At 61.5% G+C, this 57,671-nt stretch carries 44 protein-coding genes and 3 pseudogenes (1 of these 47 cut by a window edge); 26 read left to right on the forward strand and 21 right to left on the reverse strand.

Annotation, left to right across the window (positions count from 1 at the left end):
- Positions 1-597 precede the first annotated feature (597 nt).
- The 4 genes from M1E17_RS09730 to M1E17_RS09745 form a co-directional block, all read right to left on the reverse strand.
- Entirely contained in the window at positions 598-1,176 is a 579-nt protein-coding gene (locus M1E17_RS09730; RefSeq protein ID WP_457966963.1) for a MarR family winged helix-turn-helix transcriptional regulator, read from the reverse strand.
- Between the two features lie 59 nt (positions 1,177-1,235).
- A complete protein-coding gene (locus M1E17_RS09735) occupies positions 1,236-2,093 on the reverse strand; it encodes a cytochrome b/b6 domain-containing protein (protein ID WP_457967682.1) in 858 nt (285 codons plus the stop codon).
- 518 nt (positions 2,094-2,611) lie between these two features.
- Positions 2,612-3,589, reverse strand: a complete 978-nt coding sequence (locus tag M1E17_RS09740; protein ID WP_457966964.1) for an electron transfer flavoprotein subunit alpha/FixB family protein — start codon at positions 3,587-3,589, stop codon at positions 2,612-2,614.
- A 9-nt stretch (positions 3,590-3,598) separates the two neighbouring features.
- On the reverse strand, positions 3,599-4,375 hold the full coding sequence (locus M1E17_RS09745; protein WP_457967684.1) for an electron transfer flavoprotein subunit beta/FixA family protein: 777 nt from the start codon (positions 4,373-4,375) through the stop codon (positions 3,599-3,601).
- Positions 4,376-4,633: 258 nt separating this feature from the next.
- Between M1E17_RS09745 and M1E17_RS09750 the strand changes: the two genes are divergently transcribed.
- Together M1E17_RS09750 and pntB are read left to right on the forward strand one after the other, a co-directional pair.
- Entirely contained in the window at positions 4,634-6,190 is a 1,557-nt protein-coding gene (locus tag M1E17_RS09750; RefSeq protein ID WP_457966965.1) for a Re/Si-specific NAD(P)(+) transhydrogenase subunit alpha, read from the forward strand.
- Complete coding sequence (gene pntB / locus M1E17_RS09755) at positions 6,190-7,665, forward strand: Re/Si-specific NAD(P)(+) transhydrogenase subunit beta (protein WP_457967686.1); 1,476 nt, start codon at positions 6,190-6,192, stop codon at positions 7,663-7,665. Before M1E17_RS09750 ends, pntB begins: the two co-directional genes overlap by 1 nt.
- 800 nt (positions 7,666-8,465) lie before the next feature.
- On the opposite strand, the pseudogene M1E17_RS09760 reads toward pntB, so the two are convergent.
- From M1E17_RS09760 to M1E17_RS09780, 5 genes and pseudogenes are all read right to left on the reverse strand, one after another.
- Positions 8,466-9,338: pseudogene (locus M1E17_RS09760) on the reverse strand (IS110 family transposase); the annotation flags it as partial.
- Between the two features lie 175 nt (positions 9,339-9,513).
- Positions 9,514-10,890 carry an IS110 family RNA-guided transposase gene (locus M1E17_RS09765; protein ID WP_457966966.1) on the reverse strand — a complete coding sequence of 459 codons (1,377 nt, stop codon included), beginning with the start codon at positions 10,888-10,890 and terminating at the stop codon, positions 9,514-9,516.
- Positions 10,891-11,381: 491 nt separating this feature from the next.
- A complete protein-coding gene (locus tag M1E17_RS09770; protein ID WP_457966967.1) occupies positions 11,382-12,158 on the reverse strand; it encodes an enoyl-CoA hydratase in 777 nt (258 codons plus the stop codon).
- Between the two features lie 431 nt (positions 12,159-12,589).
- Positions 12,590-13,348: an SDR family NAD(P)-dependent oxidoreductase gene (locus tag M1E17_RS09775; RefSeq protein ID WP_457966968.1), complete on the reverse strand. Its 759-nt coding sequence runs from the start codon at positions 13,346-13,348 to the stop codon at positions 12,590-12,592.
- Between the two features lie 56 nt (positions 13,349-13,404).
- Positions 13,405-15,045, reverse strand: a complete 1,641-nt coding sequence (locus tag M1E17_RS09780; protein WP_457966969.1) for a flavin-containing monooxygenase — start codon at positions 15,043-15,045, stop codon at positions 13,405-13,407.
- Between the two features lie 234 nt (positions 15,046-15,279).
- Here M1E17_RS09780 and M1E17_RS09785 point away from each other — a divergent pair, with 234 nt between their 5' ends.
- The 10 genes from M1E17_RS09785 (at position 15,280) to M1E17_RS09830 (ending at position 26,451) form a co-directional block, all read left to right on the forward strand.
- A complete protein-coding gene (locus M1E17_RS09785; protein WP_457966971.1) occupies positions 15,280-16,311 on the forward strand; it encodes an enoyl-CoA hydratase/isomerase family protein in 1,032 nt (343 codons plus the stop codon).
- A 166-nt stretch (positions 16,312-16,477) separates the two neighbouring features.
- The gene (locus tag M1E17_RS09790) at positions 16,478-17,542 is read left to right on the forward strand and encodes a CoA transferase (protein ID WP_457966972.1); all 1,065 of its coding nucleotides are present in this window, start codon (positions 16,478-16,480) and stop codon (positions 17,540-17,542) included.
- Positions 17,539-18,924 carry an amidohydrolase family protein gene (locus M1E17_RS09795; RefSeq protein ID WP_457966973.1) on the forward strand — a complete coding sequence of 462 codons (1,386 nt, stop codon included), beginning with the start codon at positions 17,539-17,541 and terminating at the stop codon, positions 18,922-18,924. The genes M1E17_RS09790 and M1E17_RS09795 overlap by 4 nt, the downstream gene beginning before the upstream one ends.
- A 172-nt stretch (positions 18,925-19,096) precedes the next feature.
- The gene (locus tag M1E17_RS09800) at positions 19,097-20,407 is read left to right on the forward strand and encodes an NtaA/DmoA family FMN-dependent monooxygenase (protein WP_457966974.1); all 1,311 of its coding nucleotides are present in this window, start codon (positions 19,097-19,099) and stop codon (positions 20,405-20,407) included.
- A 240-nt stretch (positions 20,408-20,647) separates the two neighbouring features.
- Positions 20,648-21,475 carry an SDR family NAD(P)-dependent oxidoreductase gene (locus M1E17_RS09805; protein ID WP_457966975.1) on the forward strand — a complete coding sequence of 276 codons (828 nt, stop codon included), beginning with the start codon at positions 20,648-20,650 and terminating at the stop codon, positions 21,473-21,475.
- A gap of 2 nt (positions 21,476-21,477) precedes the next feature.
- A complete protein-coding gene (locus tag M1E17_RS09810; protein WP_457966977.1) occupies positions 21,478-22,662 on the forward strand; it encodes an NAD(P)/FAD-dependent oxidoreductase in 1,185 nt (394 codons plus the stop codon).
- A complete protein-coding gene (locus M1E17_RS09815; RefSeq protein WP_457966979.1) occupies positions 22,659-22,868 on the forward strand; it encodes a ferredoxin in 210 nt (69 codons plus the stop codon). Before M1E17_RS09810 ends, M1E17_RS09815 begins: the two co-directional genes overlap by 4 nt.
- Positions 22,861-24,090 carry a cytochrome P450 gene (locus M1E17_RS09820; RefSeq protein WP_457966981.1) on the forward strand — a complete coding sequence of 410 codons (1,230 nt, stop codon included), beginning with the start codon at positions 22,861-22,863 and terminating at the stop codon, positions 24,088-24,090. The genes M1E17_RS09815 and M1E17_RS09820 overlap by 8 nt, the downstream gene beginning before the upstream one ends.
- Positions 24,091-24,279: 189 nt before the next feature.
- Complete coding sequence (locus M1E17_RS09825; RefSeq protein WP_457966983.1) at positions 24,280-24,795, forward strand: flavin reductase family protein; 516 nt, start codon at positions 24,280-24,282, stop codon at positions 24,793-24,795.
- A gap of 615 nt (positions 24,796-25,410) precedes the next feature.
- The gene (locus M1E17_RS09830) at positions 25,411-26,451 is read left to right on the forward strand and encodes an NAD(P)-dependent alcohol dehydrogenase (RefSeq protein WP_457966984.1); all 1,041 of its coding nucleotides are present in this window, start codon (positions 25,411-25,413) and stop codon (positions 26,449-26,451) included.
- Between the two features lie 433 nt (positions 26,452-26,884).
- On the opposite strand, the pseudogene M1E17_RS09835 reads toward M1E17_RS09830, so the two are convergent.
- Positions 26,885-27,438 (reverse strand): annotated as a pseudogene (locus M1E17_RS09835) (IS30 family transposase); the annotation flags it as partial.
- Position 27,439: 1 nt separating this feature from the next.
- On the opposite strand from M1E17_RS09835, the pseudogene M1E17_RS09840 reads away from it, so the two are divergent.
- The 6 genes and pseudogenes from M1E17_RS09840 to M1E17_RS09865 all read left to right on the forward strand — a co-directional run.
- Positions 27,440-28,068: pseudogene (locus M1E17_RS09840) on the forward strand (transposase); the annotation flags it as partial.
- 413 nt (positions 28,069-28,481) lie between these two features.
- Positions 28,482-29,999: an ABC transporter substrate-binding protein gene (locus tag M1E17_RS09845; RefSeq protein ID WP_457966985.1), complete on the forward strand. Its 1,518-nt coding sequence runs from the start codon at positions 28,482-28,484 to the stop codon at positions 29,997-29,999.
- Between the two features lie 91 nt (positions 30,000-30,090).
- Positions 30,091-31,041, forward strand: a complete 951-nt coding sequence (locus tag M1E17_RS09850) for an ABC transporter permease (RefSeq protein ID WP_457966987.1) — start codon at positions 30,091-30,093, stop codon at positions 31,039-31,041.
- Positions 31,038-33,059 carry a dipeptide/oligopeptide/nickel ABC transporter permease/ATP-binding protein gene (locus tag M1E17_RS09855; protein WP_457966989.1) on the forward strand — a complete coding sequence of 674 codons (2,022 nt, stop codon included), beginning with the start codon at positions 31,038-31,040 and terminating at the stop codon, positions 33,057-33,059. The genes M1E17_RS09850 and M1E17_RS09855 overlap by 4 nt, the downstream gene beginning before the upstream one ends.
- Positions 33,056-34,102, forward strand: coding sequence for an ABC transporter ATP-binding protein (locus tag M1E17_RS09860; protein WP_457966991.1), 1,047 nt, complete (start codon positions 33,056-33,058; stop codon positions 34,100-34,102). The genes M1E17_RS09855 and M1E17_RS09860 overlap by 4 nt, the downstream gene beginning before the upstream one ends.
- Before the next feature lie 72 nt (positions 34,103-34,174).
- Positions 34,175-35,413 (forward strand): cytochrome P450, encoded by a 1,239-nt coding sequence (locus tag M1E17_RS09865; RefSeq protein WP_457966993.1) that lies wholly within the window; start codon positions 34,175-34,177, stop codon positions 35,411-35,413.
- A gap of 340 nt (positions 35,414-35,753) precedes the next feature.
- Here the strand turns inward: M1E17_RS09865 and M1E17_RS09870 are convergent, their stop codons facing one another.
- From M1E17_RS09870 to M1E17_RS09885, 4 genes are all read right to left on the reverse strand, one after another.
- On the reverse strand, positions 35,754-36,410 hold the full coding sequence (locus M1E17_RS09870) for a Mu transposase domain-containing protein (RefSeq protein ID WP_457966995.1): 657 nt from the start codon (positions 36,408-36,410) through the stop codon (positions 35,754-35,756).
- A 98-nt stretch (positions 36,411-36,508) separates the two neighbouring features.
- Entirely contained in the window at positions 36,509-37,324 is an 816-nt protein-coding gene (locus M1E17_RS09875; RefSeq protein ID WP_457966997.1) for a hypothetical protein, read from the reverse strand.
- A gap of 367 nt (positions 37,325-37,691) precedes the next feature.
- Positions 37,692-37,895, reverse strand: coding sequence for a hypothetical protein (locus tag M1E17_RS09880; RefSeq protein ID WP_457966999.1), 204 nt, complete (start codon positions 37,893-37,895; stop codon positions 37,692-37,694).
- 145 nt (positions 37,896-38,040) lie between these two features.
- A complete protein-coding gene (locus tag M1E17_RS09885) occupies positions 38,041-39,537 on the reverse strand; it encodes a class I adenylate-forming enzyme family protein (RefSeq protein WP_457967001.1) in 1,497 nt (498 codons plus the stop codon).
- Between the two features lie 108 nt (positions 39,538-39,645).
- Here M1E17_RS09885 and M1E17_RS09890 point away from each other — a divergent pair, with 108 nt between their 5' ends.
- The gene (locus M1E17_RS09890) at positions 39,646-40,710 is read left to right on the forward strand and encodes an MBL fold metallo-hydrolase (protein WP_457967003.1); all 1,065 of its coding nucleotides are present in this window, start codon (positions 39,646-39,648) and stop codon (positions 40,708-40,710) included.
- A 16-nt stretch (positions 40,711-40,726) separates the two neighbouring features.
- Here the strand turns inward: M1E17_RS09890 and M1E17_RS09895 are convergent, their stop codons facing one another.
- From M1E17_RS09895 to M1E17_RS09915, 5 genes are all read right to left on the reverse strand, one after another.
- A complete protein-coding gene (locus M1E17_RS09895) occupies positions 40,727-41,437 on the reverse strand; it encodes an enoyl-CoA hydratase/isomerase family protein (RefSeq protein WP_457967005.1) in 711 nt (236 codons plus the stop codon).
- A gap of 44 nt (positions 41,438-41,481) precedes the next feature.
- Entirely contained in the window at positions 41,482-42,399 is a 918-nt protein-coding gene (locus tag M1E17_RS09900; RefSeq protein WP_457967006.1) for an NAD(P)H-dependent flavin oxidoreductase, read from the reverse strand.
- A 225-nt stretch (positions 42,400-42,624) separates the two neighbouring features.
- Positions 42,625-43,260 carry a TetR/AcrR family transcriptional regulator gene (locus tag M1E17_RS09905; protein WP_457967007.1) on the reverse strand — a complete coding sequence of 212 codons (636 nt, stop codon included), beginning with the start codon at positions 43,258-43,260 and terminating at the stop codon, positions 42,625-42,627.
- 36 nt (positions 43,261-43,296) lie between these two features.
- Positions 43,297-44,250 (reverse strand): enoyl-CoA hydratase/isomerase family protein, encoded by a 954-nt coding sequence (locus M1E17_RS09910; protein ID WP_457967009.1) that lies wholly within the window; start codon positions 44,248-44,250, stop codon positions 43,297-43,299.
- A gap of 43 nt (positions 44,251-44,293) precedes the next feature.
- Positions 44,294-46,744: a CoA transferase gene (locus tag M1E17_RS09915; RefSeq protein ID WP_457967011.1), complete on the reverse strand. Its 2,451-nt coding sequence runs from the start codon at positions 46,742-46,744 to the stop codon at positions 44,294-44,296.
- A 571-nt stretch (positions 46,745-47,315) separates the two neighbouring features.
- Here M1E17_RS09915 and M1E17_RS09920 point away from each other — a divergent pair.
- Both M1E17_RS09920 and M1E17_RS09925 read left to right on the forward strand, forming a co-directional pair.
- On the forward strand, positions 47,316-48,839 hold the full coding sequence (locus M1E17_RS09920) for an ABC transporter substrate-binding protein (protein ID WP_457967013.1): 1,524 nt from the start codon (positions 47,316-47,318) through the stop codon (positions 48,837-48,839).
- 150 nt (positions 48,840-48,989) lie between these two features.
- Positions 48,990-49,409 carry an organic hydroperoxide resistance protein gene (locus M1E17_RS09925; protein WP_457967015.1) on the forward strand — a complete coding sequence of 140 codons (420 nt, stop codon included), beginning with the start codon at positions 48,990-48,992 and terminating at the stop codon, positions 49,407-49,409.
- 397 nt (positions 49,410-49,806) lie between these two features.
- Here M1E17_RS09925 and M1E17_RS09930 read toward each other — a convergent pair whose 3' ends face one another.
- A complete protein-coding gene (locus M1E17_RS09930; protein WP_457967017.1) occupies positions 49,807-49,983 on the reverse strand; it encodes a helix-turn-helix domain-containing protein in 177 nt (58 codons plus the stop codon).
- Complete coding sequence (locus tag M1E17_RS09935) at positions 49,980-50,273, reverse strand: hypothetical protein (protein WP_457967019.1); 294 nt, start codon at positions 50,271-50,273, stop codon at positions 49,980-49,982. Before M1E17_RS09935 ends, M1E17_RS09930 begins: the two co-directional genes overlap by 4 nt.
- A 914-nt stretch (positions 50,274-51,187) precedes the next feature.
- Here M1E17_RS09935 and M1E17_RS09940 point away from each other — a divergent pair.
- The 5 genes from M1E17_RS09940 to M1E17_RS09960 form a co-directional block, all read left to right on the forward strand.
- A complete protein-coding gene (locus tag M1E17_RS09940; protein ID WP_457967021.1) occupies positions 51,188-52,990 on the forward strand; it encodes an NAD(P)-binding domain-containing protein in 1,803 nt (600 codons plus the stop codon).
- Positions 52,991-53,103: 113 nt separating this feature from the next.
- Positions 53,104-53,949, forward strand: a complete 846-nt coding sequence (locus M1E17_RS09945) for an MBL fold metallo-hydrolase (RefSeq protein ID WP_457967023.1) — start codon at positions 53,104-53,106, stop codon at positions 53,947-53,949.
- 79 nt (positions 53,950-54,028) lie between these two features.
- A complete protein-coding gene (locus M1E17_RS09950; RefSeq protein WP_457967025.1) occupies positions 54,029-54,802 on the forward strand; it encodes an SDR family NAD(P)-dependent oxidoreductase in 774 nt (257 codons plus the stop codon).
- Positions 54,803-54,921: 119 nt separating this feature from the next.
- Complete coding sequence (locus M1E17_RS09955; RefSeq protein WP_457967027.1) at positions 54,922-55,821, forward strand: SDR family NAD(P)-dependent oxidoreductase; 900 nt, start codon at positions 54,922-54,924, stop codon at positions 55,819-55,821.
- A 307-nt stretch (positions 55,822-56,128) separates the two neighbouring features.
- Positions 56,129-57,671 carry the 5' portion of an FAD-dependent oxidoreductase gene (locus tag M1E17_RS09960; protein ID WP_457967028.1) on the forward strand. Its footprint extends 95 nt past the window's final position, so the window shows 1,543 of its 1,638 coding nt (coding positions 1-1,543); its start codon is at positions 56,129-56,131; its stop codon lies beyond the right edge, outside the window.

A 57,671-nucleotide genomic window follows, 5' to 3' on the forward strand; every position in this document is an offset into this window, starting at 1 on the left:
GTTCCGGCTGTGCCGGCAGGTTGTGGTCCAGCCCGTTGGGCCGAGTCATATTCGACTGCGGTGTGAGGCTGCGTGCGCGGGTCCGTTGCCCCATGACTAGTTGTTCGGCTGGGGCAAAATCGTAAGCGTTTAGGGTCGAATGTCAACGCTGCGCGAATGGCAACAAGACCCGATCACCAAGACCGGCAACATATTGTCCGCAAACTCCTCATCGAAGCCTGCCTGGCTGTAGGGGCACCCTGTGCCCGGCTAGGTACCGCAACTACGCCAACTAGATCATCGCCTCCGCAATGGCGATCCGCGCCCTGGAACAAGACCACTCTCTCCACCACAAGTGGAAATCTTCCATGAATGGCGTGTGCAAGAACGTACCCCGGGAAGCGGTGGAGAGATGGCAGCCGAGACGCAGATGATGCCGGCCGACTGCACGTACGAGGCTCAAAACGAACCCGATCGGGCCGGACTCATAGACCAATCCTGACGGACGGCTCGAACCGGCGCACCTGCCCCAGCACCACGGCTGGGATATAAACAGGGAGTTGACCCTAATATCTCCCCGCGGGGCAACACCTGAGGGCTGCCACCCTCTGATCTTTGTTACAAAGGATCAGGGAGGGGTGGCGGGTCGTTGAAGTCACCTGATTCGCGCCGAAATTTCGCGATAATGCTTACTAGGGCTGCAAGATCCTGGTCCGGGAAGCCTAACTGAGAAAATACCGAATTGTTGAGAGCGTCAGTGGCGGCCGTGACCACTTCGAAACCCGCATCGGTCAGCTTAACCAGTGTCGCCCTGCCATCGGTAGGGTGCGGTGAGCGCTCGACCAGAGCAGCACGCTCGAGCCGTGCGACGGTATTCGTGACGCTGGTCGGATGAACCTGAAGCCTCGCTGTTGCACTTGCCATTGGAAGTGCCCCGCCTCTTGAGAACGCAAGCAAGCGCAGCAGTTCAAACCGGGCGAAAGACAAATTAAATGGCTTCAACGTCGATTCGACCCGGGCAAGCATGATCTGCTGCGCCCGCATGATCGAAGTGACAGCAGCCATGCCGACTGCAGCGTCATCCCAGCCGTGCTTGAGCCATTGTCGTTTTGCTTCCGCAATTGGATCAATAGGTAATGGCGATGACGCGGGCACAGTTCTGTCCTTTCGACGCGTACGGGTCAATGCTGGAAGCATACCGGGGGTTCAGCAAATGGCAGGTAACGGTCGGGCCGCCGGTTTCCGTGCATTGACTCTCAGCGGCCCACCTTTCCCATCAATCCCGCTATAGGGGCGAGAACGAGCGGGCGCGCCGCGAGCACAGCTGCAGCGGTGACCAGAAGCGACAGCACAAAAATGGTGAAACCCCACCAATTTACTGCATCTTGCCCGCCGTACATGTGGTTCAGATTGCGGAGAGCACCAGTGGCTAGTACTAGAGCCACATGTACGGTGATGAAGACCACAAAGTACAACATGACGAGAAGATGGATGGAACGCGCGACCTCGATTGGGTAGATGCGGTTAAGACCGGTCGCCTTTGAAGGCCACGCACCCGACATCCGGATACCAGTAACAGCGGCTAGGGGAGCGGCGACGAAAACCGTAAAAAAGTACGCCAAAACCTGCAGGCTATTGTAATTAACCCAGCCATTCTCGGTCGGCCATTGCAGCGAAGCATATTGAAGTGCGGCCGAAAGTGCGTTCGGTACTATGTCCCAGCTGGTGGGCACGATCCGTGTCCACTGGCCGGTGCTGAATAGAAGAACGATGAACACCACGCCGTTCAGTAACCACAGCGCGTCCATACTCAGATGGAACCAGAGGTCCAGACTAATTCGATTCGGGCTTCCCTTAGTCTTGATCAGCCCCGTGTTGTTGCGCGTCCACGACGCGGGAGGGCGCTTGGTAGTGCGTACCAACCAGCCGCTACGGATGATCAGGACAATGAAGAACGCATTGAGAAAATGCTGCCAGCCAAGCCATGCAGGGAAGCCGACCGGAGCGGATTCCGGAAGAGGAACTTCCCCAGGATAAGTCACGAGAAAATTCTGCACTTCCCCTGTGGAGACAAGCATCCGGGCGATGATGGCCACCACACCCGCGGCGATCACAAGCCCGACGGCTCCAAAGACATAGCGCCCAGTGCCGCTTCCTGCCGCCGACTTGATTTTGGAACGGACAGTGCTGGATGCCTCTTCCCCCGCAGCCCCATTCCCCCCGGTTGCCCCTTGCGAAGACAGCAAGGCCACGCGCGCCCCCGGCGCCCCCGGCGTCTCCGCGGCGGAGGGCACAGTTGCCGCAGTCAAGGCGGCGGGCGCCGATGAGTCCGGGGATGTCGCTCGAAGGCCCTGTCGGCCAGCCACAGTGCGCGGGGGCGGCTGTTGTGTGTTCTCGGGGGCCAGGGACGGCGAGACAGAGGGCCTGGGTAAGCCCCGCCTCCCATTCGACGCGTTTTGAGGTTTTTTGGGTTCACCTGTGGTGGGGACCGCAGTTGCCTCGACGGATTCAATGGGGGAAGTCGCCACCGGCGTAGCAGGAGAAAACGTCGGGCTTGAGTCGCTCGGGGCTGCGGGCTCACCTGGACGCGGCAGGCCCTGCCGACGTTGGGGCGGTTCTTGATTCGCCATAGTCAGTCCCTCCTGGAATCCAGGCTCGCCAACAGCTGTGGTACGACGGAAAAAACGTCTCCCACCACACCGAAGTCGGCAATCGCAAAGATGGGGGCGCCGGCATCCTTGTTGATGGCCACGATCGTTTTCGCCGTCTGCATGCCGGCCTGATGCTGAATCGCCCCGGAGATTCCGAGAGCGATGTAAAGCTGGGGCGAAACAGCCACACCAGTCTGTCCAACTTGAAAAGTGTGCGAAACATAGCCTGCGTCCACAGCGGCACGCGATGCCCCGACCGCCGCACCAAGCGCGTCCGCCAACTCTTCCACCAAGGCGAACTTCTCAGCAGACTGGAGTCCTCGCCCGCCCGCTACCACCTTGTCGGCTCCTCGAAGGTCTGGACGCGTGGTACTAACGGGAAGCGAGTGGAATTCGGTGATGGTTGCTGCAGCCTTGCCCGACGGTGGCACAGCGAGTTGCTCAATAACGGCATTTCTCGGCTCAGCACGCAAATCGACTGCCCCCTGACGGACCGTAATCACGACCGCGCCTGCGGTCGCCGCTGAATTGACGTCATATGCACCGCCGTAAACGGAGTGGGTCGAGACGACTCCCTCTTCATCACGGCTCACGCTTACGGCATCCAGAGCCAGCGCTAGTGCTGAGCGGACAGCGAAGCGAGCCGCCACATCGCGGCCCTCGACTGAGTTGGAGATGAGGACTGCATCAGGAGCGACGGCGTCGAAGGCCGAGGCGAGGGCATCAACTAAAGGTACTGTCAACATCGTTGACAAACTGTCGTCTTCAACGATAAGAATCCGCTCAGCTCCGAGCCGCGAGACCTCCTCCGCTGCCGCTATCGATCGCCCGGGGGTGGTAACAACGAGTGCCGTTGGCTCGCCGATGTTCGCAGCGGCACCAAGCAAGCCAGCAGCACTTTTGTGAATGGCGCCGTCGGGGGAAATTTCAATGAACACCAAGACGGGGTTGTGGGACATCCGGTTCTCCTAGGCGAGTCTGTTTTGAATGAGAAAATCGGCGAGGCGTTCGCCGGCCGCGCCCTCATCGACTACGACGACGCCCGCGGACCTGGCCGGTCGCTCGGAGAGTGCAATGACGATGGAGCGTGCCTTCGTGTCGCTGTCGAGGCCGATCCCCAGGTCGTCAAGTGACCAGGTCTCGTATGGCTTCTTTTTGGCGGACATAATTCCCTTTAAGCCTGGAAGACGTCCTTCGGGCAGATTCTCTGTAACGCTGATAACCGCCGGCAGTGAAGCGTGAACGGCAAGAGTTCCTGACTCGGTAGTTCGGCTGCCTTTAACCCGAACAGCGGATATCTCAACAGATTCGAGGTTCGTCAAATGGGGAACGTCGAGTAACTCGGCAAGCATGGCCGGAATGACACCGCCATTGCCGTCCGTTGTGGCGTTGCCAGCCACTACAAGATCGAATCCAGTACGTCGAAGCGAGGCAGAAATCACTTCTGCCGTAAGTCCAGCGTCGGCTCCCGCCAACAGGTCATCAGCGATGTGGACAGCCGAAGCGGCTCCCATTGCTAGAGCTTTGCGCAACGACGTAACGGCGGTCTTCGGCCCCATCGAAGCCACGACAACTTCTGTGGAGGGGTTCGCGTCAGCGTATTTGAGAGCCAGTTCCAGAGCGCGTTCGCCAACTTCATCCGCTACCGCATCGCTGGCGGCTCGATCAGCCAGCCCGCTGTCGAGGCTAAGTTTTCGGTTTCCGTAGGTGTCGGGAACCTCCTTCAGCAGTACGACTATCTTCATCTTTTCCCTCGACTCAAAAGGTGGTGTGAAATGCAACATGTTGAATAAAAAGGTCTACCATCCTTCAAACTAGTATAACCTCCTAGTAATTACTAGTGGCGGGCCCTTCCGATCGGGGACATCGTGGGGAACGCCCCATAGACATGGCCGAGATAGGATCCGTCAAGGGTTGCCAACGGTTCCCCTAGACAAATTTAAAGACACCGATTAGGACCAACAGCGAAAAGCCGTTGGTCAAGGCGCTGAGGGAGGGTGAACGTGACACGTATTGGCATTGTGGCCGAGTTGGGTCGCGAGAGGCGGGTGGCGGCTACGCCCGCCACGGTGAAGCAGTTGTTGGGGTTGGGCTACGAGGTTGTGGTCGAAAAGGGCGCCGGGGAGTCCGCGTCGTTCCGGGATGAGACGTATGTCGAGGCCGGTGCCGTGATTGTGGGTGCTGATGAGGCGTGGGGCAGTGAAGTGGTGTTGCGGATTAATCCGCCTACCGAGGATGAGATCGACAGGCTAGCTCCGGGTGCGACGCTGATTGGGTCGTTGAGCCCAGGCCTGCGTCCGGAGCTGGTGGAGGCTTTGGCCGCTCGTCCGATTACGGCGTTGGCGTTGGATGCGGTGCCGCGGATTTCCCGAGCGCAGTCGATGGATGTGTTGAGTTCGATGGCGAACATTGCCGGGTACCGGGCGGTGATTGAGGCCGCGCACGAGTTCGGCCGGTTCTTCACCGGCCAGGTGACCGCGGCGGGTAAGGTCCCGCCGGCGAAGGTCCTGGTCGCGGGTGCGGGGGTTGCTGGCCTGGCGGCGATCGGTGCGGCGTCCAGCCTGGGTGCGATTGTGCGGGCAACGGATCCGCGGCCTGAGGTTGCTGATCAGGTGAAGTCGATCGGCGGGACCTACCTCAAGGTTGAGGTGGGGGAGGAGATGAAGTCCTCCGATGGGTATGCGAAGGCCACGAGTGACGCGTATAACGCCCGGGCGGCGGAGATCTACACCGAGCAGGCAGCTGATGTGGACATCATCATCACTACGGCCCTGATCCCGGGCCGTCCTGCGCCGAAGCTGCTCACGGCCGAGGACGTGGCCGGGATGAAGTCCGGCAGCGTGATTGTTGACATGGCCGCCGGGCAGGGCGGGAACGTGGAAGGCTCCGTGGCCGGGGAACGGGTGGTGACGGAGAACGGTGTGGTCATCCTGGGCTATACAGATCTGCCGGCGCGTCTTCCGGCGCAGGCGTCCCAGCTGTACGGGACGAACATGCTGAACCTGCTCAAGCTCCTGACAAAGGACAAAGACGGGGTGCTGCGCATCGACTTTGACGATGTGGTGCAGCGTTCAGTGACGGTGGTGCGCGACGGTGAGAAGACCTGGCCGCCGCCCCCGGTCCAGGTCTCCGCCGCCCCCACGGCCAAAACCCAGTCCCCGGCCGCCGAAAGCACTGCATCGAAGAAGAAGCAGGGCATGAGCACCGCGGGCAAAGCGGGCTTGTTTGCCGCCGGCATCGCGGCGCTGTTCCTGGTCAATGCGGTTGCTCCGGCGCCGCTGCCGCAGCACTTCACGGTGCTGATGCTCTCAGTCGTGGTCGGGTTCTATGTTATCGGGAAGGTCCACCATGCCCTGCACACCCCGCTGATGTCCGTCACGAACGCGATCTCGGGGATCATCGTGGTCGGTGCACTGCTGCAGGTCACCTCGGACAACGCCGTGATGCAGGTCCTCGCCGCGGTCGCGGTGCTGCTAGCCAGCATTAACATCTTCGGCGGGTTCGCCGTGACCCGGCGAATGCTCGCAATGTTCTCCCGCGGAGACGGGGCACGTAAATGATGAGCCCCGCCACCGAAGCAGCAGCCCGAATCGTCTCGAGGAGCCTTACCGTGTCTGACACCGTCTCCGGTCCGTTGACCGCCGACTCCATCGCAGGAGCCGCGTACATCGTCGCGGCCCTGCTGTTCATCCTCAGCCTCGCCGGGCTGAGCAAACACGAGAAAGCCCGCGCCGGCGTCGTCTACGGCATCACGGGCATGGTCATCGCCCTCGCCGCGACCGTATGGCTGACCGTGCAGGGCGCCTGGGGCACCGGCCACGGCGTGACCGGCCTTGTGCTGCTCCTGGCAGCGGTCCTGGTGGGCGGGGCCATCGGGCTCTGGCGCGCCCGGGTGGTCGAAATGACCGGCATGCCCGAACTGATCGCGCTGCTGCACAGCTTCGTTGGCCTCGCTGCCGTGCTCGTGGGCTGGAACGGGCACCTGGAAGCCCCGGACCTGTCCGGGGATCTGATGGCCATCCACCATGCCGAGGTGTTCATCGGAGTCTTCATCGGCGCGGTGACCTTCACCGGTTCGATCGTGGCGTTCCTGAAACTCTCCGCCAGGATGAAGTCCTCGCCCCTGATGCTGCCGGGCAAGAACGCGATCAACCTCGGCGCCCTCGCCGCATTCATCGCCCTGACCGTCTGGTATGTCAACGACTCTCAGCTCTGGCTCCTGGTCGTGGTCACCGTTCTTGCCCTGGGCCTGGGCTGGCACCTGGTGGCATCCATCGGCGGCGGCGACATGCCCGTCGTCGTGTCCATGCTCAACAGCTACTCCGGCTGGGCCGCGGCCGCGGCGGGCTTCCTGCTGAACAACGACCTGCTCATCATCACCGGCGCCCTGGTGGGCTCCTCCGGCGCGTACCTGTCCTACATCATGTGTAAGGCCATGAACCGGTCCTTCATCTCCGTGATCGCCGGCGGGTTCGGCATCGCCGCACCGGCCGCGGCGGACGCCGAACACGGCGAACACCGCGAAATCACTGCCGAGGCCACCGCGGACATGCTGACCAACGCCTCGTCGGTGGTCATCACCCCCGGCTACGGCATGGCAGTGGCCCAGGCCCAGTACCCCGTCGCTGAACTCGCCCACCAGCTCCGCGAGAAGGGTGTGAATGTCAGGTTCGGCATCCACCCCGTCGCCGGGCGCCTGCCCGGACACATGAACGTGCTCCTCGCCGAAGCCAAGGTCCCGTACGACATCGTCCTGGAAATGGATGAAATCAACGACGACCTCGGCGACACCTCCGTGGTCCTGGTCATCGGTGCGAACGACACCGTCAACCCCTCGGCCGCAGAAGACCCGGGAAGCCCCATCGCGGGCATGCCCGTCCTCCGGGTCTGGGAAGCCGAGAACGTCATCGTATTCAAACGCTCCATGGCAGCCGGCTACGCAGGCGTCCAAAACCCCCTGTTCTACCGCGACAACTCCCAAATGCTCTTCGGCGACGCCAAAACCCGCGTCGAAGACATCCTCCGCGCCTTCTAACGGAGGCGACCCGTATGCCTTGGCCCCAGGCACACCAGGTTTGACGCCCCAGCAAAGCAATTTCTAAGGTCGGTAACGCCTCCCGTCACGCGTACAGCTGGCAGGGCTTCCTGGCGTGTCTTGGGGCCATACGCTTCAGCAATAGCAGGTCGTCCATGTTTATGCTTGGGCGGCCTGCTATCCGCAGAGTGTCTGATGAATGAAATCACGCGGAGAATCCCATAACGATCACCGCAACCAGCAGGCAAAACGCGACCGCGGAACGGCACAGGGTGGAAGCCTTAACGAAAAAACGGATGCATTGCGGCTTGCCCAGGAGGGAATCAGTCTTCACAGGTGGTGGAGTCAGGATGCCGTCCCAGACTCGCCCGTCCCGAAATCGTGCCTAGGCGTACGCCCCGGCTTGATGATTGAGGCACTATGAACCCCTTTGTTTCCAAGAGGTTTGTCCCTTTGACTAGGAAAACGCCAGGCGCATCGAGCGACCCCACCGGGGGCCATTGCAGCGGGCCTGCTCTGGACGACGTCAGCTTGCGATCTTGCGCCATTTGTCGTTGGCCATGTCGCCACAATCAGCGGCTGCACCCGAGGCCGCTCCCGGACATGCAGAGGCTTCATGAACAGGCCTCTATTTGTTGGCCGAAACGAATCGACACGATATCGAAACGGGCAGAGGATCCCATGGCGTGACGAGTGACGAGCCAATGGAGAAATGCACAGTTTTCCTGACATGAAGTGGAGGTGACCACGTTTCCGTGTCACTGGCGTGTTGGCTCTATGGTTTCGTCAAGCGACGGCGGGCCTTCGGCTCGTTTCCGGTCGTAGTAAGCGCGCGACGGCGGGTGGTGCAGGGCCGCGAAGGCGGACAGAAACAGGGCACGTTTGAGTTTCTTATTCCCGCCGGCTGGTGTGTTCTCCACGAATGGATGTGCCGGAGCGGCGGGTGACCGGTGCGATGCCGGCATAGGAGGCCAGATGGGCTGCGTTCGCGAAGTACTTCCCTGTCACTTCGGAACGGATGCGGGCGCCAGGCGCTGACGCCGATGTCAGGACCAAGGGAGACGGGTGGGCCTCCACGAGGGCCTCGCCCTGGGCGGCGATCTCGTCGCGCTGATGGCGAAGGGACAGCAGCTGTTCGGCCAGTTTCGGAAGCACGCGGCTGCGTTGGTGCCAACGACCACAACGGTCTGCTCCCCGAGCGCATTGAAGACTGCCTCGGTAAGGCGTTCGGCCGCGCGCGGCGCGTGTTTCTTCAGGCGTGCCCGTACATGTCCGCGACCGGCGGTCTTGAGCGCGGCAGGTGTCGAATACCGGGTAAGCAGCTCCGAGACGGCGGGGTGGCCGATGTGCGGTCCCAGTGCCCCTTTCCAAGGCCGGGTGGATCTAGGTGAGCAATCCGCGGATCCGGTTCGAGGTAGCGGTGATTTGGGCGGCGAGGTCATCATCGAAGCCGCAAAGCACCCCGAGTTCGGCCAGCGTCTCATCATCCAGAGCAATGGTTCGCAACGTGTGCGGCGTTGACCGGGCAGCCTCTGCGATGATCGCAGCGTCTCTCGCGTCGGTTTTTGCCTGACCCGGGTGAAGGTCCGCATTCTTCGCATCGCCAGGCCCGGCAGGTAGCCAACCGTTGCTCCAGCAGCCTGGGCCACCGCAACGGGTAGCGCAGATTCAGTGACACCGCATGATGGCCGGACTTCCCGACGTCCATTCCACTGAACACGTCAATGTTCTGCTGATCCAGATCACTGCACTCCCTCCGTCGCACGCTGTTTACATGTGTTGGCTGGTCCGACGGCAGGTGTCGGCATCCACGTTACAAAGGACCCGTCGTCGTGCCTCTACCAGCGATCATCTGCCGCTAACCCGGCTCCGGTGACAACACCCCCGGATCATGAACGACTGGGGGCAAAAACCATGCCGGGACCGACCGGCCAACACACCCTCATCCGCAACAGGACCGGGGCTACGAAAAAGACATCTGATGGGGCTAAGGAGTTCAGAGGCGGCTCTCTCTTGGGGGACCGGGAATGCGGCTGATTCGTTGTAGGTCCGGCTGGCCTGCAGACAGTGGTGGAGGCAGCGGAGGAGCCGGTTGAAAAGGTTGCGCTGGGCTGCGGTGTGTCTGTCGCCGAGCTTCTTGCGCCGGTCGTAGTGCGCCCGGGCGCCGGCTGAGTTGGTGAGTGCTGAAAAGGCCCAGATGTAGCCGGCGGCTGCCAGTCGGTTGTTCTTGACCCGCCTGGCCAGGACGGTGTGGCTCTTTCCGTTGGCGCGGGTGACAGGCGCCGCGCCGGCGTAGGCCTTCAGCGCCGAAGCGGTTGTGAATCTTGTGCGGTCGTCGCCGATTTCGGCTAGGATCCGTGCTCCGGCAATTGACCCGAGGCCGGGAAAGCTCACCAGGGTCTGCGCGTCCGGGTGTGCATGGAAGGCCTTTTCAACGGCTGCGGTCAGCGACTCAAGGCCCTGGCAGACGGCATCCAACTGCCCAAGCATGGTCGAAGCTGGGTCCGAACGCAGCTTCGACCACGGTTGACTGGCGGAGATTGGTGCTGCGGAGGATCGGTAGAGCTTGTCGATGGTGGTCTCCAGGCTGCGTGTCCGCCCTGCTTTAGCAGGATTCGACCGAGCTGGACACGACTGAGCTTGGCAGCTTTCGCAGGGGTTGGAAACGGCACCGAGCAGGGCCCTGGCGACGGGGGAAGCGAGGTCGGCGCTGTTGGGGAAGGCCCTGAGCGCAGAGGGGTAATACTCCCGCAGCAGGGACCGGATCCGGTTGGTCTCTTGCTGCCGTTCCCAGACTGCGTCCTGCTGGGCCCGCGCAAGTACCGCGATGGCCTGAACGAGTTCGGAATCCTTGGGCATCGGGCGGTGAGCGTGCCTGTCGGTCCGCAGAATGTTGGCCAGCGCGGCAGCGTCCTGGGCATCGGATTTCTTGCTGGAGACTGTGTGCCGGTCCCGGTAGCGGGAGGCAGCCATCGGGTTGATGGCATAGACATCCCGGCCGCTCGATCGCAGTGCTGCGACGAGCAGGCAGCGGGTGGTTTCAATGGCAACTGGAATAGGATCTTCGGCACGGTCGCCCAAGGCGCCCAGCATTTCCAGCAGTTCCGTCAGGCTGGCAGCTGTATCTTCAATCCTTCGCGACGCCAACAGCTGGCCTTGTTGGTCCACGACTGAGATGTCGTGAGGTCCTTCTGCCCAGTCGATGCCGCAGAACACGTCCGTCATTTGGCTGTTCCTTCCTATGTGGTCGGTATCTGCAGAGGACCGATACGACGAAGGACAACTGCGACCTAATGGAAGAGCTCAACGGCTCCACATCTGATTGGCATTCTCATCCCTGTCGGACCGCTGCCGGGGGTCGAGTCTTGAAGTGAGAACTTTAGGTTCGCGTTCACGATGGAGACGCTGACCGGCAGCGAGGCCCCCGGAAGCCAACCTACGTTCCCATGGTGTGAGGGAGCCGGAGGGACAATCTTTTTCGACCGCTCCGGGCCACGGTAACGGGAAGACCTCAGCTGGCTCCCTCACATCCCATTAGGTAACGGGGGCAAAGGGCCTCATCGCCTCGTCGACTCTACTGTTCAGGGCCCTCAATGTCGGGGGCTGTGGGAGGCCCGGGGAATGGAGTGTACGAGCACCGCAATCCTGCTGATCCTGCCCTTCTGTTTTCCTACCGCATCGGGACCGGCAGCTCGTGCGGGAAGCGTAGATGCAGCTCAACGGTGATTGAACACGGGAGTCCGCTTTTCAATGAAAGCCGTCATGCCTTCTGTCTGGTCGTCGAGGGCAAAGAGAGCGCGGAAACTGCGGGTTTCGAAGGTGAGTCCCTCAGCGAGGCTGCTTTCGAACGCTCGATTGACGGATTGTTTGGCAGCTATTGCAACGGGCAGGGATTTTGCCGCTATAGTCTCAGCGATCTCTTGGGCGGTGTCGAGCAGCGCGTCCGCGGTCACGACTCGGGCGACCAGCCCGGCCCGCTCAGCTTCGTCTGCTTTCATGTACCTGCCGGTTAGAATCATGTCCATCGCTTTTGCTTTGCCGATCGCGCGGGTGAGTCTCTGCGTTCCGCCGAGCCCGGGAATTACTCCAAGGTTAATTTCTGGTTGGCCGAACACTGCGCTGTCAGCGGCCACGATAAGATCGCACATCATGGCGATTTCGCACCCCCCGCCGAGTGCATAACCGGCGACAGCTGCGATGGTGGGTGTGCGGACGGCTGCAAACTCATCCCATTCCTGGAACAAGCCCCCGAGAGAGACGTCCTGGAAACTCTTTCCAGCCATCTCCGAAATATCAGCGCCGGCAGCGAATGCCCGCTCCGAGCCGGTGAGGATGATTGCTCCGACTTCGGGATCCTTGTCGAACTCGGTGGCGGCGGCTACGACCTCATGCATGAGTTTGCTGTTGAGGGCGTTGAGAGCCTTCGCGCGGTGGAGGGTGATGATGCCGACTCGTCCGCACCTTTTGATCTGGATGTTGTCATAGGTGTTCATGTAAGCGCCTCTGCTCCCTGCGTCACCCGATGTGACGGACCATCCTCCAATATACTAGGGGACAATAGTATTTGCTAGGACGTCCTAAAACTTAGTGGGAACATCGATAAAGATTTCCAGGAATTTCAGTCGGATTTGTTGATGGAGCCCCAGTAAACAGAGGTGGCTCGACCTGATGTGAATGGCGCCGACGGGTTGCCGCGAAGCGCTGTGTTCGGGCCGACTCCCGCCTCCAGAACCATTCTGAGGATCGCCGCGTCAACCCAGAGTGGGTCCGGTCTCGGCATGGGCCAGCCCTTCGCCAATGGCGGCGCAGCCGAGCCCGGGAGCGCCTACGGTGGCGAATGCGGTGCTTAGCCCGCGGTTCGCACGGCGCAGGGACCGTTCACGATTACTGTTGAACTTGCGTTGCTCTCGTGACGACGACAGTACTACTGCGGCGCCAGCCGCAGAGCTCCGTCCAAGCGGATTGTCTCGCCATTGAGATAGTCATGCGCGGTGATCATCATCACCAGATCCGCAAACTCTGAAGGGCGCCCTAGCCGCTTCGGGAATGGCACTGAGGCAGCAAGGGCAGCACCCACGTCCTCGCCAAGGGAAGCGAGCATTGGAGTCTCAACAATCCCTGGGGCGATGGTATTCACCCGGATACCAGACCGGGCCAGATCGCGCGCACTCGCTATCGTCAGACTCACGACTCCGCCCTTTGACGCCGCATACGCGGCCTGTCCGATCTGGCCCTCGTAGGCGGCGACAGAAGCGGTGTTGATGATCAGGCCGCGTTGACCATCTGTGTCGGGCTCCTCGCGAGCGATAACTTCGGCCGCCAAGCGCAGCACGTTGAAGGTGCCGACCAAGTTGACCTCGATCGTGCGCCGGAACAGGTCGAGGTCATGCACCCCTCTCCCCGACAGTATCCGCACAGCAGGCGCTATGCCCGCGCAGTTTATAACGAGCCGCAGCGGCCTGCCGAGGTCGGCGGCCACTGCAAGGGCTGCCTCGATCTCGTTTGCACTACTGACGTCGGCGGCGACGTACGTCACCCCATCGATTGCGGGAGCGGATGTAATACTGTTAGCGAGGTCGATCCCCACAACCAAAGCTCCCGAGGCGGCCAAGCGGGCTGCGGTCGCCGCACCGAGACCGGATGCAGCACCCGTAACTATTGCCGTTGCTTTGCTGATGTCCATTGCATACTCCCTGCATGGCGAATAAGTCGGGCCGGCCTTGCCGGCCGGCCCGAGTCCTACTTGGAAAGAACGAGACCCTCGTAACCGTTCTCTGCACTTGCCGCGATCGCGGTCTGGTAGGCGGGGAACCCGGCGGGATATACGCGCAGCTTGCCGTCGCTGCCTTCGATGTTGCCCCCGAAGTACCAGGCCTTTGAGTCTCCCACCAGACCGGTCTTAGCGATCTCGTGAATTTGCTCGGACCACGCGTTGCTGGCCTCCTCAGTCGCCTCGATACGCTTGATGCCGTTCTCATCCGCATAGGCTACGAGTGCGCCGAGCCACTCGGCGTGTACTTCGACGTAACCTGGCGTGTTTGCCCCGACGCCTTGGGCGCCGCCGACGAACAGAAGGTTGGGGAAGTTAGGGGTAACCATGCCGAGGAAGGTGTGCGGACCGTTGGACCACGCCTCGCTGAGAGTCTTCCCGCCGAGGCCTTGGATATCCATTTGACGTAGCGCACCCATCCAAGCGTCGAATCCGGTCGCGAACACGATAACGTCGACCTCATACTCGCTTTCGGTGGTCTTGATGCTCGTGGGGGTGATCTCGACGACCGGCGTGTACTTAGTCGACACCAGCTGCACATGCTCTTCGTTGAAGCACTCGTAGTAGCCGTCCACGTCTTTGGGCGGGCGGAACCGGCCGAAGCCGTGATCGGGGACGAGCATCTCGGCGACTTCGGGCTTTGTGACACGCGAGCGAATCTTGTCGGCGAGGAAGTCGCTGAAGTGTTTGTTTGCCTCCGGGTGCCACATCATGTCTTGGAAGTTCTCGGAGAAGATGCGCAGCCCGCGCCCCTCGTTGTAGAGATACTCGTACTTGGCGAGCCGTTCTTCCTCGGTGACCTCAAGTGTGGAACGTAGGTCCGGGGTGTGGTCGGCCTGGCCGCCGTAGTCCTTGCGGATTTGATCGCGCAGATCGTCGAAGCGTTGGCGGTATTCTTCCTGCTCCTCGGCGGTCAATGTGCTGTTGTTCAGCGGGGTTGCCCAGTGGCCGCCACGCTGGAACACAGTGAGTGACCTTGCGACCTTGGCAATGTTCGGCACCACCTGGACGGCGGAGGAACCTGCACCGAAGACAGCGACCCGCTTTCCCTCGAGATCGATACCTTCCTCTGGCCAGAGGCCCGTGTGTACGGCGGCGCCGGTGAAACTGTCGAGTCCGGGGAAGTTGGGAAAGACCGGGTGCGAAAGCATGCCGGTTGCGAGCGCGAGGTAGCGCGTCTTTACTCCGGTGCCGTCGGCGTAGCCAACGGTCCAAAGGCTGGTTTCTTCATCGAAGACAGCGCTCGTGACGGTCGTGTTGAGCTGCAGGCTGTCACGCAACCCAAAGCGGTCGATGACCCAGTTCATGTACTTCTCGATGTCTTCCTGTGACGAGAAGTGATCGGGCCAGGCCCATTCCTCGCCCAGCTCACGTGTGAAGTAGAACGAGTAGGAGTACGCATCGGAGTCTGTTCGAGCACCAGGATACCGGTTCCAATACCATGTACCGCCAACACCGCCGCCGCGCTCCACGAGGCGGACATTAAGTCCCTGCGAGTGGAATTGATACAGCTGCCGCACCCCGGCGAAACCGGCCCCCACGATCAGTGCATCGAGCACTTCCGGAGCAGAATCGGTCGTCGTAACTGAGTGTTCGAGTTCAGTGCCCATGCTCGTTCTCCGTCATCCCCGGCATCATCGCCGGGCTAGGTCTACAATATAGCTTGCGAATGGTTACCCTAGCGTATCGCACAACAGGCTATCAAGTTAGTGGTGAATCCATTTTTAATGGCCGTTGCTAGCACGCCAGCAAGGAGCGAGCCCCGTCAGCGTCGTCCGTTCTTGACGCCGACGATAACTTTGAGATATATAGCACGTGCCCTGAGGCAGAAACGAAGGACAGCAATGATTGAACTCCCGCTGCGTGAGCTCATGGACAGCGCCCCGCTTCGGATGATCCCTGATGATGGTGGCATCCCCATGAATCCCCTCGTCGTCATCAATCTGGACGAGGCCACGGGGGATGATGTACCTGCCGCCGTTGCGGCGTTACAGGCCTATCCGCGGCCTGTGGTGGTCGGTATCTCCAACCGCATCATCCCCTCCGACGTACTGCCAATTGCAGAGGCCATGACGATCGTATTGGGCCCCGAGGAGAGCGGTCGATGCAGTGCGGGCTCGCCCAAGGACCTTGACGCAATCGCGCGAACAGTGGAGAGGTCGCCCATCGCGGCGGTCACTTACGCCGACGTCCTGCGGGCGTCCGAGCACGTTTCCTTCAACCAAGCCATTGTTACGGAATCCCTCGCCTACTCGACGTTGCTGTTCGGTCCGGAGTTCCTCCACTGGTTGCATACCCGCACCGTCCCCACCGCGGTGCCAGGTGGCGACGATCCGGACTGGGAGCCGGTGCAACTGCAACGATCGGGGGATACACTCTCGGTCGTGTTAAATGATCCGGAGCGCCACAATGCGTTCAGCAGCCCCATGAGAGCGGGTCTCCTCAACGCCCTCGCCATCGCCGCGGCCGATCCCGCACTCCGCGTGGAGATCAGCGGCGCGGGGGCTTCCTTCTGCACTGGCGGTGACCTTACCGAATTCGGACTTTCGACCGACCCGGCGACCGCACACATGAACAGAATGCGGAATCACCCGGGTCCGGCCATGCACTTGGTGCAATCGAGAACTTCGGTGCACGTACATGGACCCCTCATTGGCGCAGGCATAGAGTTCGCTGCGTGTGCCGGGCACATCTCGGCGGCCCCAGGCTCGTTCTTTCTCCTGCCGGAACTCGGCTACGGCCAAATACCGGGCGCTGGCGGGACAGTCGGCATCCCTCGCAGGATCGGCCGGTGGCGTGCGGCATACATGGGGCTAACGCGGTACCGCATAAATGTTGCCAGCGGACTTCGATGGGGACTCATCGATGATGCATGAGATGCAGGACCATGGGACCGATCCGGTGAGGGCGTGGGCAGCATCCGGGGCGATGGCACTTACGGGGCGAGCTGATGGGCCTCCCATGGTGGCTCCCGGCCGTCCTGCAACATTTTTGACAGATCAGTTGGTGCGCTTCGCTGACCTCGCCGGCGAGCGTACTGGTGTGCGACCAGTAGTCCCTGGCGCCGAGCTGCTCGGTGAGCGTGCGGCGATCGCAGGCCTTAAGCGGGCGGCTCCGATGTCCTGTGGCGGAGCTTTCCAAGCCGTGCCGGCGAATGATGGCTGGTTCGGCCTCTCGCTTGCCCGTGACACGGACCATCGGGCGGTTCCCGCTCTAGTCGAGGGTGACTCAGATGCCGAACCGTGGGCCGCGATCAAGGCCTGGGCGCGCACTCAAAGCAGGGGCGAGGCGATTGAGCGAGCCCGTCTGCTTGACCTGGCTGCCTGCGCCTGGCCACCGGAGCCCTCCAGCCGGGCTCCCGTGATCAGGGGGTCAGAGGGGGGACTGCACTTACGGATTGAACGACCCCTCGTCGTGGACTTCAGTGCGCTATGGGCCGGCCCGCTCTGCGCCCACCTTCTCTCGATGGCTGGTTGCGACGTCATCAAGGTTGAGAGCGCAAAGCGGCCGGATGGAGCCCGCCGGGGGGCGGCTATGTTCTACGATCTCCTTCATGCCGGGCACGCGGCTATTCACGTCGACTTTGAGGACGCTGCAGACCTCGACCGGTTGCGCACCCTGATGAGCACAGCGTCGGTGGTCATAGAAAGCTCGCGTGCTCGGTCGCTGCGCGGACTGGGGCTCGTGGCTGAGGAATTCGTCAGAGCGGGCGTGACCTGGCTCTCCATCACGGCCCGTGGGCGGGAATCGAATGCACCTGGCTTCGGCGATGATGTCGCGGTGGGGGCAGGACTCGCAATCGAGGAAGGTGGGCAGGTGCTGCCAGTAGGCGATGCCATAGCAGATCCGTTGACCGGCGCGGTTGCGGCCACCGCGGCGGCCGAAGCTCTGCTCTCGGAGCGCGCCTTGCTCGTCGACATATCCATGCACGATGTTGCAAGCGCGGCTGCGGCGGGAGGAATTGCAGCACACTCTGTCGAGTCGGTAGAAGGTGAGTGGTGGGTGGAGACTGAGCGTGGACGTTACCCGGTGGCCGCCCCTCGTGCGAGGCAAGCGGTTGGGTTGGCCCCGGAACTTGGAGCGGACACTGCACAATGGCTCCGATGACCTCGACGATTCTCGCCGACGTGGAGGTGGAGGGCCGTCGAGTCGACGTCGCGATCAACGGGGGCCTGATCTCCAGGATCGATCCGGTGGGAGAGCGCCAGGGTGTCCTGGCAGGGTCGGTAATCGACTGCGGCGGCGCCACGCTCATCCCGGGTTTGCACGACCATCACGTGCACCTGATGGCGATGGCTGCGACGCAGGACTCAGTGGACTGTGCGGCGCTCTCAACAGTGGCGGAATTTACCGCCGCGATCAGGAACCGCAGCGGGTCCACGGTTCGGGCGGTTGGGTACCATGAGTCTCTCGCGGGAGTGCTGGACCGATTCGCTTTGGATGCAATCGAAGACCGTCGACCACTGCGGGTGCAGCATCGCACCGGGGGACTATGGATGCTGAATTCGCGCGCTCTCGCCCGACTCGGCCCTGCGACCGAGGGCGCGCTCGGCATCGAGAGAGACCCCAACGGCCGTCCAACGGGGCGGTTATGGCGATGTGACGACTTGGTCCGTCATGCGTTCCCTCGCGAGCCACCACACCTCGGCGCGGTCGGCCGCTCGCTCTCCTGCCTAGGCATCACCGGAGTCACCGATGCGACTCCGGACCTTGACGACGTCGCAATCGTCGCGATTGGGGAGGCAGTCCGGACCGGACAACTGCCCCAACGCGTCGTCCTTCTCGGCGCACCGGACGCCCACCCGCTACCCCTTGGCGTCCAATCGGGACCCCGTAAGATTCTTCTTCACGACCACAACCTCCCGGCCGCCTCAACGCTGCTTGACCTCATAGCCGGAAGCCATGCGGTCGGCCGCCCGGTGGCCATTCATTGTGTAACGGCCGACGCCTTGGTCCTGGTCCTCGGCGTCCTTGCTGAATGCGGCACTCTACCCGGAGACCGCCTCGAGCATGCCGCCGTCGTCCCGCCAGAGTTAGTTCAGGTTCTGGCGGCCTTCGACTTGGCGATCGTCACTCAGCCGGACTTCCTGCGGTCCAAAGGCGACGACTATCTCCGCGATGTACCGGAAGCCGAGCGAGACTGGCTCTATCCATATGCATCGCTCAAGGCCGCCGGGGTAAGCGTCGTACCATCCAGCGATGCACCCTTCGGAGACGTGGACCCTTGGCGCGTCGTCGCCACAGCGGGCACCCGGCGGACGCGGAGCGGGACGACTCTCAACGCGGACGAGGCGGTGTCCGCTGAGCTCGCTCTGTCGGGCTATTTGATGGATCCGCTTGACTTAGGCGGGACTCAGCGGCGGGTGCTTGCGGATTCACCAGCAGATCTGTGCCTGCTCACTCCGGACTACCTCGAGGTTGCTCACTCTGGAACATCGCCGGTTATTTTGACAATCATCTCCGGCGAGATTGCTTTCAGCTCAATCTGATGCCTGCACTCCGGCATGTGTAGCAGGCGAGCTTGCTTGACACACTGTCCACTCGTCGCATAGCCTATCCGGATAGACGACCCCTAGTAGGGTCGCGGTTACGCAGCGTGAACTGCAACCTGATTGCATGCGCGAGAAGTCGATTTCAATGGCGAAAAGAACTGGAGAACAGATGTCAGACGGACGTCGGTTGCATTTGAATATTGTAGGCAACGAACTTAATCTTCATCAGGGTGCCCGTGCGTTCGAGCGGGACAACGGCGGTGGCCCGGACCGCACCAGTGCATTCGGTCCGATCCTTGAAATGGGAAAACTCGCTGACGAGGGCCTGTTCACGGCCATGTTCCTCGGCGATATCGCCGGATCGATCGGCAGTCCTGCGATCGACGACGGCGCCCCTGAGCCTCTCACCGCGATGGCTGCCCTGTCCCGGGAGACTAAAAACCTAGGATTTATTGCCACTGCGTCAACCTCGTTCTACGACCCATACAACATCGCGCGCCTCGTTGGCTCCCTCGATTTGATCTCCGAGGGCCGGGCTGGAATGAACGCCATCACAAGTGCTGCGGATTTCTGGGCGCTGAACTACAGCCAAACCCAACACCTCGACCGTGAGGCGCGGTACAAGCGCGCGGATGAATTCCTTGACGTCATCAAGGCTCTTTGGGACAACCGTGACTTCCGCACCGATCCCGACGGCATTCGCCGGTTCTACTCCGAGCCGATCAACCACACCGGCGAGAACTTCCAGGTCACCGGCCCGCTCAATGTGCACCCGAGCCGCCAGGGTCGTCCGCTCATTGCACAAGCCGGCGGCTCCGGTCCCGGTATCAACGTGGCGGCCAAGCACGCTGACATGGTGTTCACCAACGCCTACTCGCGAGAGAGCGCCAAGACCTACCGCGCCTCGCTCGACGAAGCGCTCGCCAAACACGGTCGTGCAGCAGGGTCCGCCCCGGCCATTCCCGGCCTCATCCCGTATATAGCGAAAACGGCGCGGGAAGCCGAAGAGCGGATGCACGCCCTTGATGATTACATCGATTGGGAAAGCATCGCTCCCTACGCCCTTATGGAGTTCGGCATCCAGTACACGTACAACAGCGTCAACGATCCCTTCCCGGTGGAAGTCCTGCCAAATCCCGAGGATGTCAAGGACACGCTCAAGAGTGTTTTCGGCAACTACGTCGGCCTCTGGAACCACGTGCAGGCCAATCCCGGCCTGACCGTTCGCGACCTCGTCGCCCACGCAATGGTGCGCGGCGGTGCCCAGCACCGTAAATTCGTCGGTTCGTATGACGACTTCGCCGACGAGCTCGTGGACTGGTTCGAAGACGGCAACATCGGAGGCTTCAACCTGATGTTCCCGACGGGCAGCATGTGGCTCCAGGAGTTTGTCGACGAGGCCGTGCCGCGTCTGATCGACCGTGGGATTTACCGCAGCACGCCGGATACCCGGGTGCTTCGGGAGCGTTTCCAGGCCTGACGTCTGTTTCGATGACACGGTTCGCGCCGGCGTGCTGGATGTCGGCGCGGAACTTCAGTTCGGCTAGGCCGAGCCCTCTGTCATCGATTCCTCCGCCACAGTAGGCGGGCGTGGTGTTCCTTGAAATGTCCTTTTTCCGCAGCCCCGCCGCCTTGATCAACACACTGCAACCACCAAGAGTCCACTTATACAACGACGTAGTGCGCAAGTCCTCAGGGGCCGCACAGAAGTGAGAAGAAAATGGCCGGAGAACTCACCGATAAGGTGGCCGTTGTCACCGGAGGAGCTGCTGGGCTCGGTCGGGCCGCGGCGCGCAAATTTGTCGCCGAGGGCGCGCACGTCGTCATCGCCGATCTGCAACGCGAAGAGGGCGAGGCTCTGGCATCCGAGCTCGGACCGCACGCTATCTACTCGCATACCGACGTTTCTGACCGGGAGCAGGTCGCGGACTTGGTAACGCTTGCGGTCAAGTCCTTCGGCGGTCTGCACATCATGTTCAATAACGCTGGAATTTCGGGGCCAATGTTTCCCCGATTCCTCGACGACGATCTGCTGGCGTTTGAACAAGTCCTCAAGGTGAACCTCCTCGGGGTCATGGCGGGTACCCAATCGGCCGCTCGCCACATGGCAGTCAACGGTGGCGGCTCGATCATCAATACCACTTCAATCGGCGGCATTCAGGCTGGCCGTAATGTGATGACCTATCGCGCGTCGAAGGCCGCTGTGATCCAGTTCACGAAGTCGGTCGCTATTGACCTCGGCGAGCACGGGGTCCGGGTCAATGCGCTTGCTCCGGGCAACATTCCGACCTCGCTCCTGGCCTCATCCGCGAGAGACTACGAGGAGGGCCCGGTCCGTGACGAATTCATTGCAGGCGTACGCAGGATGCAATCCGCGAGCCGGCCACTTAATCACGAGGGCACCCCGGAGGACGTCGCCGACGCCGCAGTCTTCCTCGCAAGCGATCGCTCGAAGTACATCACGGGCGCGGTGTTACGGGTTGATGGCGGTACGGCCGCCGGCAACACGACTAACTCCGCTATTACCAGCCAGAGCCCAAGGAAATAGCAGTGACGGATACTGACGTACTCATCGTCGGAGCGTCCGCCGCCGGGCTGGGTGTCCTGGAGAGCCTACGCGGCGCGAATTACCGAGGTCGGATCACCCTTCTCGGTGCCGAAACTCACCTTCCTTACGACCGACCCCCGCTATCAAAACAGGTCCTGGGCGGTGAATGGGATGCCGAGCGCGCGCAACTGCGGTCGCGCGAACAGCTTGACGCACTCGACGCCCGGTTCATCCTCGGTGAAGCTGCAACGGGTCTCAACGCCTCGGCCCGACAGGTTCACACTGCGCAGCGAAAACTGACGGCGGGGAACATCGTCATCGCGACAGGAACCTCCGCACGCAAACTGAGGAGCCAGCCGGAGATCAAGGGTCTTCACACACTCCGCACTCTCGAAGACGCCCTCGCGCTTCGCGAGGACCTGTTGGCTGCATCCCGGCTTGTCGTGGTCGGTGAGGGGGTGCTCGGCTCTGAGATTGCGGCGACGGCGAGCCAGCTAGGCCTCGACGTGACCATCACCGGACCGTTGACCTCGCCTATGCAGCTTCAGCTCGGCGGCTATGTATCGGGTTTGCTAGCGGAGTTGCACTCTGAAGCCGGAGTGCAGCTCAGGCTCGGAGTCGGTGTAACCGGGTTCACTGAGCACGATGATCGGGTGACCGGTGTCCGCCTCGCAGACGGTATGGAACTCCCAGCCGACATCGTCGTTGTCGCAATCGGCGGCATACCCGCCACCGACTGGCTGGCCGACAGCGGGCTCACATTGGAAAACGGAGTAGTCTGCGACGAGCAGTGCCGCGCCGCAGAAGGGATCTACGCTGTCGGCGACGTCGCACGATGGTTCCACAGTGGGGCGGGTGACTTAGTACGCCTTGAGAACCGCACCAACGCCACGGAGCAGTCAGCGGTTGTCGCTGCTGCAATCCTCGGCGGCACGAGTGGCTATGAGCCTGTCCCGTACTTCTGGTCGGACCAGTACAAGACCAAGATCCAGGTGTACGGAACAATCAGGCCGGATGCGTACTTCGATGTGGTGGAAGGCAACATCGATAACAGGCGGTTCGTCATCCGTTATCACGTAGATGGCCTTGTCACCGCGGTGCTGGGCTGGAACATGCCAAAGCAAACTCGTCTCCGGGCACAGGAGATTGACAAGAGACACCCGATTCAGGAAGAGGTAGCGGTATGAAGGTTGTCATAAACGAACACAAATGCGTCGCAGCAGGTCAGTGTGCCTCCTATGCGCAGGACGTATTTGACCAACGTGACGAGGACGGCATCGTCGTCCTCCTCAATGAGAACCCACCGGAAAGCCAGCACGCTGACACACGCCGCGCTGCGGGGGCATGCCCCGCAATGGCCATTGTGATAGAAGAAGGAGCCCAGCATGACTGATCCATCAAACAGCAGTGCCCCTGAGGTACTCGAATTTCCCGTGATGCGTGAGCCGAAGTGCCCGTTCAATCCGCCTCAGGTCCTCATCGACATGGCGGTTAAGGAACCGGTAAGCCGTGTGCGCATCTGGGATGGCAGCACGCCGTGGCTGGTGACGGGCAACGAAGAGTTGCGGGCATTGGCAGCCGATGAGCGCGTCAGCGTTAATCACCATCTGCCCGGGTATCCGGCCTGGAACGCAGGACAAGCCGCCGCTGCATCCGTCCGCCCGGACTCGCTCATCAACGTCGACGGTGCGGAGCACGTGCGTCTTCGCCGCATGGCGACGCGCGCGTTCTCATTCAAGCGGGTCAACGCGATGCGTCCGGTAATACAGCGGGTCACCGACGAGCACATAGACGCGATCCTCGCGGGACCCAAGTCGATTGATCTCGTGCCCGCCCTAGCGCTGCCCATCCCGTCCCTTATGATCTGTTCGCTGCTCGGGGTTCCGTATGAGGACCACGACTTCTTCGAGGAGTCCGCGAAAGGCATTTTGGATCGCTACTCGCAGCCGGAAGATCAGGCCCGGCACTTCTCAGGGTTGACGGAGTACATGCGGGGACTCGTTGAGCTCAGACTTGAGGAGCCGACTGAAGACGTCGTCTCCGAGTTCGCCGAGCTGGCCCGCACGGGGGAGATCACCGTCAACGAGGCTGTGCAGACTTGTATCGTCCTGCTGTTAGCCGGTCACGAGACCAGTGCTAATATGATCGGCCTCGGCACCCTCGCGGTGTTGGAGAACCCGGAACAGTTCGCGGCTCTTCGCGAGAGCGACGATCCGAAGGTTATCGCGAACGCTGTCGAAGAGCTCCTTCGCTATCTGTCGATCATCCACAATGGGCAGCGCCGCATCGCGGTTGGAGACATCGAGATCGCCGGCGAGTCCATCAAGGCGGGCGAGGGCATCATCCTCGACTTCTCCGCCGGAAATTGGGACACCCGGGTATTCGAGGAACCCGAGGTGCTCGACCTTACCCGGGATGCCTCGCAGCACGTCGCCTTCGGATACGGCCCGCACGTCTGCGTCGGGCAGCAACTGGCCCGCGCGGAACTCCAGATCGTGTTCAGCACACTGTTCCGGCGGATTCCCACGCTCAAGCTCGCCGTCCCGTTGGACGAAATCGAGTTCAAGCACGACCGCCTCGCGTACGGCGTCTACTCACTGCCCGTCACGTGGTGAAGCGCAACAACTAACCCAGCTCGCCGACCAGCGCCCGCATCTTTGGATGCGGGCGCTACGGTGGACACCCAGCCGGCAGGAAACGTAAAAAGGAAGGTTTGATCGATGTCGAGGAATGTATCTCGTCATGTTCCAGAGCATGACGACCACCCGCTTGTATCGCAGGGTTCGCTTGTTGAAGGAGGGACCATGACGTCCGCCAAGTTCCGGGCGGCGTTCCGTAATCACCCCGGCGGTGTCTCGGTCATCACGGCTGACGCAGGGGATGGGCCGGTCGGTTTGACCGCAACCTCTGTCATCTCTGTCAGCCTCGAGCCGCCCCTGGTGGTCTTCTCGGTGTCGGAGCTGTCCTCAAGCACGCCTACGATCCTCAAGAGCGACACTGTCGTCATCCATATGCTCAGCGTTGGACAGCTCGACATCGCCAAGCTCTGTTCCACGAGCGGCATCGACCGATTCGCCGACACATCGATCTGGTCGCGCCTGGTAACCGGTGAGCCGTTTTTCCACGCGGCCCCGGCCTGGATCCGCGGCAAGATTGTCTCCACCATGGCTGCGGGCGGCTCGACCGTCATCGCCGTGCAGGCACTGCAAGCCCTAGCCCCTGACCCCGACACGGTGGGCGTCATCGACCAGGAATCCGAGCAGCCCCTTGTGTACCACAACCGCACCTGGCACACGCTGAGCCAAAGTTCGGTGGTCTGACCCGCTTTCCCGGTTTATACGTTCAGCCCGCATATCACCTATTCGAGAAGAGAAGAGACCATGCTGTGGCACCGAGTTACTCTCAATAGCACTCGCCAGTCGGCGTCTGATTCCAGCACCGCCGTTAGTGCGACCTGCCCAGACGGGCGCAACCAGATCTTGGCGTTCGACATTGATGAGTACAACGCGTCTCCGTGGGTTGGCCTTCACTACAGACATGAGTTCATGCTCCACCACAGACATGAACTATTGGAGCGCGACGTCGACTTGTGAAGAACGCTGCCAAGCGCCAACCATGTATATAAGAAGCAGGCGGTTGTACGCAGCGGCTCTTCTGAGTGGGACGTCGGAAGGCTCTAGAGGCTCTGATTAGGCAGCAGCGGAAGCCGTACTCAGACCTGAAGTGTTGCTTACCGAACCTCGTCCACCACGCAGTGTCGCAGCCGTTATGTGGCGGTGGATTCCTCCCAGTTGACTTCAAAGTGGTATTTGCGGCCGCCGTTGTGGTGGGACAAGCCGCGGGACCAGCCGTATGACCGGCTCTTGTCAGAAACTAAGGCCCGCCCGACGTCGATAAGTCCAGGCCAAGCCGTCCAATATGAACGAGGGTGAAATATGCCTACCGTCAATGCTTACGCAGCACTTTCAGCTACCGGCGACCTGGTCCCTACGACGATTCAACGCCGCGACGTCGGCGGGCATGATGTGCTGATTGAAATCAAGTATGCGGGCATCTGCCACTCAGACATCCACACCGCTAGAGGCGAATGGGGGTCCCAGCAGTACCCGCTGGTTCCCGGCCATGAGATCGCCGGGATCGTCACCACGGTGGGCGCCGGTGTCACCAAACACGCCATCGACGACCGAGTCGGTGTGGGTTGTATGGTCAATTCCTGCCGCGAGTGCGTGAACTGCACGAAAGGCGAGGAACAGTACTGCCGCCGGTGCATTGCCACGTACGGCGGTAAAGACAGCGATGGGACCGTCACTCAGGGCGGCTACTCCAGCTCTGTGGTGGTGAACGAGGACTTCGTGGTGGCCATCCCGGAAGGGATCGAGCTCGACGTCGCCGCCCCGCTGCTGTGCGCGGGCATCACCGCCTACTCGCCGCTGCGCCACTGGGATGCCGGGCCAGGCAAGAAGATCGCCGTCGTCGGCCTCGGAGGACTGGGCCACATGGCCGTCAAACTCGCTCACGCCATGGGCGCCGAGGTCACCGTGCTCTCACAGTCACTAAAAAAACGGGAAGACGGCCTGAATCTAGGGGCGGACCACTTCTATGCCACCAACGATGAAAACACCTTCAAGGATCTGGCCCGATACTTCGACCTGATCATTAACACCGTCAGCGCCAAGATCGACATCAGCGCCTACCTGCGGCTGCTGGCCCTCGACGGCGTCCTCGTGAACGTCGGTGCTCCTGCAGCACCACTCCCGGTAAACGTGTTCTCCCTTATTACGGGCCGCCGGTCCTTCGCTGGCTCCATGATCGGCGGTATTGGTGAAACTCAGGAAATGCTCGATTTCTGTGCCGAACATGGCATCGGCGCAGAAATTGAAGTCATCCCAGCCAGCAAGATCAATGACGCCTACCAGCGCGTCCTCGCCGCAGACGTGAGGTACCGGTTCGTCATCGACGCATCAACCCTGAGCTGAGCCATGGGGTGTCCTTCTACTCTTGGTCCAAAAAGCAGATGATGGCGGGCGTTGCATTGCCTGCCTTCGGCGCATTATCAGCGGACAGGCACAAGAGGAGGCCGACGACGGCATGCGCATTCGCCGTCGGCCTCCTTCGTGGATAACTATGGGGTTACACGTGGAACGAGCCGCCCATATTGGGTAGAACCGTCACGACAGTGCATCCGAGACGCCGTCTGCCGTGGCTCCCGCTGCAGGGACCGCTGCTGCAATGACGGCCAGTGTGGCGCGGGTGCAACCTGTGGACGTGGCTGGGTCGGTTCCTGGGCTCTGCGGCAATAGGCAGGCGCTAAACCCGGGGTTTTCATGAGGCTGCTGCCGCCCACGGGGTGTGTTAAAGCGATGAAGGTGCTTCTGAGGCGAATTCCAGGGGTCGTTGCTACGCCCGTGGTCAGTTGGCTATCAGTGAATCACGAAGTGACTCGGCTGGGTTTTCCAGTTGAGTATTTTTCCGGGGGCGGGCGTTGAGTCCCTGTGCGACGCGTTCTAGGTCCTCGGGCCCGTAGGCGTTCAGGTCAGTGTTTTTGGGGAAGTACTGGCGTAGTAGTGGACCATTCCAGTAGTCCTTTGGTGTTTTCGTTGGATCCGCGCTGCCAGGGGCTGGCCGGTTGGCAGAAGTAGACGTCCATGTCGGTGGCGATGCTGAAGGCCTTGTGTTTGGCCATTTCGACGCTTGGTCCCAGGTCAGGGAACCGCGCAGATGCGCCGGAAGGGTACCCATGGTGTTGATGAGCCCGTCACGGACCGATTCGGCGGTGTGGTCCACCGGCAGGTGTACCAGCATCAGGTAGCGGGTGGTTCGGAAATGTTGATCATCGGGTCCCGGAATCGACTGTTGCGTCCCTGAGGGCTTTTCTGCCTTTTGCGGCGTGTCCTTCCTGTGCGCAGGGCTTCTTTGACCTCGCGTTTGAGTCCGCCGTGGGCCTGGAGGTCGAGAGCTTGGTAGAAATTCCTGCACTACCTCTCATCCATGGGCGTGCAGTTCAGTGTCTCCTACCCGGTCCCGGTGATGAAGGCCCGCATGGTCGCGTGGGTGGTCAACGCCCCCGACGTCCGCGCACTCACCGACTACCCGTCGGGCACGAGCCTCTATCTGCGTGCCGAGCCGCTGCACCCCGGCGCTCACGCGACGCTCCTGGATGTGGACGGGCACAGAGTCACGGCCTTTTTGACGAACGCACCGTCCTGGCACGGGCCGGTCTTGATGCCCGGCACCGGGGCCGGGGACGGTGCGAGAACCGGATTAAGACCCTGAAGAACACCGGCCTCGGGAAGCTCCCGTTCTTCGACTTCCACGCGAACCAGGCCTGGGCCAACATCGCTGCCCTGGCCATGAATCTGGTTTCCCGGCTGCAACTTACCGCTCTGCCCACCGGCCACAAAGCCAGGGGATGGGACATGAAAAGGTGGCGCTACCGGCTTTTCGCGACCGCCGGGAAAATCATCACCCGGGCCCGGCGGACCCGGGTGCTGATCCCTGACAAAGCCCCGGAAGCCGCAAAGATAACCACAATCCTAACCGCCATCGCCGGGCTGACAAACAGCCTCCGACAACGGGACGGACTCCTGGCCTGAGAACCCACCAGGCCAGCCCCGACAACGACCGGAACCATCCCTCCGAGACGTGGAGCCCGACGTCCAACCAGCGACAACGGGACCCACCAGCACGCCCAAGACCACAAAATCAGCCCCGACCAGAATCAAACCCGGATACGACAACCAACCCGATCATTTGAAAAATCGAGGCCTAAGGGTCATTTGGTAGTAAAAAAGGGCTGGCCCAAGTCATTGCAATCGTCCTTAAGTGGATGTAGTGTCGTGTCACACGATATTTCGTCCAGTGAACGCACAGTAGTAGTAAATGGGTGCGCAGTCTTGCAGACGGAAACGATGAAAATGTGAGCCGGGCAGCTGCTCGGAGGAATCACAACCTTACTCGGTCCCTTATCACGGCGGCCGCCCCTTGCGGGAAACGACAGGAGTCAACGATGACGCTAAAACTTAAGGTCGTGGTGCCGGTTATGGCGGCCGCGCTCGTTCTCACGGGTTGTGCGCAGGGCGGTGCTGCGACTCCTGCCAAGGAGGCCGGAAACTCCGTCTTTCGTTACGGGGGACACGCGGTGAACAACCTTGACCCGCACAAGAACGCGCAATTCACGGACTGCACTTATCTTTGCCCTGCCTACGACCGGCTGGTGCATGTCGATCCGGATGGCAGCCTAATCCCCGGTCTCGCAGAGTCATGGGAGTTCAGCGAAGGCGGCCTGAAGTTGACGTTTAAGATCCGCGAGGGCGTGAAGTTCAAGGACGGCACTGTCCTGGATGGCGAAGCCGTGAAGGCGAGCTTGCTTCGAGCACGGGACCTTCCGGGATCGGCCGTGAAGAACGACTTCGCCACCATGTCCGATGTGACCGTGGATAATCCGCAGACGGTAACGCTCAACCTGAGCGCGCCGAACGCGGCGATGCCTGCCATTCTCTCGGGTCTTGCCGGGGTTGTCATCAACCCGACTGCGCTCGCGCAGGGCGTAAACCTCAGTGAAACGCTGGACGGAGCCGGTGCCTTCCGGTTTGTCTCGTACACGACCGGCAGTGAGCTTAAGTTGGAACGCAACCCCGATTACTGGGGCGAGACGCCGGAATTCGCCGGCATCGACTTCCGATTCTTCACCGATGCAGCGGCGCTTGCGAACTCTGTGCTGGGGGGGCAGATAGACGCCGCCGCGATCGTGCCCCAGAACCTCAAGCCATTCGTCGACAACGACAAGTTCAAAATGGAAACGACGAGTTCGCTCACCCAGAACACGATGATCGTGAACCACAAACAAAACGGACTTGACGACGAGCGCGTGCGCAAGGCGATCCTTCATGGCCTCGATCGTGATGCCATCTGCGAAGCGGTGTACGACGGGTTCTGCGAGATCACGGATCAGCCCTTCCCGCCGGGGCACTACGCCCACAATGACTCTATCCCCGAGGTGCTTTACCCCTATGACCAGAAGAAGGCCAAGGAGCTCCTAGCAGAGGCCGGCGCCAGTGACTTGATCTTGAAGGCGATCATGGTCCCGGCGGCACGCAAGATGGCCGAGGTTGTGCAAGCTCAGCTTAAGGAGATCGGGGTTGACCTGCAGCTCGAAGCGATTGAACTCTCGACTATGGTGCAGCGACTGCTCATCGACAAGACGGACTCGATGCTGGTCCTTCCCTTCAGTGGCCGCATTGACCCGTCCCAGATGCTGGCGGCCCGGCACTCCGAAAAGGGTTTTTTCAATCCCGGCGGTTACACCACTCCCAAGATGCAGCAGCTGTACGTCGACTCCGTCGCTGAACTCGACCCCGAAGCCCGCACGAAGATTCTGAAGGAAGCATCCCGTGTCGCAGCGGAAGCCGCACTGCCCCTGACGCTGAGTTTCTCGGAGAAAATCTACGTCATGAGGAGCGGTGTGACGTTCCCCTTGTTCAGCACGGGCAGCCAAGAAATCACGTGGGCAACCGAAACCAAGTGAGTTTACGTCGGGGCGATCGCGCGAGCGGTCGCTTCCGACACCCCACGGTGCCGCACCGGTACCGATACGTCTAGATCTCAAGGTAGGGTCTGTGCTGCTTCGTCTCATTTTGAACCGCCTCCTGTCGATGGCACCAGTGCTGTTACTGGTCTCCTTCGCGGTATTCATGCTGATCGCCTTGATTCCCGGTGATCCTGCCGTTACTCTCGCAGGCGGCGACAACGCCTCACCGGAATCCATCGCTGCGGTGCGGGAGCGCCTCAACATGGACGAGCCGCTGATCGTCCAGTACCTGATCTGGCTGGGCGGAATCATCCGGCTTGACCTCGGTACCTCGTTGCTGAGCGGGCAGAACATCGCTGCAGAAATCGCGGCCCGACTGCCCTTCACCCTCAGTCTCACGCTGGCTGCGGCAGTCGTCGCGATCCTGGTCGCCATCCCCCTCGGCGTGCTGTCCGGAATGTGGCCGGGCGGCCGTCTCGACGAAGGAGTCCGCCTCGTCGCAAGTGCCGGGATCGCAGTGCCGAACTTCTGGCTTGCGGTCATGCTCGTCTCGCTATTCGGGGTGCAGCTCAGACTGTTTCCACCGACGGGCTACGTTCTCCCCTCGCAATCGTTTGGCGGATGGCTCGAAACCGTCACTCTTCCTGCGATCGCACTCGGGGTTGTGGTTTCTGCAAACCTGGCGCGGCAGTTGCGTCGCAGTCTCATCGAAGTCCTCGACTCCAACTACATCCGGACGGCCTGGGCGAAGGGGGCCGGCAGCGCCCGTGTCGTGGGTGTCCACGCGCTCAAGAACGCGGCGATTCCGGCAGTCACGGTGTTTGGGGTTCAGCTCGGAAACCTGCTGGGAGGAGCAATCATCATCGAATCCATCTTCGCGATCCCGGGGCTCGGCACGTACATGCTTCAGGCGATCAGCAGCCAGGATCTGCCCGTGGTCCAGGGCGTCGTGCTGATTTTCGTCGTGTTCCAGCTGGTGCTGAGCCTCCTCGTCGACATAAGTTACGGATACCTCAACCCGAAGGTGCGCATCGCATGACCGGAATCGAACAGCCCACCAGCACTGTCGGCATGGCCATAGAGGCCACGGGGGAAGCCAAGCTTCCCCCGCGCTGGATCAGTCATCCATGGATTCGTGCTCTTAAAACATGGAGTGGAGCATTAGCGGCCGGATGGCTGATCCTGGTGGTCCTGGTTGCAGGCCTTGCGCCCTGGATCGCAGGGCATCCGCCCGGGCAGCAGGATCTGGGCAACGCGCTCGCTCCGTTCTCGCTCGAACACCCCCTGGGCACCGACGATCTGGGCAGAGATGTGTTGTCGCGGCTTATGTACGGTGCGCAGATCAGTCTGGCGGTCTCGGTCCAGGTTGTGGTTCTCGCACTGCTCGGCGCCATCCCGATCGGTCTGTACGCTGGTTATAAGGGCGGCCGGGCCGATCGCCTGCTGATGCGTTTCATGGACGCGGGTCTGAGCTTTCCGGCGCTCGTGCTCGCGCTGGCTGTGGTCAGCGTCCTCGGCCCTGGTGTCACCAATGCGGCGATCGCGCTGGCGATCGTATTCATGCCCCTGCTGGCCCGCCTGGTGCGCGCACAGACGTTGGCAGTCAAGGAAGAGTCCTTCATCGAGGCTTCGCAGTCGCTGGGGACGCGCCCCTTCCTCATCGTGGTGCGCCGTATCCTTCCCAACCTCGCTTCCGCTCTGATCGTCCAGGCGGCGATCGTGATGAGCGGCGCGCTCATCGCGGAGGCAACGCTGAGCTTCCTGGGCTTGGGCGCGCAGCCGCCCGCGCCGAGCTGGGGTGGCATGCTGCAGCAGGCGTACGCGTCCGCGCTGTTCATCAATCCGCTCAGCCTCGTCCCGCCGGGACTGGCTATCGCTCTCACCGTCGTTGCTTTCAACGGATTCGGCGACGCGCTGACGACCGCTTACGGCCTGGACCGGACGAAGGCTAAGCGGCGCCATCTGCCCCGCCGGGCCAGGGGGAGGCGAGGATTCACGGCGATCGACCGCCCCGCCGCCGTTCCCGGTGCTGAGCCGGCAGGGAGTAACATCTGCCTGCGCGTCCGCGGACTGAACGTCGCGGTGCAGACCCCGAATGGGACGGTTCCCGTCGTCGAAGACGTGAACCTCACAGTTGGGCAGGGGGAAATCGTCGGGCTCGTGGGCGAGAGCGGCTCCGGAAAGACGGTTACGTCGCTGTCCATCATGCGCCTAGCCCCGTCCCCGCCCTTCGTGATCACCGGGGGAGTCATCGAACTCGGCGGACGCGACCTGTTCGCAATGAACTACAAGGAGCTCCGCCGTACTCGAGGCTCGGAAATCGCCATGATCTTCCAGGATCCTATGTCGAGCCTGAATCCCTCGCAGACAGTGGGCGCCCAGATCGGCGAGTCGCTGCGCCTACATCGTGGGCTTTCCCGTAAGCAGGCCACGGCTAGAGCCGTCGAGATGCTGGAACGCGTCGGCATCCCGGATCCCGTGAACCGTGCGCGTTCCTACCCCCACGAGCTATCTGGCGGTATGCGTCAACGGGTGATGATCGCCATGGCACTCAGTTGCTCTCCCCGCTTGATCATCGCAGACGAGCCCACCACGGCACTGGATGTGACGATCCAGGCGCAGGTGCTGGATCTGCTGCGCAAGCTCGCCGTCGAGGACGGGGTCGCTGTCATCTTCGTCACCCACGACCTGGCGGTCGTTTCGGAACTGTGTGACTCGGTCGCGGTGATGTACGCGGGCCAAGTCGTCGAACGCGCGCGGACTGTTGATCTGTTCCGCTCACCGCAGCACCCCTACACGCAGGGGCTGATCGCCGCGAGTCGCCGGGGCGAGGGCGAGGAGCCTGAGCCGATCCCCGGCCAGGTCCCGCGCATCGGGCTCGTCCCGTCGGGTTGCCGGTTCGCTCCGCGCTGCCCATTCGCAGTGGAGGAGTGCCGTCAGTCGCCCCAAATTCTGGAACCGGTGCTGAGCGTCGTCACAACCGAGACGTCCCCGGAGGACGCACGCATGGCAAGGTGCCGGCGCAAAAATGAGCTTCAATTGGAAGGAGTGCGATGAGTACCATCGCGAGCGTGACCGCCCCCCCAGCCGTCAGCCAGCTTATTGGGGTCTCCAAGCACTATTCCGTCCGACTTGCAGGCGGCGGCAAGGGCGTTCTGCAGGCCGTGGACGGAGCCGATCTCACCGTGAGGCCGGGCAAAACCCTCGGTCTGGTGGGCGAGTCCGGCTCCGGAAAGTCCACCATCGCCCGGCTGATGCTCAAGCTTGTCGAGCCAACGGCCGGAAGCGTGTTCCTGGATGGCGAAGACATCACGGGTGTCCGCGGTAGCCGGCTGCGTGCGCTGCGATCCAAGATGCAATTGGTGTTTCAGGACCCCTATTCTTCTTTCGACCCGCGTGCGGACATCAACGACAGCCTGGGGGAGGCGCTGCGACCGCTCGGCCTGAACAGGACCGAACGCGCCCGGAAATCCGCCGAGTTGCTCGAAACGGTAGGACTTCCGAGCGCGTTGGGTGCCCGGCGGCCGCGCGATCTGTCCGGCGGACAGCTGCAGAGGGCTGCCATCGCGCGCGCTCTTTCGCTTAGCCCGAAACTCATCGCCCTTGACGAACCCGTAAGCAGCCTGGACGTCTCAAGCCAGGTGCACATCATTAATCTGCTCAACAAGCTCCAGGAGGAGCTGGGCGTGTCGATGCTGTTCATCAGCCACGACCTGACCGTGGTGCGCGATGTCAGCCACGACATCGCCGTGATGTACCTGGGGAAAGTCGTCGAGCGAGGCGCATCCGCGGCCGTCTATTCTTCTCCCCGACACCCGTATACAGAGGCGCTCCTGTCGGCCGCGCCGCGGATGACCGCAGCTTCCGACACCGTCAGAGTCCAGCGGATTCTGCTTCGTGGAGACATCCCATCACCTCTGCGCCCTCCGGCGGGCTGCAGGTTCCACACAAGGTGTCCGAAGGTGATGGACGTCTGCCGCACGATTGTTCCCGAGGTGGTGCGGACGCCGCTGGGGGATGAAGCGGCCTGCCATCTTCTGACCGACACGCAAATGGTGCCCAGCGGCGCAGGACGCGGTCGCTCCGAGGACCGCACGTGATCACGAGTCTGTACGTCGCGGGGCACCGGCATGCGCCACGCTGCCCATAGAAATCGAGGAACGAGGAGAAGCATGACCAATCCTGCAACCACGACGAGCCATTCCGACGTCTTCGACTTCCCGGTCGGCCGGGAGCCCAAATGCCCGTTCAACCCGCCGGCCAAATTAGTGGAGTCCGCCGCCGAGTATCCCGTGCGGCGCGTCCGCATCTGGGACGGCACCATGCCGTGGGTCATCACTGGCAACGAGGAACTCCATCTGCTCGCAACCGATCCGCGCGTCCTCGCCGAGGACCGGGTGCCTGGCTTCCCTCACTGGAATGAGGGGAAGAAGGCCACAGCGCTGCTGCGCCCGCAGAGCATCTTCAACACCGATGGCCCCGAACACTCCCGATTCCGCCGCATGACGACGAGATCATTTGCCTTCAAACGGGTAGAGTCGCTCCGCCCGAGGATCCAGGAGATCACGGACGAACGCATAGACACAATCCTGACAAGCGCCAAGCCGGTGGATCTGGTAAGCGAGTTCGCGCTGCCCATTCCGTCGCTGATGATCTGCGAGATGCTCGGCGTGCCCTACGAGCACCACGAGTTCTTCCAGGAGCACACCAGTGTTTCGCTGGACCGCTACGGTACTGCGGAGGAGCAGGAACGCACCTACCTCGTCATCAACGACTTTATGCGGACCCTCATCGAGTCGCGGATTGCCGACCCGGTGGACCGTGGAGGTGTGATCGAGGAACTCGTAGGACATGTCCGCGCCGGTGACATCTCGGTGGCCGAGGCTGTGCAGCTCGCCCGCGGCCTGCTCGCGGCAGGGTTCGAGACGAGCGCGAATATGATCGGCCTCGGCACGCTCGCTCTGCTGCAGAACCCCGATCAGCTTGCCATCCTGCGCGACACTGACGACCCGAAGGTCATCGCGAACGCGGTAGAGGAGCTGCTGCGCTACCTGAGCATCGTCCACAACGGCCAGCGCCGCATCGCGGCTGCAGATATCGAGATCGCCGGCCAGTCCATAAAGGCGGGCGAGGGCATCATCCTGGACTTCTCGGCCGGGAACTGGGACGCGCGGACGTTCAAGCAGCCAGACGTGTTTGATATACAGCGGACCACGGACAATCATCTGGCATTCGGCTTCGGCTCGCACGGCTGCATCGGCCAACAGCTGGCCCGGGCCGAGCTTCAGATCGTCTTCAGCACGCTGTTTAGGCGGATTCCCACGCTTAAGCTCGCGGTCCCGTTGGATGACATCGAGTTCAAGCACGACCGCCTCGCCTACGGCGTCTACTCGCTGCCCGTCACGTGGTGAAGCGCAAAACCTAAAACCAACACGTCGACCAGCGCACGCACCTTCGGGTGCGGGCGCTAACGTCGATCGTCGTGGACCAGGGATCCGAGCAGCCCCTCGGGTAGTACAACCGCACATGGCACACGCTCAGCCAATGTTCCGTGGTCCGACCCGCCACAGGTTTATGCGAAATAGCCATGCTCTGGGCCCTGTAAGCGGCGGGCGCAATCCGTCCCCGGCACTCCCTAGCCCTCATTTCCGCTCCACCTATCCGCTGTTTGCGTGATCGATTCCTGGAGCTAGCCGTGGAATTTGGCCCGGACATCAGGGGGTCATCGGCCTCGCTGCCGTGGCGTTCAACTTAATGTTCCTGGCCCGTTTCCGGCGGCCTTTTTGGCCGGATTCGACCCGGAGGGTGGGAAGAGCTCTTCCAGTGGGTTTTCCATAGCCAGGAACCGGGCACGCGCGGTCTCACGGACGGTTGTGTCGACGGCGAAGAATGCGGGTGCCGGTTGATCCGGGTCGCCGCTCCGGAGGCATCGCGTTCGGAGACTTCCCGGGAGAGGACCGCGGCCGGGTACTCCTCATGGGACCAGCCGGCGTCCCGGGCCTGTTCCCCGAGCCGGCGGAACCCGTCGCTGATCCGTGGTGCGCGCAGGGCCCGGGCGTAGTACTCGATCTGTGAGGGTGTCCCGGTCATGACGCCGCCTCTAGGACCAGTTTCGGCTGCTGGCCCGAGGTCGATGCCGAAGATCTCGTCATAGGCGGCCAGATCCCGCACCTGCACCGCCTTCCTCAGTTCGGGGCAGTGCACTCTTTGGGTCCGGAAGTCCCGGCGCATCACCGCCGCGCGGGCCACGTGGATAGGATTGGTCACCACCAGGTGCCAGGTCCAAGCCGGGAAGTGCGTGGCGATGATGACACCCTCGTGAGTGACCCAAACGGTGTCCAGATCAGCGACGACATCCACGATCCGCCCAATGAACGACGGGTCCACGGAGTAGTTGTTGGAGAGCACTCGTACTTAGTAGTCCCGCGGGAGCCGCACCGCGTTCCGGAACACCGCCTCCGGGCTCACCGGCGGCAGTTCCCGCATCCTTTCCCGGTCCAGAACGATCAGCTCGTCAGGGCGGCCGTGGCGGGACCGGGAGTAGCGGTGATTGGCCTTGGGCAGCCAGTCTTCCAGCTGGGCGTTGAAGTCCGTTGGGAGCGGAAGTCCCGGCCCGGCATGAAGCGTTGCCGGAAGTAGCGGTCCATCCGCTCGACCATGCCCTTGGACTCCGGATCCCGCGGCGGAAGCAGCTTGATCTCCAGCCCGAGGGAACCGGCGAACGCGGCCACCGGCTCGGTCGGTTTGCGCCTGCCGTTGCCGGACTCGTTGTCCCACAAGAGCCGGGACGGGACCGCCTGCGCGTTCTGCAGCAGAGTCCACATTCCGCCCAGAAGGTCCGGCGTCGTCCGTGACGGCAGCATCCGGGCCTGGATAAATCCGGAGAACGCAGAAGTCATCACCAGCACCGGCGGCGTGTCGGACTGGCCCTCACCGACAGCCAGCGGCTCGTGCGGAAACCAGAGATCGCACTGGACCTGTAACCCCGGCTCGTGAACCAAACGGTCAGCCGGGTCCGGCGGCGCGTATTCGGGCCGGATCGCCGCGACCTCGGCCGGGAACAAGGACGCGAAATCAGACCAGCCCACCCGCTCCGCCAGCGTCGCCGCCGGCATCGTTGGCGTCTTCACCAACAACTCCGGAACCCTGGGAGCAAACGCATCAAAACTCGACACACCCGCCACCCGCTGATACTTCGGCGCCCAATCCGACTCCAGCACCCGATCCACCGTTCCGCGGGAAACACCCACGATCCTGCCGATCACCCGCTTCGAGTGCTTGCCCGTCGAAAACAGGTGGCGTATCTCCGCCCAATCATCCAAATTGATTACCTTCCATAATGGTCGGTGGCCCTATTTTCAGCTGGCGTTCCTGGCCCTATTTTCGGTTGGCGTTAACAGTTTCCAACATGGCAGCTTGTCCTTCAGAGGTCTTCCCAGTTCAGATCTGGGTCCGGCACACCCCTAGGCGGCCAATGATCTGCTCCACATTTCTCCCGAGGGCTGTAGAAGGCCGAATCGAAAGATAGAACAGCCGCTGGGCCAGGATCAACGGGAAGTGTCAACCTCTACGGATGAGGCCTGCTACGCCAACACACGTTTTCTAGCGCTTACGTAACAGATCACGTGACCCGATCGGGCGAGGCGAGCAGACTCACAAGTGCCCAGTGACGACAGGCCGTTCGCCACCTCAGTCGCTCGAAGGGAGCGGCTTGGATTCCTTGACCACGAGCGCAACGTGGCCGTTGCCCAGAGTGCCGACGCCGGCCTTGGTCACCAGCACCTCAAGTGCTTTGTCTTCGATTTCTGTGTAGCGTTTTCCTAAACTGTTTCCGCCATCCCAGCCCGTGAGGGGAGCAAGCGCATCATTGCGGCTGTCGCCGAACGCGACCATGTCAAACCCGCCACATGTCAGTGTGACACTGGTTGAGGGTGCACCGACCACTATGACTTCCGTGCTGCAGACTTGACTCCGCAGCCGACTTCCCGCTTTTAATGCCATGATCAACGACGTCCTTTCACTGCTTTGATTGAGTTGGTTACGCACCGGCTGCCGAGCGGCTGGCAATTTCGGCGACGAGTTCCCTTCGGAGCAACTTTCCAGTTGCCGTATGTGGGAGTTCGTTCCGCCATACCACGTCATCGGGTGTGCGAGAGCCACGGATACGGGCGCGCGCCCACTCACGTACGTCGCTCTCAGTCAGGAAGTGTCCTTCGCGCGCTACAACGACAGCTACGATGCGTTCGCCCCACTCGTCGTCAGGCGTGCCGACCACCGCGGCCTCGAGGATGCCGGGGTGGCGGAGAAGGACATCTTCGATCTCAGCAGGAGCGATGTTTTCGCCGCCGCGGATGATGACATCGTCGGTGCGACCCTCAACGAAGAGGTAGCCCTCACTGTCCATCCACGCGCGGTCCTTCGTGGGAAACCAGCCGGCCGCGTCGAGGACCGAACCGGAGTCCTGGTACTCGCCGGAGACCTGCGCTCCGCGCACCCAGAGTTCTCCGGTGGCGTCGTCCGTAATCACACTGTCTTTGCTGTCGCGGATCTGAAGTTCGATGCCGGGGATCGAACGGCCTGCGCTCGAAAGGCGTGCCCGCACGTGCGCTTCGGAGCTGGCGAGTGCCGTGCGGTGATCATCCGGCCCGAGCAGCGCAATCGTCGAGCTGGTCTCGGTGAGCCCGTATGCGTTGACGAACCCGCAACCTGGGAAAGCCAGCAGCGCGCGTTCCAGTACTGGTGTCGGCATCTTCGATCCGCCGTAGGTGATTTGTCGCAGCGTCGGGGCGTCGGCGGGCTCGCCGGCGAGGGTTTCCACGAGGCGACTGATCATCGTGGGTACGAGCATGGCCGAGGTCACACCTTCTTCCTTGACCATGGACAACCAGGAGTTCGCGTCGAAGTCGGGAAGGTAGGCCACGCGTCGCCCGGCATACAGATTAGTCAGAACGGAACCGAGTGCGGCGACGTGGTACGGAGGAACGCAAACCAGCGCAGTCTCGTTCTCGGTAGCCCCGCCGAACTCGACTGTCTGGGAGACATAGGCGAACAGATTCTCGTGCCGAAGAGGCACTATTTTTGGCTTAGACGTCGTGCCGCTGGTGAATAGCTTGGCAGCGACGGAGTCGCTGGCAGGGCTCGTCGCGATAGGTTCGGCGGATCCGGCGAGCGCGAAGAACTCGGCGACGGTGACGACGTGTTCACTGCCCTCAACTATCCGCCTGTATTCCTCGTCGACGACCACGAAGGGAGCGTCCAAGCGCGCGAGCTGCTCGCGGATCTGGTCGGCAGACAGTCGATAGTTGAGTGCGGAGAACGGCACTCCAGCCAGGGCGCCCGAGAAGAGGAGCACGGGTACGATAGGTCCGTTGCGTGCCAGCAGGACTACGTTTTGCGCCCCGGCTTGCGTGAGGACGCCCGCGCCGCCCCCTGCAAGTTCGCGGAGCCTCGACGCTGTGATGGCGGATTCCCCCGAACCTAATACAACCCGGTCTCCGTGACCTGACGCCATATCAATCAGTAATGCAAGATCCATGTGTATACTCCCTTGTCTACATGAGACATTCTAGCCAGTCGCGGTACATGGTGTCCACTGGCAGGACGGCCTGCAATGCAAATGTTGCCCTTGTGTTCAAATAGTCAAATGAACGAATCCCACACAGCCATCCGTGACACACCTCTTCAGCGAACGGTGAGCGGGGGCGCTGTTCCGACCTCACGTCGTCAGGTCGAGGCATGGGTTGAGCGCCGACAGCCCCCAGTCGAACGGGTCGCGGAGCAGGTATGGAGCATCCCGGTGGACTGTGCAGAGTTCCCTGTGGCCTACACGCTCGCTTACGTCCTCGTCGGAAACGATGGTGGCTTCATCATCATCGACCCCGGATGGACCAGCGCTGCTGGGCGCGCCGACCTGCAGGCGGGACTTCGCATGGCCGGTCTCGCGGAGAACGACCTCCAAGGCATCGTCGTTACTCATTCGCACGCGGATCATTATGGACTGGCCCCTGAGCTGGCCGACCGTACTGGTTCTTGGATCGCCGGGCATCCGGCTGAGATTCCGGAGGACCAGTTCCACCGGGAGGTCACAAGGATCGTCCAGTCCAATCGGGACGTGATGCAGGCGCTCGGAGTGCCGCTCGTCGACCTGGATCGGGTGACCTTCGCTCCTGAGGACCTCAAAAGGTACGTTCCCGACCGTGTTGTAGACCGCGAGCTGCTCGATGGCGATCTCCTGCCGCTCGCTGGCCGGGAAGTGCGGGCTATCTGGACGCCGGGTCACACTCGCGGTCACCTGAGTTTCATCGACCTCGACAACTGCCTGCTGTTCACCGGTGACCACGTCCTGCCGCGAATCTCTCCGAACATTGGACTCCTGCAAGAATTCGAAGTCGAGCATGACCCTGTTGGTGACTACCTGGTGTCGCTTGAGCGGCTGCGCCCCTGGAGCGATTACGAGGCATGCCCGGCTCACGAGTACCGATTCACGGAACTGGCGCAACGGCTCGACGAACTTCGCGACCATACGCACGGGCGCTCGAACCAGGTCGCCGCCGTGCTTGCGGGTGACCCTGGGGCGAGCGTCTGGGAGGTCGCCCAGCGACTGACGTGGTCCCGGGGTTGGGACGCTCTCGACGGCTCAAACCTCCAGGCCGCGCTCGGTGAGACGAACGCGCACGTCCGTCATGTCAGACTTATCGCGGAGTCCTAGGGGCGAGCCCGCCGAGTTAACCCTTGCGTACGAAGGCGTCCCGCAAAGCGGTTGACTCCTTGGATGCGGTAAGCCGAGCGATGGAGGTCTGCTCTCGATCGAGGTGGGTGCTGTAGCCGTCGATCCAGTTCTGAGCCAGGAGTCGCTTTGCAGCAGCACGTGCGGGCGCTGGCTGAGTGGCGATCGTATTGACTGCTTGGATCGTTGCTGTCTCCAGCTCATCGGCAGAGGCTACGTGGTTAACGAGCCCCCAGTCGAGGGCAGTGGCCGCGTCCAGCGTGCGCTTCGCCAGGAGGACCTCGCTTGCCCGCCGCAAGCCGACGACACGCGGCAGGAGGTACGAGGCTCCACAGTCGGGGCTCAGACCGACGGCGGAGTAGGCGCTGAGGAAGCTCGCCTTCTCGCTCGCAACGACGTAGTCGGCGTTGAGTACGAGCCCGAGTCCGCCGCCGGCGGCGGAACCCTGAACGGAGGCCACGACGATGAGATCGGACTCGGCGAGGGCGAGGATGGCTTCGTGCATGGTCGCAGCAAGCTCATTGATGTACTCAGCGGGGGAGGGGGCAGCATTAGTTGCTGCGAGATCGCCGCCGCCGCAGAACAGCCGGCCCTCAGCTGACAGAACCAGTATGTGGCCGCTGTCGCGCGACAGTTCCTGTACGGCGTCCCGCAGATCGCGAGCCAGCGCGATGTCGAGCGCATTGCCCTCGTCGGGCCGACTGAGCACGATGCGCGAAAACGACGAACCCCGTTCCACGCGGATGCCGGCCATCAGGCGACCTGATTCGCCAGAAGGCGGGTGATGACGTCCTCCGCCTCCGCGACGATGGAGTCTACAACCTCGCGGGCGCTGAGCACCTCGTCGATCAGTCCCTGCGACTGGCCTCCCCACCACAGACCATCTTCCATTTCTCCGCCGCCGAGAACGCGATCGCGACCGCGGACGCCGGACGCTAGGTGGGCGATGTCCTCGAAGGTCGCGCCTGGCTTCGACGAGATTTCGAGGATCTCCTCAGAGATCGAGTTGCGGGCGACCCGGGCGGTGTTCTTGAACATCCGGAAGACGAGCACTGTGTCGCGCTCGTTGTTCGCGACGATCTGTTTTTTGACGTTCTCGTGGACCGGGGCTTCGTGGGTCGCTACAAACCGTGTGCCCATGTTGATGCCGCTGGCACCGAGGGAGAGTGCCGCCGCGAGACCGCGTCCGGTGGCAAAACCGCCGGATGCGATGAATGGGATCTTCAGCACCCGGGCCGCGGCCGGGATCAGCACCAGACCAGGCACATCGTCCTCGCCCGGGTGACCGGCGCACTCGAACCCGTCGATGCTGAGTGCATCGACCCCGACCTCCTCCGCCTTGACGGCGTGGCGCACGGAGACGGCCTTGTGCAGAACCTTGACCCCTGCAGCTTTGAAATCGGCCATATGTGGCTCGGGGTTGCTCCCTGCGGTCTCGACGAAGGGGATCTTGCTTTCAATGATCGCCCTACGGTATTCGTCATAGGGCACCGGGCGGATCGTTGGGAGGATTGTGAGGTTGACGCCGAAGGGAGCGTCCGTGAGATCGCGAGTGCGCTGAATCTCTCGCACAAGGTCCTCGGGGGTGGGCTGCGTGAGGGCAGTCAGGAAGCCCATGGCTCCCGCGTTGGCCACCGCCGCGATCAACGGTGCGGTACCTACGCCGGTCATGCCGCCGCAGGTTATGGGGTGCTTTACCCCGAATGTTCGAGTGAAATCGTTTGTGATCACCAAATACTCATTTCATGAGAGTTTTCGAGTCGTCCAAATAGTCCTCGAGCTCGAAGGAGAAGAAAGCACCGGGGTCGAAACAGCAGCGTTGAGCCCCGGAACCGGAAAAAGTCAGGGGTCGAAACAGCGTTGAGCCCGTAATCCGGAAAAGAAGTTGACCGGTATTTAGGTCAGGACTCCGGACATCGCGTTTGCCATAGCTTTGATGGCTTGCGAACGATCGAGTTTCCAACCCTGGATCAACCATACGTAGAGGAAGTGATCGATCATCGAATAGAGCATTGCGATTGCCATCCGACGTTGTTCCTCGGTCGCATCCCGCATGGCCGGGTTCTCTGCGAGCAGCGCCAGCTGTTCCTCCATGGACTGCTGATGCGCTGCTGCAAATTCAGGATCGGCCGCACGAGCTTGGTGGAGGGTTTTGTGCAGTTCCGGCGTTTCCAGATAGAAGTCGACCATCTTTGTGAAGAACGCTTCAGCCGACTCTTGGTCCTTTATCCATTCATAACTGTCAGACTCCCCCCATTCCGCAAGTCGCTTGTCCCGCAGTGCGCGAAGTGCGGCGGATTTGTCCGTGAAGTGCAAATAAAACGTCGTCCGGCTGATTCCCGCTCTTTGAACGATGTCGTCGATCGACACGAAGAAGAAGCCCTGCTCGCTAAATGCATCCAGGGCCGCTGCGAGAATAGCGTCTCTCGTCATCTCCCGCTGGCGCTGACGGATGGGAAGGATCTTAGGCGTGGTAGTCATCTTGGGGCCGACTTTACCAGAGCCGGCGGCTCGCAGTGTTGCCTCACGCATTGGAGTGTCCAACGAGTTGCCAGGCTGTTGGCGCGCTCACGGCTGCTGACGGCCTTTCTTGCTCATGCGGAACGAGGGTGGGAACTGCAGATCGTTCTCCTTCACCGAGTTGCCGAGGCCGCGCTCGAGCATATCGGCGTCGAGCTTAAAGTCGGCTGCGTCAGGCTTGACCATGCTGCCCATTGATTCAATCATTCCTGTCAGGAGACTGCCCATGTACTCGCCTTGGTACTGCTTGAATATCTGGAAAAACATCTTCTGGATGTGCACTGTGTCGGTTGGGCGTGTTCGGGCGCATGCTGACGCGTAGGTGGCGACCTCCTCCTCGAGTTTGTCGCGAGGCACCACCTTGTTGACGAAGTCGCAGTCGTACATTTCTTGGGCGGTGAACGGGCGGCCTGTGAAGACCATCTCCTGGAACTTGCGGAGGCCCATGGTCATGGCCCACGTCCACATGCGCGGGCCCCACCCGGCGTAGCGGAACGACGCGTGGCCGAACAGACCGTCATCGGCGGAGATGACAAGGTCGGCGTCGGCAGCCTGGTAGAAGTGCCATCCGTAGCAATAGCCCTTGACCTCGACGATGCTGATTTTCTGGAACTCCTGCAGTGAGCGCGCACCCGATGCCGGGTTGGCAAGCCAGGGGCCGAAATTTCCTTGATTGCGGTAGGTGCCGACCGGGGGGTACCGCACGTCATCGTCCTCGATCCGGAATTCCTTCAGGCGCTCCGCATCATCGCCATTGAGGCCGTCCATGAAGTCGGGAAGATCGACTCCGCTGCCAAAATCATCGCCAAGGCCACGAATGACGAGAACTTTCACGTCGTCGTCGATGTTGGCCTTGTGGATAAGGTCGGCATAGCGGTGACGGGCCGCGACGGTCGGAGCATTTAGTCGCTCCGGCCGCGCCAAGGTTATGGTCGCTATCTTCGTAGCGGGGTCTTTGTCATAGAGGACAATTTCCTCTGCTGAGGGTGATTCCTGGGTCATTTCGGTATCCTTTGACTCGATGCGCTGGTCTTGTGTCACGTCTTTAGGCGGAGGCGGGTGCCCGCCCGATGACGTCGAGAGCTTCGAGCTCGGCAAGCTTGGTTTCTGTGATGCCGAGAGAAGCGAAAACGGAGTCGTTGTCCTCGCCGAGAAGAGGCGCCGACTTGAGGGTCAGCTGATCCGGGCGGCTGCTCCATCGGAACGGAAGGGTGCTCTGGTGGAAGGTGCCGACAACAGGGTGGTCCACGACTTCGAAAAACTGACGCGCCTCGTATTGAGGGATCTCGATCTGCCGGTGTGGCTGCATGACGCGTGCCACGGGGACACCCGCGGGCCAGAGCAGGTCTACGATGTCGGCAGCAGTTTGTGTCTCGCACCAGGCAGTGAGGGCTTCGTCGATCACTTTGTGAGCGGCGTGTCTACCCGCTGCTGTGGAAAATGTTGGATCCTGCGCCCATGATGGGTCACCAAGGGCGGTGCGAAGAGCCTGCCACTGCCCGTCATTGCTCACCGCCAGGGCAATCCAAACATCGTGGCGCCCAAACTCGTCAATCTCCGATGTTGGGTAGAGATTCTGGGGCGCGGACACTGGGCCTTTATTGCCGGCCCTGGTCAGGAGGATTCCGTTTGCTGAGTACTCCAGGAACTGCTCCGCGGCGAGATTCACGGCAGCATCGATCATAGCTGCCTCTACGAGGGCCCCCTCTCCGGTCTGTTCCCGGTTTTCAAGGGCAACCAGCAGTGCGAATAGTGCGTGGACGCCGGCGTTGGGATCTCCGATGCAGTACGGCTCAACCGGCTTCTGGTCTTCGTACCCGGTGAGCCAGGTCAACGCTCCACCGTCTTCGATTGCATATGCAAACGCTGGAACGTCACGCCACGGGCCCTCAAGCCCGAATCCGGGCATGCGCAGCATGATGAGCCTTGGGTTGATCTCGCGCAGGGCATCAAAGCCGAAGCCGGCGTGGTCGAGCACCCGAGGAGTGAAGTTCTCGACCAACACGTCCGCGGTGGCGACAAGTTCCCTGAGCAGATCCCGGCCTTCGTCGGTCTGGAAGTTGATGGTCACGCTTTTCTTGCCCGCGTTGCCGCCCAGATGGATGGGCGAGTGCTCCCACCACGGTCCGCCTTCGCGCACACCAGCGACGAGGCGCCCACCATCGGGACGCCGCGTGGATTCGAGGTGAATGACTTCGGCACCCATCAGCGCGAGCGCGTGGGTGCAGGAAGGTCCTGCCCAGAATGCGGTCAGGTCCAGTACGCGCAAGCCCGCGAAAGGAAGAGCCGTCGAGCCATCGGCCGCTTGCGAGGACCTGGCCGTTGGCAGTTTGGCACGAGACAGCCAGTACTCCGTGTCCGCACCGAGCGCGGGGGCGAGCGTAGGCTCGCGCAAGGTGAAGGACGATGGACGGTACGAGGGGCGGGGCTGTACGAAACGGCCGTCCGGGCTGTCAACGAACACATTGCGCGCCCTGAAATGATCACTCTCGGGAATCGTTGCGCCGTTGCCGACGGGAGCGTGCGGAATCCGGAATGCGCTAGCGAGTTCTCGAACCTCGGCTACCGTGCGTTCCGCGATCCAATCATTGAAGATGGCACTGACTTCGTCCTGCCGGGTCATTAAGGCATCGTCGATAATCCACTCCGGGTGGTCCACCATGACGTACAAATCATTGCGCTGCTGAAGGGTCCCGCAGGCGATTCCGATGAGCCCGTCTTTCGCTTGAGACACTCCAGGCACAACGAGGGTTCGGCTGTCGCGCCACGGTCGGCCCATGACCTCCAGGAAGGTGACCGGATAGTAGGTGAGGCAGAGCGTGAGCGCCTCGAGGATCGAATGGTCGATTAGCGACCCTTGTCCGGTCACCTTCTTCTCGGCCCAAGAGCTCATGATTGCGACGGCGGCGTAGGCTCCGCTGACCCACTCGCCGATTTGTCCACCGACATAAAAAGGTGCCCGATCGCTCGCACCACGACCCAGGCCAATGATCGCGCCGGACCAGGCCTGCAGGGTAAACTCTGTCGCTGCCCGGTCGTGCCAAGGGCCTTCTAAACCGAAATTCGTGATCGAAGCGATTATGGAGTCCGGGTGCCGCTGGCGCAGTTCTTTGGCCGACGCACCGCGGAGGTCTGCGATGGGTGAGCCCGGCGACCACACGATGGCGTCGGACAGACCGATCAGAGCGTCGAGAAGGTGGAGTGCTTGGGGGGAATCAGGATCGATAATGACGCTCTGCGCGCCCTGCGCAAGGTATGAGAACAGCACGCCGTCGTTACCTGGCTCGATTTTGGTGCGCGAGGCGCTCCAGCGACGCAACGCGGTACCCTCTGGCGCTTCGACCTTCACGACGGTAGCTCCCGCATCGCTGAGCAGTTTTGAGCAGTATGCCCCTGCTATTCCCCCTGAGAGGTCCAGGATGACCCTGCCCGTTAGCGGCGGCCGACCCCGCCCGATCGAAGGTTCGGTGGCTGGAGCCGTGTTCTGGGTCGTCATTCTATCCCTCGCTTTGAAACAGTGCGGCTGACCTCTTCGGTGGGATCGCCGGTGAATCTTTGTAGTGCAATCCGAAGCAACGGGATGTCTATCGCGCAGATAACGGACGGTCCGCTTGCAGACCAACATACGAACCGGATATACGCGGCCGCTGGGTCGAAGATCCGGGGCCGCTGGGGCTGGCCGTTCAGGCTTGTTATTAACGCGGTATGCGGTTGTCTGCTGGAAGCCCATGTGATCTGACTGCAGAGAGGAGGCAGCTTACTCCGGGAGCCGGCACTTGCTATGGAACACCGCTTCATCGCGATAACCGCCATCCTTGACTGAACGAGCAATCATATCAATTGACACAATAGGGCTTGACACGTCACCCAGTCAACTTAGTTGCTGATGGAAGCTACCGCGAAGTACGTTGACAGTATGACCACCCAAGGGTTAGTCTGTCTAGTCAAACCCGTGTATACAACTGGTTGGCATCTCAGCATCATTCAGGAAACCCTGTCCGGCATTAGTTCGGGATCTCCGTGAGCTACTACCACGATGCAACGAAAGCTCAATTCTGAAGGAGTCAATGGTGACTGCAAATAAAGGTGCCGCCGTGTTTTCGATGGTTGCTGCTTTGGCGCTGGCCGGATGTTCGGCCAGTCCTCAGCCGGAGGCGTCGTCGGGAGCAGGTGATCAGACACTGGTCTACGGTAATTCCGTCCCGCCGAATAACCTCGACCCCCACAAGTCGCTCTACAGCGCCGACTGCCTGATGCTATGCGCGATCTATGACCGACTGGTGCACGTGGATTCTGAAGGCAAGCTCATCCCGGGACTTGCCGAGTCGTGGACGTTCAGCGACGACGCACTCTCGCTTAATCTGAAGATCCGAGAGGGCGTGACGTTCGCCGACGGCATGAAGCTCGACGCGGTAGGTGTCAAGGCGAACCTCGACCGTATTCGCACTCTACCGGGCGCACCCGGCGGCCGTGACCTGGCCATGGTGACCGATGTAGCAGTGACTGACCCGCAGACAGTGACCCTGGCTCTGTCGCAGCCGTACGCGTCGCTGCCGGGCATCCTCTCGGGCCTTGCTGGCGCAATCATCAACCCGGCCGCTCTCGCTAAAGGAACCGACCTGAGCGCGACCCCTGATGGGGCTGGCGCATATCGCTTCCAGTCCTACACCCCGGGCAGCGAGCTCAATCTGGTCCGCAACGACGACTACTGGGGTAACACGCCGCAGCTCGCTGGTCTGAACTTCAAGTTCATCTCTGATTCCGCAGCTATCGCCAATTCCCTACAGGCCGGACAGATCGATGTGGCGCACATCGTGCCGCAGAACCTCAAACAGTTCGAAGACAACCCGTCGTTCACCGTGAAGGAGGTGACGACGCTGTACCAGTACGCGCTCATCACCAACTTTGCGTTGGCCGGTCTGGAGGACGTACGGGCGCGTCAGGCGGTGCTTCATGGCATTGACCGCGAGAGTATCTGCGCACAGATCGCCAAGGGCCAATGCGCGGTTTCGGACCAGCCCTTCCCGGAAGGCTACTTCGCCAACGACCCGTCGATCGACCAGGTACTCTACCCGTTCGATCCCGAAAAGGCGCGCTCCCTGCTGGCCGAGGCCGGCGTCAAGGATCTGAGCCTCAGTGCGGTCGTGCCCGGCCAACAGTTTATGGCGCTGGCCCAGGCCATTCAGGCTCAGCTGGGCGAAATCGGAGTTGAGCTCAAGCTCGAAATGGTCGATGGTAACGCGATGGCGCAGAGGGCGTTTGTTGATAAGACGTCGGACATGGTCATCACCGCCTTCGGTGGCCGCCCCGACCCCGCCCAGCTGTTCACGGTCCGATACAGTGCGGCCGGCTTCTACAACCCTGGTGGCTTCACGACGGACACGATGGAGAAGCTGCTCAAGGAGTCCCAGGCCACAACCGACAAGGGCAAGCGTGACTCGCTTCTTCAGGCCGGTTCGCGCGAAGCCGCCGAGTCCGCACTCAGCATGATGCTCTACGCGCCGACAGAAGCCTATGTGATGAAGAACGGCGTGGACTTCCAGCCGTACGTCACAGGCACTCACGAATTCCCCTCAGTCACGAAGAAGTAACCTCCGACCGCGGTGGTCGTGTTTCGGCCGCCAGAGTCCCTCATCATGTCCAATCTGAAGGGAAAGGCTTCCCGACCACATGTGCAGGTGCGGCCCCCTGCAACGCAGGGGAAACCGCATGTGGATTTCTTTAGAAGTTATGGAGAAGCAATGACAGCCATCTATACAGCAGAAGCTATTGCAACAGGAGCCGGTCGCAATGGACGTGCCCGGACGGACGACGGACTGCTGGACATCCAGCTGGCCGCTCCGCACGCCCTCGGCGGTTCTGGTGGCGGGCATAACCCTGAGCAGCTCTTTGCTGCCGGCTACGCTGCCTGCTTCCACTCCGCCCTCCATTTCGTAGCCCGAACCCTAAAGACCGACTTGGGCGACTCAAGCGTCGCCGCAAAAGTTGGTCTTGTCCGTGAAGGAAACGCTTTCGGGCTCGAGGTAGACCTTGAAGTTGTCATTCCGACTATGACCCAGAGCGAGGCGAAGTCCCTGGCCGAGGAAGCCCATCAGGTCTGCCCCTACAGCAATGCCATCCGCGGAAACATCGAGGTCAACATCACCGTCCCTGACGACTAAAATCATATCCAGTGGACCCTACCGTCCAGAGCCAACTTACTTGGCGTTGATGCTGCCCTGGTCGCAACAAACCTTGGGGGACACCAATTGCGCAGGTGCTGTTGCACGATTGGCAGCACACTGCCCGTTGACTCCCTTCAGCAGCATCGCGAGAGCTCGTTTCTCTCGCTCGGGAACGTTCCCGGCCCTACAGGGTGAATGGCGCTTAGGTTGCAACTGGGCAGGCTCAATTTGGGCCTGGACGATTGCTCCGTGCTGTGCCACGAGTTCATCAAAACTCCAGCCGCCGAAGAGTTCCCAGGGTGTCCTGCTTTTCGCGTTCGCAGTGCATCAACACGCGGAACAGAGCGTCCTGCCCAGCTCCGACGCCTGGACGTCCAGGGCGGCGAGCGGCGATTCATCCTGGCTGCACGGCAGCAAAGAGCTTCTCATTGGAAACGAAAAGTTTCATGACCAAGGCCGCCGAAACACCTGCTTCTGAAGCGATATCGCGCACCGTGACAGTGCGGTATCCCCGTTCCCCAAAAAGGTGAGCGGCGAGTTGGCGGACGGCGTCGTGACTCGGGCCGCTCACGCTCCCACCGGCTCTTCGGAGCTTTGCTCGACGCCTGGCGCGTCGAGGTCCAGGGTAATCAGGCGGTTGTCCACCGCTAGCTTCCGCGCGATCGCCTGCTCCATCATTGGATGGGACATGATGACTAAAGAGCGGCCTGCGGGGGAGCGGAAAGGCAAACGCGCCGTCGTCCTCTGTCCGGGCGCTGGCGTATACCCGCCGCTGGCTTCAAGCAGGGTCATCACGGCGGCGGCGAATTCCTCACCGCCCGAGGTGGTGCCTGCGCCGCCCATCACAAGCCGGTCCCGCACCAGGAAGTTGTGCTCCTGTGTGCCGCCGTCGAATCCGCAAGGATTGGTGCGTATCGCAGGCGCGGTCTGTGGGTATGGGGCGCGCGACAGTTTTACTCTGGCCCTCACGGAGGGGCTTAGCCTGCAGACTTTCCTGACGAATAGCAACAAGTACGGCGCAGCCGCTTTCCTCCCTCGCAATGGATCTCCACGACTCCGTATCGTGATGCGCGGGATTCTTGGTGGCGTCGGTGATGCCCATCCGCTTGGCGGCGGACCGTCCTTCACCCATAAAGCGGGTGGCTCCGCCGAGACCCACTCCCTGGAACGGGATGAGATGCAGTCACTTCTGCGGGCACCTGCCACACGTCAGCAGACTCTCCCAGCGGGACCAATCTCACGTCCTGCGCCCTAAATAGCGGAGCGCGGGCACAGGTAGTCGCAGACGGCGGACGTGCCCGCCCTGGGACGGGACTGCAGAACTTCCCACCGCCCTGCCCGCTCATCAGCCAACCACGACCAGCAAACCCCTGGTCTTCTGCTCGGTAACCGGTTAAGGGCTTACCCAGACAACCCGCCAGAACCGGGTTGCGGCGGCCGCGCTACATAACCAGGCAGGCCACAGAAGACTGATTATGTTCCTCGGAACATCATTCGGGAGGAAGACGACAGGCCGGCCCCCCGAGGGACGGGTCGAACGCCCGTTCCGCGCTGACGTAGCAGCAGTCCACATCCACGTGCGCGTTCTGCCGCACCCGCCGCCTCACAGTCGGCTTCGACATCCGTCAGTCTCTGGTCTGATGCACGGGCCCCAAACACAGACTCCGCTTGAATCTATTGACTTGCGCAAAGCCCCCCCCTAGGCTCGTTGCAGTTATCGCATTATCTCGTGCATAGAATGCACAGGAATGCTCATTCACAAGGGAGTGAAAGTTATGCGAGATATCAACCACAGTGCCGGGATCTGGCTAGCCGAGCTTGAGAGGGCGCTTAAAGGGCGTAACAATGATCTCTTTGAAAGCCTGTTCGCGGAGAACGCCATGTGGCGCGACCTCCTGTCATTCACCTTCAACATCCGTCAGTTCCACGACAGGGACGCCATTGCGAATTATTTTTGGACAACCGCCGACGAGTTGGAGCCATCGAATTTCACGATCGACGCGAACTTTCCGGTTGAGCCCGTTTCCGAGGTTCCCTTCTCTTTGACGGAGACGTTCGAGATCGACTTCACATTCGAGACGACTGCAGGCTTCAGCGACGGCCTGGTGCACGTCGTTCCTGACCCGACGTCTCCAGGGGGCCTGCGGGCCGTGCTCCTTCTGACGCGTCTGCAGTCTCTTCGCGATCTTCCGCCGGTCTGGCCGAAGTTTGGTCGGTACAACCAGTTGGAGCTTGAGAACGAGAGGAAGGTACTCGAGCAGCGCAAAACTTATTCACAGGGTGAGCCCGAGGTACTTATCGTTGGGGCGGGTCACAACGGCGTATTCGTCGCTGCCGCGTTGGCGAGGCTTGGAATCGATGCGCTGATCGTCGACAAGCACGAGCGGGCGGGTGACAGTTGGCGAAAGCGTTACGACTCGCTGGTGTTACACATGCCGCACGGAATGATGCAGTTTCTTCACCTGCCCTTCCCGGACAGCTTTCCTGACTACATTTCAAAGGATCGTCTCGCCGATTGGTATGAGGTGTACGTCAATGCTCTTGACCTCAACCTCTGGACCTCGACTGAATTTGTGCATGGCGAGTACGATGAGGACGCGCAGCAGTGGTCTGCAACCGTCCGTCAGGCCGATGGCACCGACAGGACCTTCCGCCCCAAATATCTCGTCCTTGCCACGGGTGGTAGCGGGACACCCCGGATCCCCGACCTTCCCGGCCTGCAGGATTTCACGGGCCCCGTCACTCACAGCCACAGTTTCCGCTCCGGAGCGGACTTCGCCGGAAAGAACGTGTTGGTAGTGGGAACCGGAACCAGTGCGCACGACATCGCATTCGACATCGTCAACCACGATGGAAAGTCGACGTTGCTACAGCGCGGGGCAACCTTCGTCGTCGACCTTCCGTCGGCCAACCTCAACTACGGCCCTTTCAACACCAGGAGTGTGCCGACAGATGTGGTGGACAAGCGCTGGCTCGTGACCCAGATCAAGCCACTCATGCTCGAAAATTTCAAACGCGTCACCGCAATGGGCAATGAGCTGGACAAAGAATTACACGAGCAGGTTGAGAAGGCGGGTCTCGTTCTGGACAAGTCGGAGTACGGTTTCTTCGCGAAGTACTTCGAAGTCGCCGGCGGCTACTACATCAACGTCGGGGCGTCTCAGGCGATGATCCGCGGTGACATCAAGGTCGAGCAGTTCTCAAACGTAGATCGTTTCGTCGGCGACGGTATCCGGTTAAACAGTGGCGAAGTGCGCAAATTCGACGCGATAGTTCTCGCCACCGGCTATGAAAATCAGCGTGTTATCCTCGAGCGCTTCTTCGGTTCCGAGGTCGCCGAGCGAATCGGCGACGTCGCCGGCTATGACGCCGGAGGCGACCCCGAACGCAACCAGTACAAGCCGATCGCGGCCCAGCCGCGCCTGGCGATTGCCGGAAGCGGCATCTCGGCCGGGCGCTGGTATGCGCCGCTGGTGGCCCTGGAGATCCAAGCAGAGTTCGAGGGACGAATACCTGAGTCATTCAAGGCGGCAGGCCACCCCAGCCAGATCCCCACGGAGGCGCTAACTACAAGTTAGGAGCGGTCCGTGCCGGTCTCCTTGACGTGAGGCCAGAGGCGACCGATTGCCTGAAATGGCAGTTTCGGCTGCTCGGACTCACTCGCCCTCCCTACACACAGATTGGAAAGCAATTGCGTATCGGCAACATTGAAGTTACCTCCGTAATCGACGGGGAGATCGTCATTCCGACGGAGCAATACTACGCCGGCCACACCAATGGCGAATGGGGCGATTTTTCCTTCAGCCTCTGTCATTCCACCAATAATCCCGTGCAGACGGTCGGGAGCTTTCTCATAGAGGGCATCGGGGATCGGTTGATACTCGTAGATGCAGGAGTCGGCAACAACCCCACCTTCCCTTTCTCCGGCGGCGCACTGCGCTCCGGATTACTGGCGAAGGGCGTCCGGCCCGACGACATCACTGATGTCTTGTTCACTCACCTGCATTTCGACCACATTGGCTGGGCGTCACTGAACGGCAAGCCCTTTTTCAAGAACGCAACCTATCGCTGTGATCAGCGAGACTGGGAGTACTTCATGGCGCCCGGGTACGAGATTCCTGAGTGGGAGCACGTGCTGGCGAAGCCGGAATTCGATGCCCCCCAGCCTCGCCTCGGACCGATCGCAGACAGGATGGAGTTCTGGAATGGAGACTCCGGGCTCTTTCCCGGGCTTGAAACCGTTGACGCGGCCGGCCACACGCCCGGGACCTCCTTGATTCGGCTCAAGGACGGCGGCGAAGAGGGTCTGATCCTCGGTGACCTCGTGCATGGCTACCCGGAACTACTTGAGGACCAGGAGTGGACGCTGTGGGCCCATAAGGATGGTGAGGCCGCAGCAGCCCAGATCGTCGACGTCCGCAAGGAATTAATCGACAACCGTACTCCATTCGTCGCGTCGCACGTACCGGGCATGCGGTGGGGGCGTTTCAGCAGAGATGAGTCGAGAAAGCAGACCTTCGAGCTCCTGCCAGCTTAGTCAGCCTCCCCGCAGCCTTCCTCACATCAACCCTCCACCCGCAGCAGGTCAAACTGTCACAAAATGAAAAGAGATACGAATGGTCGATCAACAAGCTGTAGCCGGACGAGTAGCTATGGTCACGGGCGGCGGAGCCGGGATTGGGCGTTCTACCGCATTGATGCTGGCCCACCAGGGAGCTGATGTCGTGATCTGCGATATCCACGAAGAGAACGGCCGGATCGTGGCGTCCGAGATCGAGGCGATCGGTCGCAGGGCTGTCGTCATTCCCACCGACAGTGCTGACGAAGACCAGGTCGAGCGCCTAGTCGCTGAAGGAATTCGTGAGTTGGGCAAGATCGACATTCTTGTAAACAATGCCGGAATCATATCAACGGACCCGATTCTCGAGCTTACGGCGGAGACATGGGATCGGGTTGTTGCCGTGCACCTGCGTAGCACCTTCTTATCGGCCAGGGCGGTCGTCCGGGATATGAGTTCGCGTGATTGGGGTCGTATCGTTAACGTCACCTCCCGGGCGGCGTACCGCGGCCGAGCAGGTATCGGTCCATATGCCGCATCGAAGGGTGCCATTCTCGCGTACTCGCGGGTACTCGCGGCCGAGACGGCTCAGTGGGGCGTCACCGTCAACAATGTTGCGCCTGGCACCACGCTTACTCCGATGGTGGAACGCGCCTTCCCTCAACCTGAAGCACAAGCCGAAGAGGCACGCTCATCAGGCGTAATCACCTCCCCTGTACGTCTGGCCGAGGCCGACGAGATCGCCGGAGCCGTGCTCTATTTGTGCGGTCTGTATTCCGGGCATATCACCGGTACGACGATTCACGTCAACGGCGGCAGCTTCATGCCGTGAGAGTTGACTTCGCCGCGCGCGGCGAACAAGTGCGGGGCACAAGACCAACCATCTGGTCATAAGTAGGCCCGTCCAGCGCGGACGCTCAGGCTCAGTAGCAAGTAGTGGAGGGAATGCCCATGGGTAGGACAGAGAATGAAGGTAACGACGTCGGCGGGGTGGTGAATCGTTTCGCGAGTGCACCTTCTGCGCTCTCGGGAAAAGCGGTCATTGTCACCGGTGCGGGGCAGGGCCTTGGTCGGGCCTACGCACTGGCCTGCGGGCGAGCAGGCGCCAGCGTTGTTGTCAACGACGTCGACGGGTCCGCCGCAGAGGAAACGGCAGCTGCACTCCGCACGGAGGGTGTGGCGGCAATAAGTGTGGCAGGGTCGGTGGCCACGTGGGATGATGCCGAACGCACAGTCGCAGAGAGCATCGCCGCCTTCGGTCGCTTGGATGGGCTGGTGGCGAACGCGGCAATTATGCACATGGGTGCCCCGTGGGATGAAACCGAGGACCAGCTGCGCCTGATCAACCAGGTCAACGTTCTAGGGGTTCAGTTCACGGCCCGCCACGCGATGCGAGCCATGGTCGAAGCCGGTCGAGGCGGTTCAATCGTGACAATCGTCTCGGGTGCCCAGCATGGGATTCATGGTATGAGTGCTTACGGCGCGACCAAGGGCGCCGTCAATGCCATGACCGCCAACTGGGCTATTGAGGGTCAGGAGCATGGCATCCGCGTAAACGCAGTGTCGCCGTGGGCAATGACGCAGATGACACTTGACCACCTTGATGAGACTAAAGCCGACCGGAGTTCCTTCCCGGAACCAGCCCAAATATCTCCGCTGGTCGTCGCGCTTCTCTCGGACGAAACGAGCAGCGTGAGCGGTCACATCATCCGTTTCGACGGGATCACCCTCAGCCAGTACGAGACGTCATTGGTGCCGATCGCCGCCCAAGAGGAGGTGTGGTCGGCCAAGGAAATCTCTGCACTTCTCGTGCGCAAGCTGGGATCCCTTACAACTGATGTCAGCGTGTAGAGCGAACCCGCTCATCCAACACGGCGCTGCACTGTGTTTCATGCGATAGAGCATCGCCTTCGGTGCCCGGAGCGCTCGTCGGGATCCTGTCGTGGGTAATTGTTTGAACATCCGGATTGTTGCGCCAGCCACACTGGGATTGAGTCATTCCCATGCTTCTTGCCAACTGCTTCCTGCAGTATGCATGAGCTATGCGCGTTGTGTACTTAGCGGACGTGCTTGCTCACTATATGTGATAAAATGCGAGGAAACCTTGTGAATAGCTAGCGGATTTGTTCCCTGGCGGTCTGCCCCAACTTGGAGGTCAATGATGACAGTTGCGAGCTCGTTCGATGTGGTAGTGCTTGGCAGCGGGGCGACGGGGCTGACGGCCGCTTTTACCGCAGCCAACGAGGGTGCTCGGGTAGCGCTCTTCGAGAAGAACTCCAGAATCGGCGGGACGAGCGCGTGGTCGGGTGGCCATGTATGGATTGTTGCCAATGATCACCAATCCGAGCTCGGAGTCGATGACTCGGTTGAAGAAGGCGTGACGTATCTACACGCGGTCGGCCGGGGGTTCGTCGGCGAGCCGCACGTGAGAGCATTTGCCGATAACGGGCGACACATGATCCGATACCTCGAAGATCATGGCAACGCGCCCTTTTACGCCGTCTCTGGCATTCCTGACTATCACCCAGAGCATCCTGGCGGCAAAACAAAAGGCGGCCGCACCATGGGCACGCCACTTTTTGCTTTTGGTGAGCTCGGCGAATGGCACGACCGCGTGGAGGTCACTCCGTATTACTCGCCGTACTACCGCATGGACGAAACGGGAATCGGTTCCGGAGTTCCGAACCCCCCCAGTCCTGAGGAACTTGAACGCCGCGCCACTGCTGACGAGCGCGGCCAGGGCGGCAGTCTGGTCGGTCATCTTCTCCGTGCAGCACTCAAGGCGGGTGTGCACATCGAAACCTCGACCGGTGGGGTTGAGCTATGCCTACAGGACGGCCGGGTGACCGGCGTCGAGGTGGAAGGCCCGAACGGGCGCCGTGTCGTGCACGCGCGGCAGGGAGTCATCCTTGCCACGGGCGGGTTCGAGTGGAATGAAGAGTACCGAAAGACGTTCCTCCGGGGTGAAGTCTTTCAGCCGGCCTCCATTCCCACGAACACCGGTGACGGACTTCGAATGGCGCTCAAAGCTGGCGCGGCCCTCCAGAATATGCGTGAGGCATGGTGGATCCCGATCGCTGTGCTTCCGCCTGGAGTAAATTCTATGAACCTTGACATGATCAATGGTGACCGCACTCGCCCAGGAAGCATTATGGTGAACCGGTCGGGTCGGCGCTTTGCGAATGAGGCAGCGAACTACAACGCCTTCGGCGGGGCTTTCCAGCAGGAGGACGTCGCTGCCTTTGGCTATGCGAACGTGCCCGCTTGGGTGATTCACGACCACACATACATGAAGAAGTATGGCTCGCGAGGAGTTCCGTACACTGGCGTGACACCTCAGTGGCTGACGGAGGCGCCAACTCTTCATGCGTTGGGTGAAACACTGGGCATTGATGCAGATGAACTGGAGCGCACCGTCGCGCGGTGGAACGAACATGTAGCTGAGGGTGCCGATCCCGATTTTAATCGCGGCGAAAGTGCGCATGACCGCTGGTGGGGTGACCCGTGGAAAAAGGGCTTACCCGAGTCGACATTAGGTCCACTCAACGACGGGCCGTTCTATGCGATGGAACTGCAGCCCGGCACTATCGGCACGAAGGGTGGCCCCAAGGTGACGGTCAACTCGCAGGTCGTCAATCATGACGGCCTGACTGTGCCAGGGCTCTACGCCGCGGGAAACACCTCATCGCCGACCGGCACCG

The sequence above is a fragment of the Arthrobacter sp. D1-29 genome, from assembly GCF_054130585.1.

Coding starts and splice junctions, on each gene's coding strand:
- M1E17_RS09730 (WP_457966963.1), bottom strand. CDS start 1,176: ATGCTTCCAGCATTGACCCGTACGCGTCGAAAGGACAGAACTGTGCCC.
- M1E17_RS09740 (WP_457966964.1), bottom strand. CDS start 3,589: ATGTCCCACAACCCCGTCTTGGTGTTCATTGAAATTTCCCCCGACGGC.
- M1E17_RS09745 (WP_457967684.1), bottom strand. CDS start 4,375: ATGAAGATAGTCGTACTGCTGAAGGAGGTTCCCGACACCTACGGAAAC.
- pntB (WP_457967686.1), top strand. CDS start 6,190: ATGAGCCCCGCCACCGAAGCAGCAGCCCGAATCGTCTCGAGGAGCCTT.
- M1E17_RS09765 (WP_457966966.1), bottom strand. CDS start 10,890: ATGACGGACGTGTTCTGCGGCATCGACTGGGCAGAAGGACCTCACGAC.
- M1E17_RS09770 (WP_457966967.1), bottom strand. CDS start 12,158: ATGAACACCTATGACAACATCCAGATCAAAAGGTGCGGACGAGTCGGC.
- M1E17_RS09775 (WP_457966968.1), bottom strand. CDS start 13,348: ATGGACATCAGCAAAGCAACGGCAATAGTTACGGGTGCTGCATCCGGT.
- M1E17_RS09780 (WP_457966969.1), bottom strand. CDS start 15,045: ATGGGCACTGAACTCGAACACTCAGTTACGACGACCGATTCTGCTCCG.
- M1E17_RS09785 (WP_457966971.1), top strand. CDS start 15,280: ATGATTGAACTCCCGCTGCGTGAGCTCATGGACAGCGCCCCGCTTCGG.
- M1E17_RS09795 (WP_457966973.1), top strand. CDS start 17,539: ATGACCTCGACGATTCTCGCCGACGTGGAGGTGGAGGGCCGTCGAGTC.
- M1E17_RS09800 (WP_457966974.1), top strand. CDS start 19,097: ATGTCAGACGGACGTCGGTTGCATTTGAATATTGTAGGCAACGAACTT.
- M1E17_RS09805 (WP_457966975.1), top strand. CDS start 20,648: ATGGCCGGAGAACTCACCGATAAGGTGGCCGTTGTCACCGGAGGAGCT.
- M1E17_RS09815 (WP_457966979.1), top strand. CDS start 22,659: ATGAAGGTTGTCATAAACGAACACAAATGCGTCGCAGCAGGTCAGTGT.
- M1E17_RS09820 (WP_457966981.1), top strand. CDS start 22,861: ATGACTGATCCATCAAACAGCAGTGCCCCTGAGGTACTCGAATTTCCC.
- M1E17_RS09825 (WP_457966983.1), top strand. CDS start 24,280: ATGACGTCCGCCAAGTTCCGGGCGGCGTTCCGTAATCACCCCGGCGGT.
- M1E17_RS09830 (WP_457966984.1), top strand. CDS start 25,411: ATGCCTACCGTCAATGCTTACGCAGCACTTTCAGCTACCGGCGACCTG.
- M1E17_RS09845 (WP_457966985.1), top strand. CDS start 28,482: ATGACGCTAAAACTTAAGGTCGTGGTGCCGGTTATGGCGGCCGCGCTC.
- M1E17_RS09855 (WP_457966989.1), top strand. CDS start 31,038: ATGACCGGAATCGAACAGCCCACCAGCACTGTCGGCATGGCCATAGAG.
- M1E17_RS09860 (WP_457966991.1), top strand. CDS start 33,056: ATGAGTACCATCGCGAGCGTGACCGCCCCCCCAGCCGTCAGCCAGCTT.
- M1E17_RS09865 (WP_457966993.1), top strand. CDS start 34,175: ATGACCAATCCTGCAACCACGACGAGCCATTCCGACGTCTTCGACTTC.
- M1E17_RS09880 (WP_457966999.1), bottom strand. CDS start 37,895: ATGGTCGCGTTCGGCGACAGCCGCAATGATGCGCTTGCTCCCCTCACG.
- M1E17_RS09885 (WP_457967001.1), bottom strand. CDS start 39,537: ATGGATCTTGCATTACTGATTGATATGGCGTCAGGTCACGGAGACCGG.
- M1E17_RS09890 (WP_457967003.1), top strand. CDS start 39,646: ATGAACGAATCCCACACAGCCATCCGTGACACACCTCTTCAGCGAACG.
- M1E17_RS09900 (WP_457967006.1), bottom strand. CDS start 42,399: ATGACCGGCGTAGGTACCGCACCGTTGATCGCGGCGGTGGCCAACGCG.
- M1E17_RS09905 (WP_457967007.1), bottom strand. CDS start 43,260: ATGCGTGAGGCAACACTGCGAGCCGCCGGCTCTGGTAAAGTCGGCCCC.
- M1E17_RS09910 (WP_457967009.1), bottom strand. CDS start 44,250: ATGACCCAGGAATCACCCTCAGCAGAGGAAATTGTCCTCTATGACAAA.
- M1E17_RS09915 (WP_457967011.1), bottom strand. CDS start 46,744: ATGACGACCCAGAACACGGCTCCAGCCACCGAACCTTCGATCGGGCGG.
- M1E17_RS09920 (WP_457967013.1), top strand. CDS start 47,316: ATGGTGACTGCAAATAAAGGTGCCGCCGTGTTTTCGATGGTTGCTGCT.
- M1E17_RS09925 (WP_457967015.1), top strand. CDS start 48,990: ATGACAGCCATCTATACAGCAGAAGCTATTGCAACAGGAGCCGGTCGC.
- M1E17_RS09940 (WP_457967021.1), top strand. CDS start 51,188: ATGCGAGATATCAACCACAGTGCCGGGATCTGGCTAGCCGAGCTTGAG.
- M1E17_RS09950 (WP_457967025.1), top strand. CDS start 54,029: ATGGTCGATCAACAAGCTGTAGCCGGACGAGTAGCTATGGTCACGGGC.
- M1E17_RS09955 (WP_457967027.1), top strand. CDS start 54,922: ATGGGTAGGACAGAGAATGAAGGTAACGACGTCGGCGGGGTGGTGAAT.